Source organism: Desulfocurvus sp. DL1XJH-121 (genome assembly GCF_054819825.1).
In genome coordinates this window covers 113,489-161,516 of the sequence record NZ_JBTVWW010000007.1, presented here as the reverse complement: position 1 = coordinate 161,516, position 48,028 = coordinate 113,489, and the positions used below count along the sequence as shown (strand labels likewise).

General features: G+C 66.5%; 45 protein-coding genes, 1 tRNA gene and 1 pseudogene (1 of these 47 only partly in view). 30 read left to right on the top strand and 17 right to left on the bottom strand.

The annotated features are described in order from the left end of the window. Window positions 1-233: 233 nt before the first annotated feature. Both ACYYG1_RS07175 and ACYYG1_RS07170 read right to left on the bottom strand, forming a co-directional pair. Window positions 234-310: transfer RNA gene (locus ACYYG1_RS07175), tRNA-Met, on the bottom strand. A gap of 89 nt (window positions 311-399) precedes the next feature. Next, complete coding sequence (locus ACYYG1_RS07170) at window positions 400-1,203, bottom strand: undecaprenyl-diphosphate phosphatase (protein ID WP_461209609.1); 804 nt, start codon at window positions 1,201-1,203, stop codon at window positions 400-402. A 175-nt stretch (window positions 1,204-1,378) separates the two neighbouring features. Here ACYYG1_RS07170 and ACYYG1_RS07165 point away from each other — a divergent pair, with 175 nt between their 5' ends. From ACYYG1_RS07165 to ACYYG1_RS07150, 4 genes are all read left to right on the top strand, one after another. Continuing rightward, a complete protein-coding gene (locus ACYYG1_RS07165) occupies window positions 1,379-1,579 on the top strand; it encodes a hypothetical protein (RefSeq protein ID WP_461209608.1) in 201 nt (66 codons plus the stop codon). 153 nt (window positions 1,580-1,732) lie between these two features. Next, window positions 1,733-2,920, top strand: coding sequence for an LPS export ABC transporter permease LptF (lptF, locus tag ACYYG1_RS07160; protein WP_461209607.1), 1,188 nt, complete (start codon window positions 1,733-1,735; stop codon window positions 2,918-2,920). Then, entirely contained in the window at window positions 2,913-4,007 is a 1,095-nt protein-coding gene (locus ACYYG1_RS07155; RefSeq protein ID WP_461209606.1) for an LptF/LptG family permease, read from the top strand. Before lptF ends, ACYYG1_RS07155 begins: the two co-directional genes overlap by 8 nt. 44 nt (window positions 4,008-4,051) lie before the next feature. Next, complete coding sequence (locus ACYYG1_RS07150) at window positions 4,052-5,083, top strand: radical SAM protein (RefSeq protein ID WP_461209605.1); 1,032 nt, start codon at window positions 4,052-4,054, stop codon at window positions 5,081-5,083. A 15-nt stretch (window positions 5,084-5,098) separates the two neighbouring features. Here the strand turns inward: ACYYG1_RS07150 and yihA are convergent, their stop codons facing one another. Further along, window positions 5,099-5,692 (bottom strand): ribosome biogenesis GTP-binding protein YihA/YsxC, encoded by a 594-nt coding sequence (gene yihA, locus ACYYG1_RS07145; RefSeq protein WP_461209604.1) that lies wholly within the window; start codon window positions 5,690-5,692, stop codon window positions 5,099-5,101. 134 nt (window positions 5,693-5,826) lie between these two features. Here yihA and ACYYG1_RS07140 point away from each other — a divergent pair, with 134 nt between their 5' ends. The 4 genes and pseudogenes from ACYYG1_RS07140 (at window position 5,827) to ACYYG1_RS07125 (ending at window position 9,976) form a co-directional block, all read left to right on the top strand. Then, window positions 5,827-6,282 carry a type II 3-dehydroquinate dehydratase gene (locus ACYYG1_RS07140; RefSeq protein ID WP_461209603.1) on the top strand — a complete coding sequence of 152 codons (456 nt, stop codon included), beginning with the start codon at window positions 5,827-5,829 and terminating at the stop codon, window positions 6,280-6,282. A gap of 24 nt (window positions 6,283-6,306) precedes the next feature. Beyond that, on the top strand, window positions 6,307-6,867 hold the full coding sequence (efp, locus tag ACYYG1_RS07135; protein ID WP_461209602.1) for an elongation factor P: 561 nt from the start codon (window positions 6,307-6,309) through the stop codon (window positions 6,865-6,867). Between the two features lie 79 nt (window positions 6,868-6,946). Beyond that, window positions 6,947-9,163, top strand: a pseudogene (locus ACYYG1_RS07130) (DNA translocase FtsK); the annotation flags it as partial. Window positions 9,164-9,382: 219 nt separating this feature from the next. Continuing rightward, window positions 9,383-9,976, top strand: coding sequence for an NAD(P)H-dependent oxidoreductase (locus tag ACYYG1_RS07125; protein WP_461209601.1), 594 nt, complete (start codon window positions 9,383-9,385; stop codon window positions 9,974-9,976). A 157-nt stretch (window positions 9,977-10,133) separates the two neighbouring features. On the opposite strand, the gene ACYYG1_RS07120 is transcribed toward ACYYG1_RS07125, so the two are convergent. Next, window positions 10,134-10,601, bottom strand: coding sequence for an L-2-amino-thiazoline-4-carboxylic acid hydrolase (locus ACYYG1_RS07120; protein ID WP_461209600.1), 468 nt, complete (start codon window positions 10,599-10,601; stop codon window positions 10,134-10,136). A gap of 155 nt (window positions 10,602-10,756) precedes the next feature. Here ACYYG1_RS07120 and lolA point away from each other — a divergent pair, with 155 nt between their 5' ends. Beyond that, window positions 10,757-11,401 carry an outer membrane lipoprotein periplasmic chaperone LolA gene (gene lolA / locus ACYYG1_RS07115; protein WP_461209599.1) on the top strand — a complete coding sequence of 215 codons (645 nt, stop codon included), beginning with the start codon at window positions 10,757-10,759 and terminating at the stop codon, window positions 11,399-11,401. A 44-nt stretch (window positions 11,402-11,445) separates the two neighbouring features. On the opposite strand, the gene ACYYG1_RS07110 is transcribed toward lolA, so the two are convergent. Continuing rightward, window positions 11,446-12,174: a pseudouridine synthase gene (locus ACYYG1_RS07110; RefSeq protein WP_461209598.1), complete on the bottom strand. Its 729-nt coding sequence runs from the start codon at window positions 12,172-12,174 to the stop codon at window positions 11,446-11,448. Window positions 12,175-12,255: 81 nt separating this feature from the next. Beyond that, window positions 12,256-12,864 carry a sulfurtransferase-like selenium metabolism protein YedF gene (gene yedF, locus ACYYG1_RS07105; RefSeq protein ID WP_461209597.1) on the bottom strand — a complete coding sequence of 203 codons (609 nt, stop codon included), beginning with the start codon at window positions 12,862-12,864 and terminating at the stop codon, window positions 12,256-12,258. A 211-nt stretch (window positions 12,865-13,075) separates the two neighbouring features. On the opposite strand from yedF, the gene ACYYG1_RS07100 reads away from it, so the two are divergent. The 5 genes from ACYYG1_RS07100 to ACYYG1_RS07080 all read left to right on the top strand — a co-directional run bounded on the left by ACYYG1_RS07100 (window position 13,076) and on the right by ACYYG1_RS07080 (window position 19,920). After that, the gene (locus ACYYG1_RS07100; protein ID WP_461209596.1) at window positions 13,076-14,863 is read left to right on the top strand and encodes an ABC transporter ATP-binding protein; all 1,788 of its coding nucleotides are present in this window, start codon (window positions 13,076-13,078) and stop codon (window positions 14,861-14,863) included. A 49-nt stretch (window positions 14,864-14,912) separates the two neighbouring features. Further along, the gene (locus tag ACYYG1_RS07095; protein WP_461209595.1) at window positions 14,913-15,554 is read left to right on the top strand and encodes a lysophospholipid acyltransferase family protein; all 642 of its coding nucleotides are present in this window, start codon (window positions 14,913-14,915) and stop codon (window positions 15,552-15,554) included. Next, window positions 15,541-16,479, top strand: coding sequence for a polysaccharide deacetylase family protein (locus ACYYG1_RS07090; RefSeq protein ID WP_461209594.1), 939 nt, complete (start codon window positions 15,541-15,543; stop codon window positions 16,477-16,479). The genes ACYYG1_RS07095 and ACYYG1_RS07090 overlap by 14 nt, the downstream gene beginning before the upstream one ends. Beyond that, window positions 16,476-17,381 (top strand): lysophospholipid acyltransferase family protein, encoded by a 906-nt coding sequence (locus tag ACYYG1_RS07085; RefSeq protein ID WP_461209593.1) that lies wholly within the window; start codon window positions 16,476-16,478, stop codon window positions 17,379-17,381. Before ACYYG1_RS07090 ends, ACYYG1_RS07085 begins: the two co-directional genes overlap by 4 nt. 178 nt (window positions 17,382-17,559) lie before the next feature. Then, entirely contained in the window at window positions 17,560-19,920 is a 2,361-nt protein-coding gene (locus ACYYG1_RS07080) for a CHASE2 domain-containing protein (protein WP_461209592.1), read from the top strand. 849 nt (window positions 19,921-20,769) lie between these two features. On the opposite strand, the gene fsa is transcribed toward ACYYG1_RS07080, so the two are convergent. From fsa to ACYYG1_RS07060, 4 genes are all read right to left on the bottom strand, one after another. After that, window positions 20,770-21,423 (bottom strand): fructose-6-phosphate aldolase, encoded by a 654-nt coding sequence (fsa, locus tag ACYYG1_RS07075; protein WP_461209591.1) that lies wholly within the window; start codon window positions 21,421-21,423, stop codon window positions 20,770-20,772. A gap of 15 nt (window positions 21,424-21,438) precedes the next feature. Further along, on the bottom strand, window positions 21,439-21,708 hold the full coding sequence (locus ACYYG1_RS07070) for a transcriptional regulator (protein WP_461209590.1): 270 nt from the start codon (window positions 21,706-21,708) through the stop codon (window positions 21,439-21,441). A gap of 75 nt (window positions 21,709-21,783) precedes the next feature. Then, window positions 21,784-22,287, bottom strand: a complete 504-nt coding sequence (gene folK / locus ACYYG1_RS07065) for a 2-amino-4-hydroxy-6-hydroxymethyldihydropteridine diphosphokinase (RefSeq protein WP_461209589.1) — start codon at window positions 22,285-22,287, stop codon at window positions 21,784-21,786. A gap of 8 nt (window positions 22,288-22,295) precedes the next feature. Beyond that, on the bottom strand, window positions 22,296-23,465 hold the full coding sequence (locus ACYYG1_RS07060) for an LL-diaminopimelate aminotransferase (RefSeq protein WP_461209588.1): 1,170 nt from the start codon (window positions 23,463-23,465) through the stop codon (window positions 22,296-22,298). A gap of 178 nt (window positions 23,466-23,643) precedes the next feature. On the opposite strand from ACYYG1_RS07060, the gene xerD reads away from it, so the two are divergent. From xerD to lysA, 9 genes are all read left to right on the top strand, one after another. Continuing rightward, the gene (xerD, locus tag ACYYG1_RS07055; RefSeq protein ID WP_461209587.1) at window positions 23,644-24,582 is read left to right on the top strand and encodes a site-specific tyrosine recombinase XerD; all 939 of its coding nucleotides are present in this window, start codon (window positions 23,644-23,646) and stop codon (window positions 24,580-24,582) included. Window positions 24,583-24,633: 51 nt separating this feature from the next. Then, a complete protein-coding gene (locus tag ACYYG1_RS07050) occupies window positions 24,634-27,363 on the top strand; it encodes a CBS domain-containing protein (RefSeq protein ID WP_461209586.1) in 2,730 nt (909 codons plus the stop codon). A gap of 128 nt (window positions 27,364-27,491) precedes the next feature. After that, entirely contained in the window at window positions 27,492-27,980 is a 489-nt protein-coding gene (locus ACYYG1_RS07045) for a TIGR00725 family protein (protein ID WP_461209585.1), read from the top strand. Continuing rightward, a complete protein-coding gene (locus ACYYG1_RS07040; protein ID WP_461209612.1) occupies window positions 27,980-28,468 on the top strand; it encodes an HIT family protein in 489 nt (162 codons plus the stop codon). The genes ACYYG1_RS07045 and ACYYG1_RS07040 overlap by 1 nt, the downstream gene beginning before the upstream one ends. 24 nt (window positions 28,469-28,492) lie before the next feature. Then, window positions 28,493-28,837 carry a lipopolysaccharide assembly protein LapA domain-containing protein gene (locus tag ACYYG1_RS07035; RefSeq protein WP_461209584.1) on the top strand — a complete coding sequence of 115 codons (345 nt, stop codon included), beginning with the start codon at window positions 28,493-28,495 and terminating at the stop codon, window positions 28,835-28,837. Between the two features lie 18 nt (window positions 28,838-28,855). Continuing rightward, window positions 28,856-29,992, top strand: coding sequence for a tetratricopeptide repeat protein (locus ACYYG1_RS07030; protein WP_461209583.1), 1,137 nt, complete (start codon window positions 28,856-28,858; stop codon window positions 29,990-29,992). Window positions 29,993-30,023: 31 nt separating this feature from the next. After that, a complete protein-coding gene (gene mutS / locus ACYYG1_RS07025; protein ID WP_461209611.1) occupies window positions 30,024-32,651 on the top strand; it encodes a DNA mismatch repair protein MutS in 2,628 nt (875 codons plus the stop codon). A 5-nt stretch (window positions 32,652-32,656) separates the two neighbouring features. Further along, complete coding sequence (locus ACYYG1_RS07020; protein WP_461209582.1) at window positions 32,657-33,130, top strand: hypothetical protein; 474 nt, start codon at window positions 32,657-32,659, stop codon at window positions 33,128-33,130. Between the two features lie 131 nt (window positions 33,131-33,261). Beyond that, window positions 33,262-34,500 carry a diaminopimelate decarboxylase gene (gene lysA / locus ACYYG1_RS07015; RefSeq protein WP_461209581.1) on the top strand — a complete coding sequence of 413 codons (1,239 nt, stop codon included), beginning with the start codon at window positions 33,262-33,264 and terminating at the stop codon, window positions 34,498-34,500. Window positions 34,501-34,722: 222 nt separating this feature from the next. Here the strand turns inward: lysA and ACYYG1_RS07010 are convergent, their stop codons facing one another. After that, the gene (locus ACYYG1_RS07010) at window positions 34,723-35,811 is read right to left on the bottom strand and encodes a glycerol dehydrogenase (protein ID WP_461209580.1); all 1,089 of its coding nucleotides are present in this window, start codon (window positions 35,809-35,811) and stop codon (window positions 34,723-34,725) included. Window positions 35,812-36,104: 293 nt separating this feature from the next. Between ACYYG1_RS07010 and ACYYG1_RS07005 the strand changes: the two genes are divergently transcribed. From ACYYG1_RS07005 to ACYYG1_RS06995, 3 genes are all read left to right on the top strand, one after another. After that, on the top strand, window positions 36,105-36,668 hold the full coding sequence (locus tag ACYYG1_RS07005) for a DJ-1/PfpI family protein (protein ID WP_461209579.1): 564 nt from the start codon (window positions 36,105-36,107) through the stop codon (window positions 36,666-36,668). A 35-nt stretch (window positions 36,669-36,703) separates the two neighbouring features. After that, window positions 36,704-36,988 (top strand): ribbon-helix-helix domain-containing protein, encoded by a 285-nt coding sequence (locus ACYYG1_RS07000; protein WP_461209578.1) that lies wholly within the window; start codon window positions 36,704-36,706, stop codon window positions 36,986-36,988. A 254-nt stretch (window positions 36,989-37,242) separates the two neighbouring features. Further along, a complete protein-coding gene (locus ACYYG1_RS06995; protein ID WP_461209577.1) occupies window positions 37,243-37,512 on the top strand; it encodes a hypothetical protein in 270 nt (89 codons plus the stop codon). 14 nt (window positions 37,513-37,526) lie between these two features. Here ACYYG1_RS06995 and ACYYG1_RS06990 read toward each other — a convergent pair whose 3' ends face one another. Continuing rightward, entirely contained in the window at window positions 37,527-38,345 is an 819-nt protein-coding gene (locus ACYYG1_RS06990) for a class I SAM-dependent methyltransferase (protein ID WP_461209576.1), read from the bottom strand. A gap of 84 nt (window positions 38,346-38,429) precedes the next feature. After that, the gene (locus ACYYG1_RS06985; RefSeq protein WP_461209575.1) at window positions 38,430-39,236 is read right to left on the bottom strand and encodes a 4Fe-4S binding protein; all 807 of its coding nucleotides are present in this window, start codon (window positions 39,234-39,236) and stop codon (window positions 38,430-38,432) included. 184 nt (window positions 39,237-39,420) lie between these two features. On the opposite strand from ACYYG1_RS06985, the gene ACYYG1_RS06980 reads away from it, so the two are divergent. Both ACYYG1_RS06980 and ACYYG1_RS06975 read left to right on the top strand, forming a co-directional pair. Continuing rightward, window positions 39,421-40,335, top strand: coding sequence for a DUF1848 domain-containing protein (locus tag ACYYG1_RS06980; RefSeq protein ID WP_461209574.1), 915 nt, complete (start codon window positions 39,421-39,423; stop codon window positions 40,333-40,335). A gap of 225 nt (window positions 40,336-40,560) precedes the next feature. Then, window positions 40,561-40,779, top strand: a complete 219-nt coding sequence (locus ACYYG1_RS06975; RefSeq protein WP_461209573.1) for a hypothetical protein — start codon at window positions 40,561-40,563, stop codon at window positions 40,777-40,779. A gap of 123 nt (window positions 40,780-40,902) precedes the next feature. Here the strand turns inward: ACYYG1_RS06975 and ACYYG1_RS06970 are convergent, their stop codons facing one another. The 4 genes from ACYYG1_RS06970 to ACYYG1_RS06955 all read right to left on the bottom strand — a co-directional run bounded on the left by ACYYG1_RS06970 (window position 40,903) and on the right by ACYYG1_RS06955 (window position 47,204). Further along, window positions 40,903-43,611, bottom strand: coding sequence for a cation-translocating P-type ATPase (locus ACYYG1_RS06970; protein ID WP_461209572.1), 2,709 nt, complete (start codon window positions 43,609-43,611; stop codon window positions 40,903-40,905). A gap of 254 nt (window positions 43,612-43,865) precedes the next feature. Further along, window positions 43,866-45,677 (bottom strand): methyl-accepting chemotaxis protein, encoded by a 1,812-nt coding sequence (locus ACYYG1_RS06965; RefSeq protein ID WP_461209571.1) that lies wholly within the window; start codon window positions 45,675-45,677, stop codon window positions 43,866-43,868. A gap of 340 nt (window positions 45,678-46,017) precedes the next feature. Next, entirely contained in the window at window positions 46,018-46,680 is a 663-nt protein-coding gene (gene trhA, locus ACYYG1_RS06960; RefSeq protein ID WP_461209570.1) for a PAQR family membrane homeostasis protein TrhA, read from the bottom strand. A 41-nt stretch (window positions 46,681-46,721) separates the two neighbouring features. Further along, entirely contained in the window at window positions 46,722-47,204 is a 483-nt protein-coding gene (locus ACYYG1_RS06955; protein ID WP_461209569.1) for an alanyl-tRNA editing protein, read from the bottom strand. 138 nt (window positions 47,205-47,342) lie between these two features. On the opposite strand from ACYYG1_RS06955, the gene ACYYG1_RS06950 reads away from it, so the two are divergent. Both ACYYG1_RS06950 and ACYYG1_RS06945 read left to right on the top strand, forming a co-directional pair. Further along, entirely contained in the window at window positions 47,343-47,567 is a 225-nt protein-coding gene (locus ACYYG1_RS06950; RefSeq protein ID WP_461209568.1) for a rubredoxin, read from the top strand. Window positions 47,568-47,569: 2 nt separating this feature from the next. Beyond that, window positions 47,570-48,028, top strand: partial view of a class I SAM-dependent methyltransferase gene (locus ACYYG1_RS06945; RefSeq protein WP_461209567.1) — the 5' portion only. It continues 174 nt past the right edge of the window; the window shows 459 of its 633 coding nt (coding positions 1-459); the start codon lies at window positions 47,570-47,572; its stop codon lies beyond the right edge, outside the window.

The following is a 48,028-nucleotide window of genomic DNA, read 5'->3' as shown; positions in this document are numbered from 1 at the left end:
AGCCGTACCCCAACCAAGGGCGGCATGACCACGCTCATTTCATGGCCTACTGTCAGGTGATAACCATCTCAGCACACACTAGGCCAATGCTAGGGTGATTAAAGCAGGTTTTTGAAGGCTTGTAGGTTGAATGGTTTGTCGAAAGAATAAATAAGAATATATTGGGGCCAGTTGACGCTACATCTAAAAAAGTAGCCCGCAAAATCCATTCGGATTTTGCGGGCTTCGAAATCTGGTAGCGAGGAGAGGACTTGAACCTCCGACACTGCGGATATGAGCCGCATGCTCTAACCACCTGAGCTACCTCGCCACAGCGGAGAAAGGCTTATAAGGAGTTCGCGGACAAATTGCAAGGGGTAAATTTTGCCTTTTCTGGCTCCGGCGTATGCGGGCCGGGCGCTACAGCGCCAGGAACACCGCCGCCGCCAGGGCCAGGCGGTACCAGGCGAAGGGCCTGAGCGTCAGCGCGCCCAGGAGGGCGATGAAACCGCGCACCGCAACCCAGGCCGCCAGGAAGGAAACCACGAAGCCCACCACCAGGAAAGCCACGTCCCCGAGGTCGAACAGGCCCCAGGTCTTGAGCAGGTCGTAGCCCGTGGCCGCGAACATGATGGGCACGGCGGCCACGAAGGAATACTCCGCCGCGGTCTTGCGCCCCGCGCCCAGGAGCATGCCGCCCATGATGGTGGCCGCGCTGCGCGAGAAACCGGGCCACAGGGCCAGGCATTGGAAGAACCCGATGCCCAGGGCCAGCCCCGGGGTCACGGCGTCCAGGCCCCGGAAGCGCGGGGCGCGGCCGTAGCGGTTCTGCCGGGCCTCCACCGCCAGGATGGCCACCGCGCCCGCGGCCAGGGCCCAGGCCACGGTGTCCGGGCTGAACAGACGCTCCTTGATGAAATCGTGGACCAGGAGCCCCAGCACGCTGGCGGGCAGGGAGGTCAGAAACAGCAGCCACAGCCCGCGCATCCCGGAAAAGGCGCGCTCCGGGTCCTTGCGCAGGAGGCCCGTGAAGCGCGGCCAGTAGAGCGCCACTACGGCCAGGATGGCCCCGAGCTGGATGACCACCTCGAAGGTGGCGGCTTTTTCGCCGGAAAACCCCAGGGCGTGCCCGGCCAGGATCAGATGCCCGGTGGACGAGACCGGCAGGAACTCCGTGAGCCCCTCCACCACGCCCAGGACGGCGGCCGTGAACAGCGAATCCATGATCTTTCCTCCCGAATGTGCCCGGGCGGGGGAGCCGCTCCGGGGCCCGCGCGGGGCCGATCCTGGCCTAGCCGAAGCCCGCGCAAGTTGCAAGCCGGGGGCGCATGGTGTAGATGTCCGTCACATCATCGGCAACGGCGGTATCCCCATCAAATCGCAGCCAAGGAGTTGTCCCATGCCCACGGTCGTGCCCAATGGCGAGCTCTTGCGCCGCGCGGTGAAATGGATTTCCGACCAGCGTTCCTGCGGCCAGGCCAATGTTTCCACCCTGGTGGAGGAGGCCTCGGTGCGCTTCAATCTGAGCCCCCTGGACCAGGACAATCTGCTCCGGCTCCTGAAGGAAGATTGCGGGGACAAGGGAGAAGCGGGCCGTTGAAAAACAGCGATCTGCCGCGTCGCTACGCCGCTTCGCGGCTGGGCTGCCGCGAAAAAATCAAACCCTCGCGTAGCGTAAGCGCGGGAAGTACGCTTCGGTCTTGCCTTTTTCCTGCGCCTTGCATCTCACTATTTTTGAACGGCCTGCGGAATAATGCCTAGACCATTCTCGCTTCTTCAGCGCCAGATATTCAAGGAACTCGTGGCCCTGTTTTCCCTCACGGCCTTGTCCCTGCTGGCGCTGCTGCTCATCGGCCGCCTTCTTCAGCTGCGCGAACTGTTCCTGTCCCAGAGCATGGGGCTCGGCGACGTGGCGGCCCTGTTCACGTACCTGACGCCGTTCTTTTTGCTGCTCATCGTGCCCATCTCGTGCATGTTGGCGGTGTTCTTGACCTTTCTCCGAATGAGCACGGACCTGGAGAGCACGGCCCTGCGCGCCTCGGGGGTCAGCCTGTACCAGATGCTGCCCGCGCCTCTCATCTTCTGCATGCTCTGTGTGGCCGCCAACCTGATGATCAGTTTCTGGGGCGTGTCCTGGGGTATGGAGAATTTCCGCGCCAAGGTCCTGGACATGGCCCGCACCCGCACCCGCCTGGTGCTGCAACCCGGTGTGTTCAACAAGGATTTCCCGGGGCTTACGGTCTACGCCCAGCAGGCCGACCCGGCCGACGGCTCCCTGCGCACGGTCTTCGTGCAGGACGAGACGCGCGGCGACGTCAGCGCCACCATCCTCGCCCCCCGGGGCAACGTGCGCACCGACGCCAAGCAGGGCCAGATAGTGTTTCACCTGGAGGACGGGCGCATCTACCGCCAGGAAAAGGGCGGGGTCAGCGTGGTGGGCTTCGGCGCCTACCAGGTGCGCATGGACCTCTCGCGCCTGCTCTCGGGCTATGACCTGGGCGAGGTCAAGCCCAAGGAAATGAGCTGGGAGCGGCTCAACGAACTCAAGAACGACCCGGCCATCGCGGATGTGGACGGCGGCAACTACGCGCGCAAGGTGCGCGTGGAGGTCCAGAAGCGCCTGGCCCTGCCCCTGGCTTGCCTGGTGCTGGGGCTCTTCGCCCTGCCCATGGCCGCCAGCTTCAGCGGGCTCAGGCGGCAGTGGGGCCTGGTCCTGGCCCCGGGGTTCTTCCTTTTCTACTACACGCTGTTGTCCCTGGGCCTGTCCCTGGGCGAGACGGGCACCGTGCCCCCGATCATCGGGCTCTGGCTGCCCAACTGCCTGTTCCTGGGCGTGGGCGGATGGGGCCTGGTCATGGCCGCGCGCGAGCGCGCCGTGGGCATCGGCTCCTGGCTGGCCAACGTCGCGCTCCTGGTGCGACGCAGGAGGGAACATGCCTAGAATGGGCGTCCTGTCCCGCTATCTCCTGCGGCAGAACCTGTTTTTCCTGCTGACCACCCTGGCAGCCGGCGCGGCCATCTACGTCATGGCCGACCTCTTCGACCGCCTGGACGACTTCCTGGAGGCCGGGCTGGGCCTGCCCACGGTGCTCACGTATTTCGCGGCCAAGCTGCCGCTGATCATCTCCCAGATCCTGCCCGCCGTGTTCCTGGTTTCCGTGGTCATCCAGCTCTGCCTCATGGCCCGCAGCCGGGAGCTGCTGGCGCTGCGCTCCGGGGGCGTGTCCCTGGGCGCGCTCACGCGCTTCATCGCCTGCTACGCCCTGGTCTGGTGCCTGGGGCAGCTCGTGTTCGCGCAGCTGGTGGGCGTGTACGGCGAGCAGATCTCGCGCAGCATCTGGTCCGAGCAGGTGCGCGGCAACATCATGGAAAAGAAGGTCCTCGCCGACGTCTGGTTCACCGAGGGCGACGAGGTGGTGCAGGTGCGCCGCATGTGGCCCGCGCGCGGCGAGGCCGAGGGCGTCTCGGTGTACACCATGAGCGCGGACCGCGAGAAGGTCACGCGCATCGTCACGGCGGACAGCGCCAAGGCCGGGAAAAAGATCTGGACCCTGCACCAGGCGCGCATCATGGACCCCGCCACCTTCAACGTGCGCGCGCAAAGCGAGCTCAACCTGCCCCTGAACCAGGACCCCATGACCTTCCTGCACATCGACCCGGGCGCGGACCCCTCGTCCCTGCCCCTGTGGAAGCTGGTGCGGGTCATCAAGCGCCTGGACGATTCGGGCTCCAACGTGGAGCGCCTGCGCACGTCCCTGCACATGAAGCTGGCCTACGCCTTCTCCATCCTGGCCATGGGGCTGGTGGCCCTGGCCCTGGTCTCGCTGTCCGAGAACGTCTATCTGAACATCGGTCTGGCCCTGGTGGTGACCTTCGTCTACTACGTGATCTACATGATCGGGGCCACCATGGGACAGAAGGGCATGCTCCCGCCCTGGCTCGGGGCCTGGCTGGCCAACATGGTCTTCTGCGGCCTAGCCCTGCTGCGCCTGGCCTGGACCGTGCGCCCGTCCCGGGTGGAGGCCTGAGCAGGGCGAACCCGCGATCCGCAACCCTCCCAGGAGGCCCGCCCATGAAGCCCGCCGCCTTCGCCGACCTCAAGGCCCCCGGCCTGTTCCAGGGCCTGTTCGGCACGCTTCTTCCCCGGGACCTGGAATGCATCCAGGTGGAGATGACCTCGCACTGCGCCGGGCGCTGCACGTACTGCCCGCGCACAGTGCTTTCCGACTCCTGGCGTTCGCGGCACATGGCCGCCGAGACCTTCGCCGCGCTCTGGCCGCTGATGCTCCGGGCGCGGCGCGTGCATCTCCAGGGCTGGGGCGAGCCCTTCCTGCATCCCGAGTTCATGGAATTCGCCAGGCTGGCCCTGTCCGCCGGCTGTCAGGTCTCCACCACGTCCGGCGGCCTGCGCATGGACGAGGGCCTGGCCGAGGACATCGTGGCCAGCGGCATGGACGTGGTGGCCTTTTCCCTCACGGGCACGGACGCGGCCAGCAACGCGGCGCGCGCGGGCGTGCCCTTCGAGCGGGTGGAGCGGGCCGTGCGCATCCTGCAGGGCGTGCGCGAGAAGCGCCAGGGCGTGCACCTGGAGATCCATCTGGCCTACCTGCTCCTGGCCTCGCAGCTGGAGGCCCTGCGCGGGCTGCCCGGGCTCATGGACGAGTGGGGCGTGCACGCCGTGGTGGTCAGCACCCTGGACTGCGTGCCTACGCCGGAGCTGGCCGGGGAGGGCTTCCACCCGGACGAGCGGGACAAGATCGCGGCGGCGGAGCGGGTGCTGGCGGAAGTCGGTGTCGAGGTGCGCGCCTCGGGCCGGGATATCTTCGCGGTGCTGCCCCGGGAGCGCCCCGCGCCCTCGTGCCGCGAGCGGGCTCACAGGACGCTGTATTGCGACGCCGAGGGCGTGCTCGCGCCCTGCGTGCTCCTGAACCTGCCCCTGGACGGCCTTCAGGGCGGCCGCCTGACCTTCGGCTCCATCCGGGACGAGGACGCCGCGAGCATCTGGGACAAGCCGGAATACCAGGCCTTTCGCCGGGCCCTGGAAACGGATTCCCCGGACCCGGCCTGTAAGGACTGCCTCAAGCGCTTTGAATATCTGGATTAAGCAGGCTGAAAGATACTAGGCTGGTTCGTCTGCGGCGCCCACGGCGTTTCGCAAGGTCTGCCACAGGGCGTCCGTACCCGCGCCCGTGGACGAGGACGTGGTCAGCGGCTTCTGGCCGCCCAGCAGCGGGGCCCATTGCTTGCGCACCTGCTCGCGGTCGCGCTGCTTGGTCTTGTCCGCCTTGGTCAGCACCGGGATCACGGTCACCCCGGCCCCGCGCAGATAGGCCACCAGCTCCATGTCCAGCTTCTGGGGCGGCAGGCGCGCGTCCAGCAGCACGGCCACGGCGTGCAGCCAGGAGTTGCCCGTGATGTAGGCCTCGATGAGGGCCGCCCATTTGGCGCGCTCCACCTTGGACGTGCGCGCGTAGCCGTAGCCCGGCAGGTCCACAAGGTAGAAATCCCCGGGGCTGACGCGGTAGAAGTTCAGGCTGCGGGTTTTGCCCGGGGTGGAGCTGATCTTGGCCAGCTTCTTCCTGCCCGCCAGGCGGTTGATGAGGGACGACTTGCCCACGTTGGAGCGGCCCGCCATGGCCACCTGGGGCAGGGGCATCTCCGTGAGCTGGTCCATCAGGTAGATGGTCTTTTCCAAATCGAGCTGTATGTTCATCCGACCTCCATCGGCTGTGCTGGGCGCAGTATGCCCATGAAGGCGGTGTTTGCCAACTTCCGGGGAAATGGATACATAGGGTCAGACTTTGCGGCCGGGGCCTCTCCCGGCGCATATTCCACGGACGGTGCCTGATGCCTAACTACCGGATTTTGATTCTCAACGGTCCCAATCTGGGGCATCTCGGCCAGCGCCAGCCGGAGATATACGGCAACGAGACCCTGGACAGCCTTCCCGGGCGCGTGGACGCGCTCCTGGGGGCCGGGGCCGTGGAGCTGGTCTTCTTTCAGGCCAATGGCGAAGGCCAGCTCATCGACCGCCTGGAGCAGGCCCGGGAAGAGGGCGTGGACGGCGTGGTCTTCAATGCGGGGGCCTACACCCACACCAGCCTGGCCCTGGCCGACTGCCTGGCCTGGATCGGCGTCCCCGTGGTGGAAGTGCACATTTCCAACGTCTGGGCCCGGCCCGAGACCGTGCGTCACCAGAGCTTCATGGCCGCGCAGGCCGTGGGCGTCATCGCCGGGTTCGGCATCGAGTCCTACGCCCTGGGCGTGGCCGCCCTGTACCGGGCGCTTGAATCAAAGAACTAAAAATACACCATTTTTGGAGGATACATGATCGCAACTTCCGATTTCAAGAACGGCCTCAAGATCGAGATGGACGGCACGCCCTACGAGATTCTGGAGCACCAGCATCACAAGCCCGGCAAGGGCGGCGCCGTCATGCGCACCAGGCTGCGCAACCTGCTGAACGGCCGCGTCATCGATCACACCTTCCGCTCCGGCGAAAAGGTGGAGAAGCCCGACCTTGAGACCCGCGTGATGCAGTTTTTGTATCACGAGGGCCAGGATTTCGCGTTCATGGACCTGACCACCTACGAGCAGCTGACCATCACCGCCGATCAGGCGGGCACGGCCGGCGGCTTCCTGGTGGACGGCCAGGAGGTCAAGGTGCTCCTGTACAACGGCAACCCGCTCACCGTGGACATCCCGGCCTCCGTGGTCATGGAAGTGGCCGAGACCGAGCCCGGCATCAAGGGCGACACCGTGTCCGGCGCCACCAAGCCCGCCACCCTCAGCTCCGGCGTGGTGGTGCAGGTGCCCCTGTTCATCAACCCCGGCGAGAAGATCAAGGTCGACACGCGCACGTCCGCCTACATCAGCCGCGAAAAATAGTCCCGCACACAAGAAGGGGGCCCCGCCCGGGGCCCCGCAAACGGAGGATAGGGCCACGAACGGCACCAAGCTTTTCAGGGAAATCGTCGCGCTGGCGCTTTTGTTCAGCGGGCTGGCCCTGGCCGTGGCCCTGGCCAGCTACGATCCGGCGGACCCGAGCTTCAACCACGTGGTGGGCGGCGGCTACGCCGTGCGGAACGCCTTGGGCCTGGTGGGCGCCTACGCCGCGGACCTGCTGGTGGTGCTCATGGGCATCGGCGGCTGGGCCGTGCCCGTGGCCCTGGGGGCCCTGGCCGTGGGCAACTTCATCCCCCGGCTGTTCCCGGCCTGGTGGCGCTGGCTGGGGCTGTTCCTGCTCACGGTCTGCGCCATGCCCCTGGGCGCGTCGCCCTGGGGCCTTGATTTCGCGGCCCTGGGCAAGGTCGGCGGCGGCGGGCTGTTCGGCCAGATCCTCTTCTCCCAGGCGGAATTCTTCCTGCGCACCACGGGCGCGGTGCTGCTCTGGGCCTTCGTGTTCATCGTCTCCATGCAGCTTCTGGCGGGCCTGACCTGGGGCGCGTGCGCCCGGCGCATCCGCAACCAGTTCCTGGGCCTGGGCCTGTCCATGCGCGAGGGCCGGATCAATCGCGAGCGCGCCCGCGAGGCCAAAGCCGAGGCCAAGGCCCTGAAAAAAGCCGAGAAGGAGCGCCGCAAGGAAGCCCGCACCGGGGACGGGGACGACGACGTGCTCACGGGCCTGTCGCGCTTCAAGACGCAGGACGCGCCCGCCAAGAAGAAAGCCAAGTCGCCCAAGGCCGCCCCGGCGGAACCCGCCAAGAGCCCGGCCGCGCGCGCCGCGGAGTCCGGCCCCCCGCCCGTGGATTTCCTCAATCTGCCGTCCAACGGCGGGCCGGCCATCCCCAAGGAGGTCCTGGAGGAACAGGGCCGCCGCCTGGAGGAATGCCTCACGGATTTCGGCGTGCAGGGCGAGGTCCAGGGCGCGGAGCCCGGGCCCGTGGTCACCATGTTCGAATACAAGCCCGCCCCGGGCGTGAAGATCAGCCGCATCGCCAATCTTTCCGACGATCTGGCCCTGGCCCTGCGGGCCGGAGCCGTGCGCATCGAGGCCCCCCTGGCCGGGCGCGACACCGTGGGCGTGGAGATCCCCAACGAGCACAGGCAGACCGTGTACCTGCGCGAGGTCATGGACTCCGAGGCCTTCCGCAAGTCCTCGTCGCTGTTGACCCTGGCCCTGGGCAAGGACATTCACGGCCATCCCCACGTGGCCGACCTGGCCAAGATGCCGCACCTCCTGGTGGCGGGCGCCACGGGCCAGGGCAAGAGCGTGTGCATCAACTCCCTGCTCTTGTCCTTCCTGTACAAGGCCACCCCGGAGCAGGTGAAGCTGCTGCTGGTCGACCCCAAGCGCATCGAGCTGGCCGTGTATTCCAAGCTGCCGCACCTGGTGCACCCGGTGGTCACGGACATGGCCCTGGCCAAGAACGCCCTGGACTGGGCCGTGTACGAGATGGAGCAGCGCTACGACGCCATGGCGCGCCTGGGCGTGCGCAACATCGAGGGCTACAACAGGAAGGTCGCCGGGTTCGGGGCCGAGCCCCCCGAGGAGTTCGCGGACCTGAGGCCCATGCCGTTCCTGGTCATCGTCATCGACGAGCTGGCGGACCTGATGCTCACGGCCAAGAAGGAGGTGGAGACCTCCATCGTGCGCCTGGCGCAGCTGGCGCGGGCTTCGGGCATCCACATGATCCTGGCCACCCAGCGGCCCTCCGTGGACGTGGTCACGGGCCTGATCAAGGCCAACTTCCCCAGCCGCATCGCCTTCACCGTGACCTCGCCCCAGGACTCGCGCACCATCCTGGACACCGTGGGCGCCAACCACCTCCTGGGCAAGGGCGACATGCTCTTCAAGCCCAGTGGCGGCAAGACCCTGCGCCTGCACGGGGCCCTGGTGGACGAGGAGGAGATCGGGCGGGTCATCGAGTTTTGGAAGGCCCGCCAGTCCCAGAGCTTCGACCTGGACTTCGGGGACTGGGCCCGCGAGGGGCAGGGCGCGGGCAATGGCGGCGGCGGGACCCCGGGCGAGGGCGGCGGCGAGGGCATCCCCGACGACCCGGTCTACCCCGAGGCCGTGGCCTTCGTCATGGAGCAGGGCAAGGCCTCCATCTCCCTTATCCAGCGCCGCTTCCGCATCGGCTTCAACCGCGCCGCGCGCTTCGTGGAGCAGATGGAGCAGGACGGCGTGGTGGGCCCGGCCGACGGGTCCAAGCCTCGGCAGGTCATCGCCACAGACCGTTGAAAAACAGCGATTTGCTGCGTCGCTTCACTGCTGTGAAAAATACAAAACCTCGCGTAGCGTAAGCGTTGGAATACGCGTCGGTCTTGCATTTCCCTTGCGCCTTGCATCTCACTATTTTTCAACGGTCTGCGGCAACGGCCTTTAGCTTTTGTCCGCTGAGTTCCTTGGTTTTTTCCTGAAACTTTAAGCTTGGCTTGAGCTTTTTGCGGGAGGGATTCCATGCGCATGCTCGTAATCCTCGGCCATCCCCGGCCCGGCAGCCTGAACCACGCCCTGGCGGGCAGGGGGGTGGAGACGCTGGAGGAATTGGGGCACGAGGTGGTCTTCCACGATCTCTGCGCCGAGGGCTTCGATCCGGCCCTGCCCGGGGACGAGGCCGGGCGCGGGGCCGTGCTGCCACCGGATGTGGCCCGGCATTGCGAGGAGTTGCGCGACGCCGAGGGCGTCGTGGTGGTGCACCCCAACTGGTGGGGCATGCCTCCGGCCGTGCTCAAGGGCTGGATCGACCGCGTGGTGCGCGTGGATGTGGCCTACCGCTTCGTGGGCGAGGACGGCGGGGAGGGCGTGCCCCAGGGCCTGCTCAAGGCCCGGCGGGCCCTGGTCCTGAACACCACCGACACGGACCCCGCGCGGGAGGCCGCCGTGTTCGGCGATCCGCTGGAGCGCATCTGGAAGGATTGCGTATTCGGATTATGCGGCGTCACGGATGTGACCCGGCTGAATTTCGGCACGGTCTGCATTTCCACGCCCGAGCAACGCGCCGCCTGGCTGGACCAGGCCGAGGCCCAGGTGCGCGAACTATTCCCAGCTTAGGGCCTGGTGAAGAGTTGAAACGGCCCTTGCGGCAGGCCGTTCCAAAATAGTGAGATGCAAGGCGCAAGAAAAAAAACAGGACCGACGCGTATCCAAATTCGCGAGGTTCTGTTTTTTTCGCAGCAACGCAGCAGATTGCTGCTTTGGGACGGCCTGCCTAGTCCCAGCGGAAGCGGAAATCACAACAGGAGCCACCGCTGGCGATGGTGCTGGGCCGCTCCAGGGTCAGGCGCGGGGAATAGCCGGCGGCAAAGGCGAAGTCCCGAGAACAGGACAGGGCCGCCGCCAGTTCCGGGGACAGGCCCAATTCCTTGATGTACAACTCCGCGTAGCTGCAGCGCGTCACGCAGGGCCGGAATTCCCGGTCCGTGAGGTCGCCGTCGGTCACGTCCAGGGCGCCGCCCGCGCGCCAGAGATCCACCACCGTGGCGAAATGGATCAGGCTGGGCCCTCCGGGGGCGGTGCGGGCGAAGGCCTGGCCTGCGGAAACGGCGGCGGCGGAAGTCGTTTCGCGGATTATGTCCAGGGCCTCTGGTTCAGGCATGCGCTCACAGAGGATATGGTAGGTCTGGATCAGGAGTTCCGCCTCAATTCGGCGGCGGTCGAGCTGGGTCACCTGGGACACGGGATAGCCTCCTTGGCGCGGTTGCAAATCCGCGCGAAATGAATAACCTTCCCATAGCGCTCCACGCCCCGGTGCGCAACATCCGGAGGACCCCTATGTTCGATAAGGCATATTCAAGATATTCGTTTTCCTGCCTTTCCTTGCCCGCCAGGAGGGTGGCGGCTGCGTGTCTGGCCCTGTGTTTCCTGCTTTCGGCCGGGTTTTCGCACGCCGCGGAAGTGGAGGCCATCGTCTCGGCCATGCAGCAGCGCTACGAGACGCTGAAATCCTTCAGCGCCTCCTTTGAGCAGGAAATGACCAACGCGGCCAGCGGGGAAACGGAAAAACGCGCGGGTGTGATCTCCTTCCGCCATCCCGGGCTGGTGCGCTGGGAGACGAAAAAGCCGGAAAACGAGCTGCTTGTGGTGGGAGAGGCCGAGGTCTGGGATTATTTCCCCGACGAGCAGGCCGCCTACAAGTACACGGTGGACGACGTGCTGACCTCCAAGACCGTGCTGCGCTTCCTCTCGGGCCGGGCGCGCCTGGACCAGGATTTCTGGGTCACGTCCATGGGGCGCGACCAGAGCTGGGAAAAGCTGGAGCTGGTGCCCAAGGAGGCCGAGACCGAGATGGTCCAGGCCTACCTCTGGCTGGACCCGGAGCACGCGCTGCTGCAGAAGGTCCAGGTCATCGACTTTTTCGGCAACGAGAACACCGTGGCCCTGTCCGGCGTGGTGCTCAACCCGGACCTCTCGGATTCCCAGTTCGCCTTCACGCCGCCTCCTGGCGTGGACGTCTTCGACAATAGCTCGAAAAAGTAGCGACTTGTTCGCGGATAGAGAGCGACAGGAAGGTCGTGGGCAGTCTAGGAGAGGCCCACGGCCTTTTTCAATTCCCGCACCTCGTCCGGGGTCAGGGCCCGGGCCTGCCCGGGCTTGAGGCCCGAGAGGGTCAGCGGGCCCTGGGACGTGCGCGCGAGCCTGAGCACCGTGAGCCCCAGGTCGCGGCACATGCGCCGGATCTGGCGGTTGACCCCCTGCACGAGGGTCAGCTCCAGAGTCGCCGTGTCCCCGGCCCGGCGCAGGACCCGCACGTCGACGGGGGCCAGGCGCTCGCCCTCGGCCAGGGTCATGCCCCGGTGCATAGCGTCGAGGGCGTCTTCGGCGACCTCCCCGCGAACGTGCAGGCGGTAGACCTTGGGCAGGTGGTGGCTGGGGTGCATGAGCCGGTTGGCCAGTTCGCCGTCGCTGGTCAGGATGAGCAGGCCCTCGGAAAAGAAATCCAGGCGCCCCACGGGGTAGACGCGCTGCCTCTTGAGCCCGGCGGGCAGGATGTCCAGCACGGTCTTGCGGCCCTGGGGGTCCTTGGCCGTGGTCACCACGCGCACGGGCTTGTTCAGCAGCACGTAGGCGTGTTCCCCGGCCGGCGAGCCCAGGGCCTTGCCCTGGACCTCGATGCGGTCCTTGGCCGGGTCCACGCGGTCCCCGGGCCCGGCCGTCCGGCCGTTGACCGTGACCAGGCCCTTGGCGATGAGTTCGTCGGCCGCGCGGCGGGAACAGTACCCGGCCAGGGCCAGGGCCTTGTTGATGCGCACGGATGCGTCCGCCGCGCTCCCGGAGGCGTCTCCGGATGCGCGGGGCGGTGATTGTCGGGTGGGTTGCGCCATGGCGCGAAACTAGACGCGAATGACCTTGGTGGCAAGCTGCAAGGCGGTGACCACGTCCATCATGTTGGTGGTCTGGCCCAGGCCCTTTTTCTCCAGAAGCCCGAAGAAATCCAGGCAGGTGCCGCAGACCAGGATGGTCACGCCCGCATCCTCCAGGGCCTTGATCTTTTCGAAGCAGGGATGCCCGGGGATGGCCAGGCGCACGCCCGCGTTGACCAGCACCACCCGCCATAGCTCCCGGCCCAGTTCGGGCAGGGTGGCCAGGAAGTTGAGCATCAGTTTGCCGCCCAGTTCGTCGTCGCCCACGCCCATGACGTCCGTGGGGACGAACACCGTGATGGTCTGCTCCTCGGGCGCGGGGCCGGGGGAGGGCAGGGATTCGGCCGCCGAAGCCTCGCCGCTCCTGACCCCGGTGACGCTCCACTGGCCGTCGCCGTTGGCCGAGGAGGACACGGCGTAGCCCTTGGTTTCCATGAACCGGGTCACGTTTTCCCGGGCGGCCTCGTTGTCCACCACCACGGTCAATTGTGAAGGATCGTCATTGTCAATGCACTGCTTGCATTGTAAGACAGGCTGCGGGCAGGGCAGCCCCTTGCAGTCCAGAACGGGCCCTTGCATGCGGATTCTCCTTTGGCTGTGTGGCTTCCAGCCGTCAGAAGACGTTGGAAACGGCCCAGGGTCAAATTGATTGTCTTGATGTTTCAGGTGGCTAACCATAGACGGGGTTTCTGAAACCGGGGCCGCATCCGCGGCCCGGCACGGCGCACCGTCCGGCCGAGGGCCGATGTGCGCCGCGCCAGGGTTTCAGACCATATATCGAGGATACACAGTGGGTTCCAAGAACAAGCTGACCACAGCCAAAAGCCTGCCGCTGCTCAAGCGCTGCCTGGGCTATTTCTCGCCCTACAAGAGCAGCATCTTCCTGGCCCTGGTTTCCATGGGCCTGGTGGCCGGGGCGTCCACCTATTCGGCCTATCTTTCCCAGCCCGCCTGGGACAAGATCTTCGACAGCAAGGACCAGGCCGCCTTGGTGCTGTACCCGGCGCTGTTCGTGGCGACCTTCCTGGTCAAGGGCGTGTTCCGCTACCTGCAGAACTACCTGATGCGCATGTGCGGGCTGAAGGTCCTGGAGCGTCTGCGCAACGAGCTGCACGAGAAGATCATGCGCCTGCCCATGGGCTTTTTCGACGATTCCCAGGTGGGCATGCTGCAATCGCGGATCATCATGGACGTGAACATGATCCGCAACAGCCTGCCCTCGGTGGTCATGCTCCTGCGCACCAGCCTGCAGGTGGTGGGCTACATGGGCGTGGCCTTCTACATGAACCCCAAGCTGGCCTCCATAGCCATCTTCATCTTCCCCCTGGCCGTCTACCCAATCATCTATTTCGGCAAGAAGCTCAGGAAGATAGGGCGCAAGAACCAGAGCAAGATTTCGGATATATCCGTGATCCTCAACGAGGTCTTCTCCGGGGCGCGGGTGGTCAAGGCCTTCGCCAACGAGGCCGGGGAGAACCGTCGCTTCGCCGTGGAGAACGAACGCCTGGTGAAGATCGCGGAAAAGGAGGTCATCTTCTCGGAGCTGTCCTCGCCCATCATGGACTTCATCGGGGCGCTGGGCATCGCCGTGGTCATGTGGTTCTGCGGCGGCCAGGTCATGGCCGGGGACGTCACCCAGGGCCAGTTCATCGCCTTCGTGGTGGCCGCCGGGCTGATCTACACGCCCATCAAGCAGTTCAACAGCAACAACATGGAGATCCAGCGCGCCCTGGCCGGTGCCGAGCGGGTCTTCGAGATTCTCGATTCCCCGGAGATCCAGGTGGAGCGGGGCGGGGACGCGGTGTTCGAGGCCCCGTTCAAGGGGCTGGAGCTGCGCGGCGTGAGCTTCTCCTATCCCGGGGGCGGGCGCGCGGCGCTTGCGGACATCAACCTCACGGTGCGCGCCGGGGAGCGCGTGGCCCTGGTGGGGCCGTCGGGCTCGGGCAAGACCACCCTGGTGAACCTCATCCCGCGCTTCTATTTGCCCCAGGAGGGCTCCATCATTCTCAACGGCCGGCCCGTGGAGGAATACTCCCTGGAAACGCTTAGGCGCGGCATCGGCATCGTGTCCCAGGACGCGTTCCTGTTCGACGACACCGTGAGCCGCAACATCGCCTACGGCCAGGGCGAGCCCGACCAGGAGCAGGTGGAGTCCTGCGCGCGCGCGGCCTACGCCCACGAATTCGTCTCGGCCATGCCCGAGGGCTACGAAACCATGCTCGGCGAGCGGGGCGTGCGCATGTCCGGCGGGCAGAAGCAGCGCCTGACCATCGCCCGGGCCCTGTTCAAGGACCCGCCGCTCTTGATCCTGGACGAGGCCACCAGCGCCCTGGACACGGAGGCCGAACGCAAGGTACAGGCAGCCTTGGAAAATTTGATGCGTAACCGGACCAGCATCGTCATCGCCCACCGCCTGTCCACAGTCATCGGCGCGGACAAGATCGTGGTCATGAGCGCCGGGCGCATCGTGGACACGGGCACCCACGCCCAGCTCCTGGAATCCTGCGAACTCTACCGGCGACTGCACAGCATGCAGTTCCAGGACATCCCGGACGAGGAAGACGGTTCCGCATGCTGACCCCCGCCGCACATTGCGATGCCCGCGCGGCCACGGAGAACCCCGCCTGATGAGGATTCCGTTCCCCTCGTCCCTGGCCTCGGCCTGCCTCACGGCCCTGTACCGGCTTCTGCGCCCGACCCTGCGCATCGAGGTCCGGGGCGAGGACGGCCTGCGTGCGGCGGCGGCGGACGGGGGGCTGGCGGTCCTGGCCTGCTGGCACAACGAGCTGTTCTGCATGCCGTCGCTGCAATGGGTGCTGCCCGGAAGGCGCTGGGTGAGCATCGTCTCGGCCTCGGCGGACGGCGAGGTCCTGGCCGGGGTCCTGAACCGCCTGGACATCGCCACGTCACGCGGCTCCAGCTCGCGCCAGGGCGTGCGCGCGCTCATGGGCGCGGTGCGCATCATGAAGCGGGAAGGGCGGCTGGGCTTCGTCACAGTGGACGGCCCGCGCGGCCCGCGCCATCAGGTCAAGGACGGGGTGCTGTTCCTGGCCGCCAAGGCCGGAGCGCACCTGGTGCCGGTGCGCGTGTCCTGCTCCCGGAAATTCGTGTTCCAGAAGGCCTGGGACAAGTTCGAACTGCCCCTGCCGTTTTCGCGCTGCCGGGTGACCTTTGGCGCGCCCTACGCCCTGGGCCCGGGCAAGCTCACGCACGAGGCCCTGGCCCGGGAACGCGCCATCCTCGAGGAGAAGCTGCATGGGCTGGGCTAGCCTGCTGGGGCGATCCTCGGTGGTGGTGCTCTGCTACCACAACACGGGCGGCAACGGCATGCCCTGGGACAGCTTTGCGGCCCAGATGCGCTGGCTCAAGGACGCGGGGGTGAACACCCTGTCCCAGGCCGGGCTGCGCCGGTTCCTGGCGGGCGAACCCCTGGGCGCGCCCGGCGTGTTCCTGACCTTCGACGACGGGTTCCGGGACCTGTACACGCGGGTAGGGCCGTTTCTGGCGGACCTGGAATTCAACGCCATGGTCTTCGTCATCAACAACCGCGTGCGCCCGGACACCGAACCCGGCACGGGGCTGGACGTCTTCGCCCACCGCGCCCACGAGGCCTTCCTGCTCCGGAAGGACCGCTCGCCCTGGCTTTCCTGGGCCGAGCTGCGGGATCTTTCGGAAAACGGCATCCTGGAGGTGGGGGCCCATTCCCTGACCCACGCCATGGGCCCGGTCACGGCCCCGGAACTGGATGAGTTCCCAAAGCACTGGGCCTACGCCCCCCTGGCGGCCAAAGGCGCCCCCCAGGGGCTCATCCCCCGCCTGGAGCCGGAACTGGCCGGGCCGCTGTGGATTGAGGAAAAGGGCAGGGCCGAGACGGAGCAGGAACTGTATTCGCGGATCTTTTCCAACCTTTCCCAATGCCGTAAGGAACTGGAGTGGCGGCTGCATGTGCGGGTGCGCTCCCTGGCCTGGCCCTGGGGCGAGTTCCACCCCGTGGCCATGCGCGCGGCGCGCGACGCGGGCCTGGACATGCTCTTCACCCTGGAGCGCGGGGCCGTGACCCCGAGTTCGGCCATGGACCGTCTGCCCCGCCTGGAAGTGCGCAAGGGCAAGGATCTTTCCTGGTTCAAGAGCCGCATGGTCCTGTACAGCCATGCGGCCACGGCGCGCCTGTATTCCGCCATGAGGATCGGATGAAGGACATTCTCTATCAAGCCCTGGCCGCCTGGGGCCAGTCGCTGGGCCCCGAGGGCGTGCGGCGCTGGGGCGAGCGCCTGGGGCGGCTCTTGTGGCGCGCGATCCCCTCGCGCCGGGACCTGGCCGCCGAGGCCATGGCCCTGCACCTGGACCTGCCCGCGGACAAGGCCCGGGAGATGGCGGAGCGCAATTTCCTGAACACGGGGCGCTCCTTCCTGGAAATGTTCCTGACCCGGCGCATCGACAGGCGCTTTGTTCGCGAGCATCTGCGCATCGAAAATCCAGAACTGTTCAAGGACTTCAAGGCAATGGCCGGGCAGCGGCCGGTGGTGGTGGCCACGGGCCACCTCGGGGCCTGGGAACTTCTGTCCCCGGTGTCCGAGGTCATGTTTCCGGACTGGAACACGCAGATCGTGGTGCGCAAACCCAAGGACGAGGCCCTGAACAAGGTCATGACCCATTTGCGCGCCCAGCCCTCCGTGCAGGTGGTGGAGCACCGCCAGGCGACACTCAAGGTGTTGCGGCATTTGAAGAAGAACGGGTGCACCGCGTTTCTCGTGGACCACAACTGCAGCACCAGCGAGGCCGTTTTCCTGCCGTTCTTGAAGCGCATCGCCGCCGTGAACATGGGGCCCGCGCTGCTGGCCGTGCGCGCGGGGGCCGTGATCCAGCCCATGGTGCTCATCCGGGAGGGGGAGGGCTATCTGCTGCACCTTGAGTCCGGCCTGGACACCGCGACTTTGCAGGGCCCCAGGGACCAGCGCATCGCCCGGGCCGCCCTGTTCTACACCCAGGTCATGGAGCGGGCCGTGCGGCGCTGGCCCGAGCAGTGGTACTGGATGCACCGCCGCTGGAAGACCCAGCCCCCGGAGGGCTGGGTCTATACTCCGCCAGAAGATTAAAGTATTACTTTAGTGTTTGTATAGTCATTTTATTCCAGCGCATTAGGAATAAAAACAAACAAGGAATCAGAGCCCGGGCAAGCCGGGCGCATTGTTTGCCTTGGGTCCCGAGTCTGCTACCATGGGCCCAGACACGGGCCCGGGCCCGGGAAACACGTATCCGGAGGGGGGCTTGCGGATGCTGCGGAAAATCCAGAGGCTGCTGGCGCGCTACAAGGACAGCTGGGCTTTCATCTTCAGCATGGGCCTGGTCTGCACGGTCTTCGTGGCCTGGCTGTACGTGCTGCACCCGGTGCTCCTTCAGGGCCTGGATCTCAAGCTCTACGACCTGCTTCTCACCCGCACCCATACGACCAAGACCACGGGCGTGCCCGTTGTGGTGGATCTGGACGAGCGCAGCCTGTCCCTGTACGGCCAGTGGCCCTGGCCCCGGTACAGGGTGGCGCTCCTGCTGGCCAAGATCCGCGAGGCCGGAGCCCTGGCCGTGGGCCTGGACATCGTGTTCGCCGAGGACGACCGCACCTCGCCCAAGGTGCTGCAGGAGGTGCTCAAGCGCGACCTCCAGGTGGACATGGGCTTCACGGGCATGCCCGCGGCCCTCATGGACAACGACCAGGTCCTTGCCGGGGTCCTGGGGCAGGGGCCCTTCGTGCTCGGCTACTTCCTGAATTTCAAGGCGGAGCAGGGGGAGGGGCGCAGCTGCGCCCTGCATCCCGTGACCCTGGTGGAAAAGCGCGACAAGGGCGCGCCGGGCAGCGCGGCCTTTCTCCTGGACGCGCCGTCCGTGGTCTGCAACATCCCGGTCCTGGGCCGGGCCGCGCGCATGTCCGGGTTCTTCAACACCAGCCCGGACCTGGACGGCGTGTATCGCAAGACGCCGCTGTTCGCCCGGCACGGCGACAAGTTCTATCCCAGCCTGTCCATGGCCGCCCTGATGACCGCGCTGGGCACCAAGCAGGCCGTGGTCAAGGTCTCCCAAAGCGGTCTGGAGAGCGTGCGCGTGGGGCGCACGGTGATCCCCGTGGACGGGGCCGGTCAGATCTACACCAAATATCGCGGCCCGCGCGAGACCTTCACCTACATCTCGGCCTCCAAGGTCCTGGACGGCAAGCTGCGGCCCGGTGAGCTCAAGGACAAGATCGTGTTCCTGGGCACCTCGGCGGCCGGGCTCAAGGATCTGCGGGCCACGCCCTTCGACCCGGTGCTGCCCGGGGTGGAGGTCCATGCCACGGTGGTGGACAACATCCTGGCCCAGGACTTCATCCAGCGCCCGGCCTGGGCCCCGGGCCTGGAGTTCATGGTGCTCCTGGCCGCGGGCATGCTGGCCACGGCGCTGTTGACCTGGGCCAAGGCGGGGTGGAGCGTCATTCCTCTGGGCGCCTGCGCCTACGGATTCTGGGAGGGGGCCTCCTGGGCCATGGGTTCCAAGGGCTTCTTCGTCTCGCCCCTGTATCCCTTCCTGGGCCTGGGCCTGAACTTCGGCGTGCTCACGCTGCTCAAGTACTGGCGCGAGGAGGGCCACAAGAAGTTCCTGCGCGCCACCTTCGCCAGCTACCTGTCCCCGGAACTCATCGAGGAGATGTTCGAGAACAAGGAGAACCCCGAGCTTGGCGGCGAAGCCCGTGTGATCACGGCGTTTTTCTCCGACGTGCAAAGCTTCTCCACCTTCTCGGAGAAGCTCACGGCCAGCCAGCTGGTGGAGCTCCTCAATGAATACCTCACGGCCATGACCGACATCCTGATCCAGGATCGGGGCACCCTGGACAAATACGAGGGCGACGCCATCGTGGCCTTTGTGGGCGCGCCCATGGACGTGCCGGACCACGCCCTGCGCGCCTGCCGCATGGCCGTGCGCATGCAGGACTCCCTGAAGGGCCTGCGCGCCCAGTGGGCCTCGGAAAAGCAGGGGCCCGACGAGCCCGAGCGCAACGTCAAGGGCTACCCGCCGGACGTCTGGGCCCCCGGGGACAAATGGCCCAAGGTGGTGCACGAGATGCTTGTGCGCATCGGCCTCAACTCCGGCGAGATCGTGGTCGGCAACATGGGCAGCACCATGCGCATGAACTACACCATGATGGGCGACGCCGTGAACCTGGCCGCGCGCCTGGAGTCCGGGGCCAAGCAGTACGGGGTCTACAACCTCGTGAGCGAATACGTGCTCGAACAGCCGGCCTGGGACGAGCAGGGCGCCGAGGTCACGGTGGGGGCCATGGTGGAGGTCCGTTTCATCGACAACATCGCCGTGGTGGGCAAGTCCGAGCCCGTGAAGGTCTACGAGCTGGCGGCCATGAAGGGCGGGCTCACGGACCAGGAACGGGAGCTCTTCGGGCTCTTCGACCGGGGCATGCAGCGCTATCTGGCCATGGAATGGGACGAGGCCATCGAGATATTCAAGCAGGCCGAGGAGATAGAGCGCGTTCCCGAGGGCAAGACCACGCCCTCGCGGGCCTATATCCAACGCTGCTACCAGTTCAAGACCGACCCGCCCGTGGCGCCCGGCAAGGAATGGGACGGGGTCTACCGCATGACCAAAAAATAAGGGCCCATGGGGCCGTATATCGCCGACAGGACCAGGACTATGCGCCTCATCCTGCGCGACCTGCCCCCGGAGGCCCAGCGCAACATCGCCCTGGCGGCTGCTGACCGGTGCTTCCTGGAATAGGGCGTCCACCAGATCCGCAATTCCCGCGCCCACGGACCAGAGACGGTCCGTGGGCGCTTTCGTTTCTCTTGGCCCTCCAGGGCCTCGAAATGCTTGGCCTGACACTTTGCCCCATCCAGCCACGCAAAAGGGCGGCAGAGGCCTTTTGCGGCCGTGACGTCCCGAGGTCCGAATCGGCTGCGGCCCCGGTAAGTGGGGAGACGCGGCGCCGGTCCATCCCGGGGACCGCGACACCCAGACCTTCAAGTTCACGTGACCGCACAAAGGCTTGTTTCACGGCCCGGGCGTCGAGGGAAGAGTGTTGTGATTCAGGGTGGTTATTGCCAATACTCTTATTATTAAAGTTAACATAATTTACATTATGAGACTAGGCCAAGGGCGTCGGGGAAGACGGGCAAGGGACCCGGGGGCCGTTCTTCATGTGCGACTTGAGGGAATCTTGGCCGGGTTCTCAGGGATGGATCAAACGACGGGATCAGGTGGTTCGCTCATGAGTTAGCACAGCTGGCAAGACAGCTCAGACAGCGTCATGTTTCCGGGCTCGCCGCCGAAAATGCGAAGACGCATGGGCGCGCTTTTCCCTTTCATGGCCCGCCATTGTGCCCGTCTGACGGCGGACAGAAGCGATTTCGCAGGCCCCGTCTCGCCCGGCGGCCAAAAAAAAAAGGCCCCTGACGGGGCCTGTGCGATGCGAAAGAAGGATTCGTGGGGCAAGGGCGCGTCGCCCTACTTCGCGGCTCCCTGCGTTTTTTTCCAGTCCGCCAGGAACGCGGCCAGGCCCTTGTCCGTGAGCGGGTGCTGGGCCAGTTTGGCCAGCACCTTGAAGGGAATGGTGGCCACATCCGCGCCCAGCAGCGCGGACTGCACGATGTGCATGGGGTGCCGGATGCTGGCCACCAGCACCTGGGTGTCCAGGTTGTAGTTGTTGAAGATGGTCACGATCTGCTCGATGAGCTCCATGCCGTCCTGGCCGATGTCGTCCAGGCGGCCCACAAAGGGGCTGACGTAGGTGGCGCCGGCCTTGGCGGCCATGAGCGCCTGGAGCGGCGAAAAAACCAGCGTCACGTTGGTGTCGATGCCCATGTCGGAGAGCTGCTGAACGGCCTTCAGCCCTTCCATGAGCATGGGGATCTTGACCACCACGTTGGGGCCGAACTGGACGAGATTGCGGGCTTCCTCCACCATCTCCTCGGCCGTGAGCCCCACCACTTCAAGGCTTACGGGGCCGCCCACTTCCTGGCAGATGGACTTGGCCAGAGTCTTCCAGTCCTCCTGTTCCTTGGCGAACAGCGAAGGGTTGGTGGTCACGCCGTCGATGAGGCCCATGCTGGCGGCCTGCCTGATCTCCTCGAGATTGGCCGTGTCGATGAAAAAGCGCATTGCCCGCCTCCCTGGTCAGTCGTCCTGGCCGGCCTCAAGCTGGTTGAGAAACTTGTCGCGGCATTCATAGCTGCAGAAACAATGGACTTTTTCACCCTCGCGCACTCGGATGGAGGTGTCCTTTTCCACGAAGGTCCCGCATACGGGGTCCTTGACCATCTCGCCGGAAGCGATGAGCTTGTCGCGCTCCTTGGCGCTCTGGGCTTCCTTTTTTCGGGCGTCGCCCTTGAAAAGCTTGACCAGGAAGAAGATGGCCACCGCGGCCAAAAGGAGTTTGAAGAGCATGTCGTCTCCATCTGTGTTCTTAAAGTTGTGCTTTAGCTAATGTCTGTAACAATCTGAGAAATCATTCTATTTTTTTTATTCCTGCCAGATCTTATCACCCTCGCGGCGGTAGCTCAGGCCGTCGAGCAGCCCGGCCGGGGTGCCGCCGCCCGGCAGCGGCAGGTCCGGGGCCAGGTCGGCCAGGGGCAGGAGCACGAAGGCCCTCTCCCTCAGGCGCGGATGCGGCAGCGTCAGGCGCTCCCCGTCCAGGACCTCGTCCCCGTAGAGCAGGAGGTCCAGGTCCATGGCCCGGGGGCCGAACCGTTTGGGCGGCGGGACGCCCCGCCCTCCCCTGTCGCGCCCGAGCTCCAACTCCAGGCGCAGGAGCGCCTCCAGAAGGGCCAGGGGCGGGAGAACGTCAACCGCGCATACCACGCGCGCAACCTGATTGGCAAACCAGGGCTGCTCTCGCACGAGTTGCGGTTCGGTGAGATACACGGGGGAGCCCGTGACGGAAAGGATGCCGGAAATCTCGCCCAGGCGCGTCAGCGCCCGGGCGAGATTGGCTTTGGGATCGCCCAGGTTGGAACCCAGGCCCACGTAGGCGTCTACAGCGCGGCGATGCGTGATACCGCCTCCTCGAGACGGGGCGTGGGCACGGTCAGGGAGATGCGGAAATAGCCCTCTCCGGGCGCGCCGAAGCCGTTGCCCGGGGTCAGGACCACGCCGGTCTCCTGGATGACCTTGGTCACGAAGTCCGAGGAGGTGTAGCCCTCGGGCACCGTGGCCCAGATGTAGAAGGAGGCCTCGGGCAGGGGGCACTTGATCCCGGCCTTTCTGAGGGCCGCCACCACGGCGTCGCGGCGTTCCTTGTAGATGGCGCGCAGCTCGGCGGTGTGGGGATCGCCCTTCTCCAGGGCGGCGATGCCCGCCTCCTGCACGGCCTGGAAGATGCCCGAGTCCACGTTGGTCTTGACCTTGCCCAGGCCCGCCACCAGGGAGGCGTTGCCCACGGCCATGCCGATGCGCCAGCCCGTCATGTTGTAGGTCTTGGACAGGGAGTGGAACTCGATGGCCACGTCCTTGGCCCCCGGAATCTGCAGGATGCTCAGGGGTTTCTTGGCGTCGTCGTAGTAGATTTCCGTGTACGCCGCGTCGTGCACGATGATGGTGTCCGTTTCGCGGCATTTGGCCACCAGGCGCTCGAAGAATTCCAGCGTGGCCACCCCGGCCGTGGGGTTGTTGGGGTAGTTCACGTAGATGGATTTGGCCTTGTCCCAGGTCTCGTCGCTGATGGCGTCCAGGTCGGGCAGGTAGGCGTTGTCCTCGGTGAGCGGCACGAACTCCACCTCGCCGCCGCAGAAGCGCGTGGCGATGGGATACACCGGGTAGTTCGGCGAGCAGACCAGGTTCAGGTCCCCGGGGTTGGTGAAGGCCAGCGGGAAATGCGCGATGCCCTCCTTGGAGCCCAGCAGGCTGACCACTTCGGTCTCGGGGTTCAGATCCGTGACGCCGAAGCGGCGGCCGTACCAGTCGGAAACGGCCTTGCGGAAGCTGGGCAGGCCCTCATAGTCCGGATACCGGTGGTTGGCCGGCTTTTTGGCGGACTGGTACAGGGCCTCGATGATGAAGTCCGGGGTCGGCAGGTCGGGATCGCCGATGCCCAGGCTGATGATGTCCACGCCGCGCGCGGCCACCTCGCGCTTCACGACGTCGATCTGCGCGAAAAGATAGGGGGGCAGTTCCGCTATGCGCTGAGCAAACTTGAAGTCGGCCACTTGCTGCATCTCCTTCTGGCATATGGGGTTCGAAATCTCCGGCGAGAACCGCGCCGGGCCTATTTGCATACGTGCGCCCCGGGCGGCTGTCAATCGCCCGCCCCGGGCTCTTGTGCGCCCGGGCGGGGCCGTGTACCGTGGAAAAGAACCTGAAACCGAGCACCTTGCGAGCGTCGCCATGCCCCACGACAGCGCCCCTTCCTCCGCTTCCCCCGCCCCCCTGCCCCCCCAGGCCGACGCCTGGCTCGAACATCTGCTGGTGGTGCGCGGCCTGTCGGAGAACAGCCTGGCCGCCTACGGCGCGGATCTGCGCGAATTCTGCTCCTTTCTGGCGGAGCGCGGCGCGGAGCTTGCGGACGTCACGCCCCAGACCCTGTCCCTGTACCTTTTTCACCTGCGCGGCAGGGACCTGGCCATGCGCAGCCTCACGCGCCATCTCTCGGCCCTGCGCGGCCTGTTCGCGTATCTGGCCGACGAGGGGGAGATACCGTCCGACCCTGCGGAATTCCTGGAGAACCCCAAGCTCTCCAAGAAGCTGCCCAGCGTTTTGACCATCAAGGAGATGGCCGACGTCCTGGCCCAGCCCGACCTGTCCACGGCTCTGGGCTTCCGCGACCGGACCATGCTGGAGCTGCTCTACGCCGCGGGCCTGCGCGTCTCGGAGCTGGTGGGCATGAAGCCCTTCGACTTCGACCCCCAGGTGGGCGTGCTGCGCGTCTTCGGCAAGGGCTCCAAGGAGCGCCTGGCGCCCCTGCACTACGAGGCCCAGGATTTTCTGCAGAATTATTTGCAAAACTGGCGCGGACGCTTTAAGCCCGTTGAGGATGCCGTGTTCCTGAACCGCTCGGGCAAGGGGCTCTCGCGCCAGGCCGTGTGGAAGGCCGTGAAGCGCTACGCCCTGGCCGCGGGCATCCGGGCCGAGATTTCGCCGCACACCTTCCGCCACTCCTTCGCCACGCATCTGCTGGAAGGCGGCGCGGATCTGCGCACCGTGCAGATGCTCCTGGGCCACGCGGACATCTCGGCCACGGAGATATACACCCACGTGCAGTCCCAGCGGCTGGTGCGCATCCACCGCGAATACCATCCCCGCTCGGGCATGAAGTTGGGGAAATAACTTCAAGCTGTACTTTAATAAACTAACTTGGAACCAGTGCAACGCGCTGATATGAATACAAAAGATATCGTCAAAAAACACGCGCCCGTCATCGTCACCACCCACGCCAATGCGGACTTCGACGCCTTGGCCGCCATGGTCGCGGCCAGCCGCCTGTATCCCGACGCGGTGCTCGTGTTCCCCGGCAGCCAGGAGAAGAACCTGCGCAACTTCTTCATCCAGAGCGCCATGTACATGTTCAACTTCCAGAACGTGCGCGACATCGACCTGGCCTCGGTGCGGACCCTGGTGCTGGTGGACACGCGCCAGCGCCAGCGCATCCCCCACGTGCTGCCCGTCCTGGACAATCCGGGCCTCGTGGTCCACGCCTACGACCACCACCCGGACACCGACGACGACGTGCCCCACAGCGAGGGCTTGGTCAACGACTGGGGCTCCTCCGCCACCATCCTGACCCACCAGATGATGGCCAAGGGCGTCGTCCCCAAACCCGACGAGGCCACCATCATCGGCCTGGGCATCTACGAGGACACGGGTTCCTTCACCTTCAACTCCACGAAAACGCAAGATTTCCACGCCGCCGCCTGGCTGCTGGCCCAGGGCATGGACGTGACCATCATCTCGGACCTCATCACCCGGGAGCTGTCCACGGAGCAGATATCCCTGCTGAACACCCTGCTGGAGTCCGCCAAGACCCACGACATCCGGGGGCTGCCCGTGGTGGTCACGGAGATCAGCACGCCGGATTACGTCAGCGATTTCGCTCTCTTGGTCCACAAGCTCATGGACATGGAGAACATCCGCGTGCTCTTCGCCCTGGGCCGCATGCACGACCGCATCCATCTGGTGGCGCGCTCGCGCAGCCCCGAGGTGGACGTGGGCGTGATCTGCGCCTCCTTCGGCGGCGGCGGTCACGCGGCCGCGGCCTCGGCCAGCATCAAGGACCGCACCCTGTCCCAGGTCAAGGACGAACTCTTCGCCCTGCTCAACTCCCACGTCCGGCCCCAGCACGGGGTGCGCGACCTCATGAGCAGCCCGGCCATCGTCATCGAGCGCGAGATGAGCACGGGCGAGGCCGCCTCCATCATGACCCGCTACGGGCTCAAGGCCGCGCCCGTGGTGGACATGGGGACCGGGGAGTTCCAGGGCATCCTGGAGCACCAGATAGCGGACAAGGCCGTGGGCCACGGCCTGGCCGAAGCCCCGGCCATGGACTACATGCTGCGCAGCCAGTCCGTGGTCTCCCCGGACGCGGACCTCTACGAGGTCATGGAGATCGTCCTGGGCCAGGGCCAGCGCCTGGTGCCCGTGGTGGAGGAAGGCTCCATCCTGGGCGTGGTCACGCGCACGGACCTCATCAACCTGCTGGTGGACGAGCCCGCGCGCATTCCCGAGACGCTCCTGCCCGAGCGCTCGCGCGAGCGCAACATCACCATCATGATGCGCGAGCGCCTGCCCTCGGAGCTGTTCGGCATCCTCAAACGCGCCGGGGAGCTGGCCGACCGGCAGGGCATCCACGTCTACGCGGTGGGCGGATTCGTGCGCGACATCCTCCTGGACTCGCCCAACACGGACCTGGACCTGGTGGTGGAGGGCGACGGCATCGCCTTCGCCCGAGTCCTGGCCGGGGCCATGGACGGCCGTGTGCGCGCGCATCCCAAGTTCCAGACCGCCGTGGTGGTCCTCGCGGACGGCCAGCACATCGACGTGGCCACCGCGCGCCTGGAGTACTACGAATACCCCGCCGCCCTGCCCACGGTGGAGCTGTCGTCCATCAAGATGGACCTCTTCCGCCGCGACTTCACCATCAACGCCCTGGCCGTGCAGCTCAACAAGGGCCAGTTCGGCAGGCTGGTGGACTTTTTCGGGGCCCAGCGGGACATCAAGAACCGCCTCGTGCGCGTGCTGCACTCCCTGTCCTTCGTGGAGGACCCCACGCGCATCCTGCGGGCCATCCGCTTCGCCCAGCGCTATTCCTTCAAGATCGGCGGCCAGACCGAGCGGCTGATCAAGAACGCCCAGGACCTGGGCATGCTGGACAAGCTCTCGGGCAACCGCCTGTTCCACGAGATCTGCCTGATTTTCGAGGAGAAAAGGGCCCTGGACTGCCTGCGCCAGATGCGCGACATGCGGCTCCTCACGGACATCCACCCCCTCCTGACCCTGTCCCCGGCCCAGGAGGAGCTCCTGGAGGAACTGGACAGGGTCCTGGAGTGGCACGGCCTGCTCTTCACCAACGAGGCCCCGGTGCGCTGGCTGCCCTATTTCCTGGCCCTGTGCAACGGCGCCAAGGAGCCCGAGGCCCTGGGCCTCACCGAGCGCTTCAACCTCACCCAGCGCCAGGTGCGCAGCTTCCTGGAGCTTAGGCGCAACCTGAACACCACCATCTACGGCTACAAGATGTGGCGGCACCACAAGGGTCCCATGTCCGAGCTGTGCGTGCTCCTGAGCGCCCTGCCCCTGGAGGGGCTGCTGTTCTTCATGGCCAAGTTCAAGCAGGACGAGACCCGCCGCCACCTCTCCCGCTACCTGACCCAGCTGCGCGGGGCGCGCCTGGAGGTCACGGGCAACGACCTGAAGGCCATGGGCCTGCCGCTGGGCCCGGCCTACGGGACCATCCTCGCGCGCCTGCGCGCGGCCATGATCGACGGCGAGGCCACCTGCCGCGAGGCCCAGCTGGAGATGGCCGAGCGCCTGGTGAACGACCCGCATTTCGCCAACGTGGTAGAGGTCCGCAGACGGCCCACCAGGAAAAAGGGCAAACGCGGTTCAGAAGGCTAAGCGCCCGTCCCGGCGGCCAAAACTCCCTTGCCCTCCGGGCCGTGCGCGTGTAGATTTTTTCCACCGTGCGCAGCGGGCCCCAGGGGCTTTCCGCGCGTTTCGCGGTGTCGGAGGAAGGGGTGACGTCCATGGCGGAAATCCGCATTTCCGTAATAGGTTCAGGCCGTTGCGGCCAGGAAACCCAGGCCCTGGCCAGGGAGTTGGGCGCGGGCATCGCCGCGCGCGGCTGGACCCTGGTCTGTGGCGGCAAGGAAGGTGTGATGCGCGCCGCCGCCCAGGGCGCCGTGGAAAACGGCGGCAAAACCGTGGGCATCCTGCCCGGGCTTGACCCCAGGGACGCCAACCCGTACATCCAGACAGCCGTGGCCACGGGTCTTGGCCAGATGCGCAACATGCTGGTCATCGCCAACGGCGACGTGGCCGTGGCCGTGGAGGGCGGCGCGGGCACCCTTTCGGAGATCGGCCACGCCCTGAAGCACGGGCGCAAGGTCGTGGCCCTGGGCGCGTGGAAGGACCTGCCGGGCGTGATCCCGGCCGACGGCCCCGGCGAGGCCCTGGACCTGGCGGCCCGAATCCTGGCTGAACAGCCCCCCCGGGGCGGACACGAGGAGAGATGATGGAAGTCCTATGGGCACCCTGGCGGCTGGATTACATCCTGGGGCCGAAGCCCGACTCCTGCCCCTTCTGCCTGCCCGGCCGCACAGACGAGGACGAGGCCCGGCGCGTGCTGTACCGGGGCGACAAGGCCTTCGTCATCATGAACATCTTTCCCTATAACAACGGGCACCTCATGGTCTGCCCGTATCGCCACGTCATGAACCTCGTGGACCTCGACACCGCTGAGACCCACGAGATGATGGATCTCATGCAGGCCTGCACGCGCATTCTGCAGAGCCGCTTCAACCCCCAGGGGGTCAACGTGGGCCTGAACATCGGCGAGGCCGCCGGGGCGGGCATCCGCGAGCACCTGCATTTCCACCTGGTGCCCCGCTGGGTGGGGGATTCCTCGTTCATGGCCGTCATGAACGAGACCCGCGTGGTGCCCGAGCACATCGAGTCCACCTACCAGGCCCTGAAACCCTTTTTCGCGAATCTTGGAAAGTAAGCGACCCTTCAAGGAGACGACCGTATGCGTTATGTGAAGATGCTGTTCCTGCTGGCCTTGTTCTTCCTGACCGTCGTCCTGCTGGCCCAGAACATGGAGGCCCTGTCCGCTCCCTTGACCGTTTCCCTGGCCCTGTTCGGGACTCCGGTCTTCGACTTTTCCCAGCCCGTGTATCTCTATCTGCTGACCCTGGCCGTGGCCGGGGCGGCACTGTGCACCCTGTATTTCCTGTGTGAGAAGGTGCGCCTGTCGCGCGAGCTGTCCAAGGCCCGCAAGAAGATCGGCGACCTGGAGCAGGAGGTCAACTCCCTGCGCAACCTGCCCCTGGAGCCCGCTGGATTCGGCGCCGAGGCGCAGGCCGGGGAATAGCCCCCCGCCGGAGGGCGCATGAGCCTGATGAAGACATTGTTTTCCCGGCGGCAGGCCAAGAGCCGGCCCCGGGACCTTGATCCGCGCGAAAGCCTGCCTCCCGTGTCCCAGGACACGCAGGCGGCCATCGCCGAGCTCTCCAAGGTGGTGCGGAACAATCCCGACGCCGTGGAGATTTACCTTGCCCTGGGCAACCTCTACCGCAGCCGGGGCGAGATCGAGCGCGCCGTCCAGATCCGCCAGAACCTCATCGTGCGCCCGGGCCTGAACCCGGACGTTGCCGCGCGCACCTGGTACGAACTGGGCAAGGACTTCAAGCGCGGCGGGTTTCTGGACCGCGCCCTGCACGCCTTCGAGGAATCCCGCAAGCTCGGGGGCGGGACCTCGGGCATCCTGCGCGAGTTGGCCCTGCTCTGGGCCGACAGCGGCGAATGGGAACAGGCCGCCCGGGCCTACGGCCAGTTGGGCAACCGCATCGCCCAGGCGCACTACATGGTGCGCCTGGCCAGGGACCTGGACCAGGGCGACGCCGGCACGGGCTTCAAATGGATCAAGAAGGCCCTCAAGGCCTACCCAGGCGCCCTGGAGGCCTGGCTGGAGCTCATGACCCTGGACATGGCGGCCGACGCCTGGGGCGACCTGGCGCGGCATCTGGGCAAGGCCTTGGACGCCGTGGAGCCGGACCTCAGGTTCGTGCTCCTGGAGGGCCTGCTCGACGCCTGCAAGCGCCGGGACGCGGGCGCCCATTGCGTCCTGACCACGGACAAGCCCTTCCAGGTGCAGCCTCCGCGCGAGCTGTGCGACGCGGTGCTGCCCGTTCTCTCGGACCGCGAGCCCGACCTGCTGCTGCTCTACTACTCCGCCTGGATGCTCTGCTCCCACGACCCCGTGGAGGCCCGCCGCCTGCTGGAAAAGACCCTGGTGCTGCAGCCCGAGTTCTGGCCCGCGCGCCTGGAGCTCCTGGCCCTGGACCGCATCGGCCAGACCCTGACCAAGCCCTTCAACACGCAGCTGGAGTTCTTCGTGCTCCGGGCCCGCGAGGTGAAGCGTTTCGTGTGCCGCCGCTGCGGCATGAAGCGCGAGCAGGTCTTCTTCCAATGCCCCCGCTGCCGCAGCTGGCATTCCATTAAGTATCGAGTCACCTTCAACGAATAGCGATTTCGTGAACACCCAGAAGACCACGCCCATGTTCGAGCAGTACCTCTCCATCAAGGAGGAGTACCCGGATTGCCTGTTGTTCTACCGCATGGGCGATTTCTTCGAGCTGTTCTTCGAGGACGCGGAGGTGGCGGCGCGCGAGCTGTCCATCGCGCTGACCTCGCGCAACAAGCAGTCCGAGAACCCCGTGCCCATGTGCGGGGTGCCCCACCACTCCTACGAGCGCTACGCCGCCACCCTGCTGGACAAGGGCTTCCGCATCGCGGTCTGCGACCAGGTGGAGAACCCCAAGGAGGCCAAGGGCCTAGTCAAGCGCGAGGTCGTGCGCGTGCTCACCCCGGGCACCGTGGTGGAGGACGCCAACCTCGGCTCCTCGGCCAGCAACTACCTGGCCGCGCTGACCTTCGACCACGACAAGGGCGCGGGCGGCCTGGCCTGGGCCGATGTCTCCACGGGCGAATGGTCCGGGCTGTTCAGCCCGCGCGAGGACCAGCTCTGGCAATGGCTGGCCAAGCTCGGGCCGCGCGAGCTGCTCCTGTCCCAGGAATACGAGATTCCCAGGGAATTCGCCTCATTCGAGGCCCTGTCCCACCGCCTGCCCCGGCGTTCGCATTTCGACCTCGCCTCGGCCGAGCGCAACCTGCTGGAGGCCCAGGGCGTGGCCGATCTCGCGGCCCTGGATCTGGACGACAAGCCCCAGCTGGCCCAGGCCTGCGGCGCGGTGCTGGCCTACCTGCGCCAGACCCAGCGCGCCCAGGACGTGCCCCTGGCCCCGTTCCGCCCGGCCAACCTGGCCAAGCGCCTGCTCCTGGACGAGGTCAGCGAGCGCAACCTGGAGATCTTCCGCCGCCTGGACGGCGGACGCGGCCGCGGCACACTCTGGGCGGTCATGGACCGCACCAAGACGCCCATGGGCGCGCGCCTGTTGGCCGAGCGCCTGCGCGCGCCCTTCAAGGACCTGGCGCCCATCGCCAAGACCCTGGACGCCGTGGAGTACTTCTTCGGCCGCGACGACGAGCGCGAGGCCCTGCGCGCGCTCCTGGACCGGGTCTACGACGTGGAGCGGCTGGCCACGCGCATCTTCCTGAACCGCGCCACGCCCAAGGACTTCCTGGCCCTGCGCGAGAGCCTGGCCGCCCTGCCCGACGTGCGCGCCCTGCTGGACGCGGCGGGCGACGCCCTGCCCGAGTCCCCCTTGGAGCTGCTGGCGGGCTGGGACGGGCTCGCGGACTATGCGGACCTGCTCACGCGCGCCCTGGCCGACAGCCCGCCGCCCGTGATCACCGAGGGCGGCCTGTTCCGACGCGGGTTCCACCCGGATCTGGACGAGCTTATGGACCTCACCGAGGACGGCGAGGCGCGGGTGCGCGACCTCATCGACCGCGAGCGCGAGGCCTCGGGCCTGGACAAGCTCAAACTCGGCTACAACAAGGTCTTCGGCTACTATTTCGAGCTGCCCAAGGGCCAGGCCACCAAGGCCCCCTACTACTTCGAGCGCAAGCAGACCCTGGTCAACGCCGAGCGCTACGTGACTCCGGACCTGAAGGCCCTGGAGGACAAGCTCCTCTCGGCGTCTGATAAGCGCAAGGACCTGGAATACAAGCTCTTCGGCGAGCTGCGCGAGAACGTGGCCGCCGCCCGCCACCGCTTCATGGACATGGCCGCGCGCCTGGCCGCCCTGGACTACTGGCAGGGCCTGGCCGAGGCCGCGCGCCAGGGCCGCTGGGTGCGCCCCGAGGTGCACGCCGGGCTGGACATGGAGGTGCGCGCGGGCCGCCATCCCGTGGTGGAGGCCGTGCAGGGCTCGGGCAATTACATCCCCAACGACCTGATCCTCACCGAAGACAAGCGCGTGCAGATCATCACCGGCCCGAACATGGCCGGAAAGTCCACGGTCATCCGCCAGGCCGCCATCCTGGCCATCATGGCCCAGGTGGGCGGGTTCGTGCCCGCGGCCAGCGCGCGCCTGGGGCTGGCGGACCGCATCTTCTCGCGCGTGGGCGCGTCGGACAACCTGGCCCAGGGGCAGTCCACCTTCATGGTGGAGATGATGGAGACCGCGCGCATCCTGCGCCAGGCGGGCAAGCGCAGCCTAGTCATCCTGGACGAGATCGGGCGCGGCACGTCCACCTTCGACGGCCTGGCCCTGGCCTGGGCCGTGGTGGAGGACCTCTCCCGGCGCGGGGACGGCGGCGTGCGCACGCTCTTCGCCACCCACTACCACGAGCTGACCGCCCTGGAGAACGAACTTCCGGGCGTGGCCAACTTCAACATCGCGGTGCGCGAATACAAGGGCGACATCGTCTTCCTGCGGCGCATGGTGCCCGGCCCGTCCGACCGCAGCTACGGCATCGAAGTGGCCAAGCTGGCGGGCGTCCCGCGCCCCGTGGTCACGCGCGCCAAGGAAATTCTCGCGGACCTGGAGCGCCGCGCAGGGGGCACCCGCTCCCTCATGGCCCTGCGCGCCCCGGCTGAGCAGAGCGTGCTCCCGGGCCTGGCCCCGGAGGCCCCCGCGCCCGCGCCTGCCCCGGCGATCCCGCCGGAAGTGCTGGCCTTCATGCACGAGCTTCAGGCCCTGGAGGTTGACCGCCTGACCCCCATTGAGGCATTGAACTTCTTGCACACGTGGAAATCCCTGAACCTCGGAAAGGACTGAAACCCATGACCGGTTCCATTTCTCCGCGTCCGGCCCCGCGCCGCACGCCGCGCTTTGCGCCGCGCAAGATGCTCCTTCTCGCCCTCGCCCTGGCCGTGCTCTGCGCCCTGGCCACGGGCTGCGGCAAGAAGGCCTGGCCCACGCCCGACGACAAGGAGCATTCCTTCGCCTTCACCGACGTGGTGGGGGTGAACAGAAACGGCTGCCTGGTGGTTACGGCCACGGTCTCGGGCGCCTGGGAGGATCTGGACGCCGTGTACCTGGAATACGGGGACAACGACTGCCCCGACTGCCCCTTCGTGCCCCGGGGCAGCGAGGAATTTTCGCGCTCGGACGCGGGCTTCAGCCTGGACCACGGGGCCCTGCGCATCTCGCGCTGCGGCCTGAATCCCGGCGGGGCCTACCGCTTCCGCATCATCGGGTCCAACGTGATGCGCGCCGTGGCCGACGTGGCCTCGCCCGTGACCGCCGCCCGCTGACGCCTCGCCGCGCGCCGCTTTTTTTGTTTGGCTGGCGGGCAGCCCCCGCCGCCCCATGAACGCTTGTCCGGTCCGCCCCCCGCGCCGTGCGCGGCACCAGGCGGCCGGCCTCTCAACGGAGCCGAAGAATCATGCATCATTTCCAGTACAAGGATGGCGTGCTGCACGCCGAGGACGTGAGCGTCGCCGAGCTGGCCGCCACCCACGGCACCCCGCTCTACGTCTACTCCGCCGCCACCCTGCGCCGCCATTTCGAGGCCTTTGACTCGGCCTTCAGCGAGTTGGACCGCCTGACCTGCTTCAGCGTCAAGGCCAACTCCAACCTCTCGGTGCTGCGCCTGTTGGCCGAGATGGGCGCGGGCATGGACATCGTGTCCGGCGGCGAGCTGCACAGGGCGCTCAAGGCGGGCGTCCCCGCCGAGCGCATCGTCTACTCCGGCGTGGGCAAGCGCCGCGAGGAGATCGACTTCGCCCTGGGCGCGGGCATCCTGATGTTCAACGTGGAGAGCCAGGGCGAGCTGGAGCGCATCTCCCGCGCCGCCCAGGCCAAGGGAGTCACCGCGCGCATCAGCCTGCGCATCAACCCCGACGTGGACCCCAAGACGCATCCCTACATCTCCACGGGCATGAAAAAGAACAAGTTCGGCCTGGACATGGACTCGTCCCTGGCCGCGTACAAGAGCGCCCGGGACCTGCCGGGCATCGAGCCCGTGGGCATCGACTGCCACATCGGCTCGCAGCTGACCACCCTGGACCCGTTCCTGGAGGCCCTGGACAAGGTCCTGGCCTTCCGCGAGAAGCTCGGGGAGATCGGCATCGATATCCAGTATCTGGACCTGGGCGGTGGCCTGGGCATCACCTACGACGAGGAGGAGCCGCCCCACCCCGCCGAGTTCGGCGCGGCCCTCACCGAACGCCTGCGCGGCCTGCCCCTGAAGCTCATCCTGGAGCCCGGGCGCGTCATCGCGGGCAACGCGGGCCTGTTGGTGACCGAGGTGGTCTACACCAAGACCACGCCGTCCAAGCATTTCGTCATCGTGGACGCGGCCATGAACGACCTCATCCGCCCGTCCCTGTATGGCTCCTTCCACCGCATCGTTGAGGTCGAGGAATCCGGCCGCCCCGCGCGCGAGACAGATGTTGTCGGCCCCATCTGCGAGTCCGGCGACTTCCTGGCGCGGGACCGCGAACTGCCCGACATGCGGCCCGGCGAATACCTGGGCGTGCTCTCCGCCGGGGCCTACGGCTTCACCATGAGCAGCAACTACAATTCCCGCCCCCGCGCCGCCGAGATCCTGGTGGACGGCGACAAGGCCACCGTGGCCCGCCGCCGCGAGACCTACGAGGACCTGACCGCGCTGGAAAAGTAGGATTCGCCTCCGGGGGCTCAAGGGGCAAAGCCCCTAGCGCTGCTGTCCCCATCCCTAAGGCCGTGTGTTCACTTCGTTCCACACCGCCCAAGGGCTGGAGGCTGAGAATCCCTCTATGGGGGATGTTAGAAACGAACAGCCCCGGCCTGGGTTCAGGCCGGGGCTTCTGATATTCGTTTGGCCGCGTGGCCTGCCACGCGGCCAAACGTTTTTTTGGGGAACCTAGAGGCCCTTTTTGTTGCGGCCTTGAGCGTCCGCAGCCTTGATGGCGGCGAGGACCTGGCCGGGGGTAACGTCGCCCTGAATGTTGTGGATGGTCTCGCCCTCGGCGCAGGCGGCTTCGGCCACGCGCATGAGCTGTTCGTCCGTGGGGTTTTTCAGGCCGATATCCTCCAGGCATACGGGCAGGCCCACCCGCAGGCAGAAATCCAGCGCCTGGTCCATGAGCTCCTGGGGGCGCTTTGTAAGCGCCAGGAGCGACAGGGTGCCGATGGCCACCTTCTCGCCGTGCCAGAACGTGTGCGTCTCGGGCAGGACCGTGAGGCCGTTGTGGATGGCGTGAGCGCCGGACAGGCCGCCGCTCTCGAAGCCCAGGCCCGAGAGGAGCGTATTGGCCTCGATGACCCGCTCCAGGGCCGGGGTGATTTCCTTCCTCTGCATGGCGGCCACGGCCTCGACCCCGTCGTTCATGAGCGTGTCGAAGCACAGCCGCGCAAGGCCCAGAGCGGTCATGCCCCCCGGGCGGCCCGTCATGTTGGCCGCCCCGCTCTCCCGGCAGTCCTCGGCCTCGAACCACGTGGACAGGGCGTCGCCCATGCCGGACACCAGAAACCGCGCCGGAGCGCCCAGGATGATCTCGCTGTCCACCAGCACCACGTCGGGGTTGCGGGGCAGCACCAGATAGCGCTTGAAGGCCCCCTCCCGGGTATAGATCACGGACAGGGCGCTGCACGGCGCGTCCGTGGAGGCCAGGGTGGGCGCGATGAGCACGGGCACGCCCCGCCCATGGGCCACGGCCTTGGCCGTGTCCAGGGCCTTGCCGCCGCCCATGCCGATGACGGCCCCGACGGCTGCGTCTTCCGCGAGCTTCGACAGGCGTCCTATTTCCTCGTCGCTGCATTCGCCCTTGAACTTCTCGGTGACGAAGGCCACCTCCCCGGCCACGGGCAGACGCGCCTCCAGCAGGGAGACGACCGCCGGGTCCTCCACCACCAGGGCCTTGTCCGCCAGGCGTCCGGTCTCCTCGCCAAGCAGGGAAAGGGCCCCTGCGCCCTGCACATAGCGCCCAGGGAAAATCGATGTCGATATCATGCCATACCTCGTTGGTTACAGGTCGTTTATGATCCGTGATAGAGGTTGCCGCCTGGCTACGCAAGGGAAACACCACTTTTCGTTTCAGACCGGCGAGTGGCATGGATTGCGGAAACGGACGCCTTGAAGCTCTCGTGGCCCGTGTCCGCCCTTTCCCGGGAGCGGGCCGTCCTTTCGGGCCAGGCACAGGACGCGGTCCAGTACCGCTTTTTCGCCGAGGCGGGCGAAGTAGTAGGTACATAATACCCTTTCCTCCGTGAAAACGGTATGGGTTGGCAAAAAGGAGTATTGCTATGACCAAGAAGATTCTCATCATCTGCGGCGATTTTGTCGAGGATTACGAGGTGATGGTGCCCTTCCAGGCGCTCCAGGCCATGGGCTTCGCGGTGGACGCCGTGTGCCCCGGCAAGAAGGCCGGCGACGTCGTGGCCACAGCCATCCACGATTTCGAGGGCCATCAGACCTACTCGGAAAAGCCCGGCCACAATTTCGCCCTCACCGCGGCCTTCGACCAGATCAAGCCCGAGGACTACGCCTGCCTGGTCATCCCCGGCGGCCGCGCCCCCGAATACCTGCGCCTGGACGACAAGGTCCTGGCCCTGGTGCGCCATTTCATGGATGCGGGCAAGGTCATCGGCGCCATCTGCCACGGGCCCCAGCTGCTTGCGGCGGCGGGCTGCCTTGACGGTAAGAAGGTCTCGGCCTACCCTGCTTGTGCTCCGGAAGTCGCTCTCGCGGGTGGCGAATACGCCGCCCTGCAGATGGACGAGGCGATTGTGGACGGCAACCTGGTGACCGCCCCGGCCTGGCCCGCCCACCCCGCCTGGATCCGCAAGATCGCGGAACTCCTGGGGTAGCTGTGAACCGCAGGGGCGGCATAGGGGGATGCTCCATGTGCGACATCTATTCGTCCACGCCTCCGGCGCGCTACGAATCCATCACGCGCTCGGTGCGCCTGCACGGCGGAGTGACCAGCGTCCGGCTGGAGCGCGCCTTCTGGATCATCCTCGAAGAAGTCGCGGCCTCCCAGGGGCTGACCCTGCCCAGGTTCCTGGAAAACCTCCACGACGAGGCCCGGGCCCGCCACGGCGAGATCAACAACTTCGCCTCCCTGCTGCGCGTGGTCTGCACCACCTACCTCAGCGACGTCTCGCCGGGGCTGCGGCAAGTCGGTTGAACAAGAAGGCCTCCGGCGGCTCAAGGGGGTAACCCCCTAGCGCTGCTGTCCCCATCCCTAAGGCCGTGTGTTCACTTCGTTCCACACCGCCCAAGGGCTGGAGGCTGGGAATCCCTGTATGGAGTGACAAGAAACAAACAGCTCCGGCCTGGGTTCAGGCCGGAGCTGTTTGGCTTATTGAATCAAACTAAAAATTGGTGCATCTTGTTAGAAACAAAAATATAGCAAATTTTATATAAGCAGGAGGATTAACTATGGATTATGCACAAGAATCAAAAATGATTCTGGAGAGAATCTACGCTGCGGGAAAAGATATAGAGTTGCCCGTTCCGTCGGGAAAAGGTGTTGTTTCAATTACGCTTTATCCAAGCCATGGAAGATACAATTTTGACGGGCTACACTATCCAACTGTTGATGCTCTTTATGATGAACTCGTAGAGTCATATAGGCCTCGTCAAAATGAAAACGGCGTAGAGTATGATTTGTATCTAGACCTACAGCATTTTGATCCAGGAGTATTGTAGGTCTTGAAATACTATTAATTTTTCTCCCCAACAACCAGCAGCCGCGTGCTCACGGCCAGCATTTCCGGGGTTTCGGCGTGGTCGTGGAATAGGGATTGGGCGATGGTGAAGGCTTCGGGGTCCTGGTAGAGGGCCCGGAGTTGGTTCTGGTCCGGGGGGAAGGACAGGAAGGGGCAGGTGGCGGCCAGGGTGGTGACCGTGAGGCCGTTGGATTCGTAGAGGGAGCGGATTTCGTCCGGGGTGAAGGCGCGCAGGGGGAAGCCTGCCTTGAAGCTCGCGCGGCCCGTGTCGGCCATTTCTTTGGAACGGGGCCAGTCGCCCTTTTGGGCCAGGTCCAGGGCGCGGCGGAAGCGGTTGGCCACGTCGCAGGCCACAAAGCCGCCCGGCCTGGTCACGCGGCGCATTTCGTTGAGCGCCCTGCCCGCGTCGCCGCACAGGCCCAAGGGTTCGCCCAGGGCCAGCACCAGATCGAAATGCGCGTCGGGCAGCTCGCCCATGTCGCAGATGTCCATGACCAGGCAGGCGTCCACGCTGTCGGCCACGCCGCGCTCGCGCACCTGTTCCCGGGCCACGCGCACCATCTCGGGCGAGAAATCCGTGAGGGTGGTCCTGTGCCCGGCCTCGGCCAGGCGGAAGACCCAGCGCCCCGTGCCGCACCCCGCCTCCAGGACCCGCGCCCCGCTCGCAGGCAGCAGCGGCTCGATGAACCGCCAGCAGGCCTCCTCGTAGAGGGCGTTCATGGGCGAGAAGCCCTTGCCGCGCATCTGCTCCACGCGGTCCAGGGCCTTGGAATCCCAGAAATTACGCAGCGCGCGCCGCGCTTCGTCGCTCATGATCCGTCCCCCAGGCCTCCAGCCCCCGGGCGGCGTGAAGCGCGTCCAGGGGCCGGGGCGGCGCAGGAGGCGCCGGAGTTTATCCTACAAGAAGGTCTCCGGTTCCCTGCGCTCCGAACAATTGTCGAACAGTTTCTTGTTGATCGCCGCGATGGCGGGCGCGTCCATGACGCGCGCCCCCGTGGGGCAGGCCCGCACGCAGGCCATGCACATGATGCAGGCCGCCGCGTCCGTCTTGGGCTCCTCGTCCACGGTGATGGCCCCGGTGGGACAGACCTCGGCGCAGCCGCCGCACAGCTCGCAGAGCTCCATGTCCACGCTCGGGCAGATGGGCGGATCGAACTGCCCGGTACCCTCGCGATAGGGCTTCTTGCCGGGAACCTTCAATTTCTTGATGGATTTGGCGGAGTGCAGCTCCTCCAGCTTGACCAGGACGTCGCCGCCCAGGCGCATGGCCGCGCCCAGGTCCGGGGAGTCGGGCCGCCCGGCGGCCACGGGCATGGCGTCGCTGCTGAAGGAATGTTCGGCGATGAACGCGCCGGCGGCCACGGGCTTGAACCCGGCCTCCGTGGCCAGCTCCCGGAGCTCCAGAAGCGCGTCGTCGTAGTGGCGGTTGCCGTAGCTCACCACCAGCACCGCCGGAATCCCGCCCCCCTTGATCTTCTGCAGCCGCTCCACGGCCGTGGCGGGCACGCGCCCCGAATACACGGGCACGCCGATGACCACCAGGGTCTCTTCCTGATCGCTGAAGTCCGGCTCCGGCGCGTCAGGGAGAGTCAGGTCCCATTCCTCGGACAGCCCCACGCCAGCCCCCGCGGCCACGGCTGTCACCACGCGGCGGGTGCCGCCGGTGGGAGAAAAGAATACGCCCTGAACTTTGCGTATCTGCATAATATCATAGCTCCTTTTGTTCTTGTCTGGCTCGGTTTCCGAATCCGGCTCAGGCCTGTCGGCGTCTTTGTGTGTCCAATGCCAAAGTTGGCTGCCGCCAACCACTATCCTACCTGGGCATAGCCCTTCCAACCGCAGGGGGTATCTCCTTCCCCTGCGCCGGGTTGTGGGCTATCCCGGGGGAATGATTATTTCCGCCTCCCGGCGAACGGACATCCCCGCCTTCTACGCCCGCTGGTTCATGAACCGGCTGCGCCAGGGCTGGTGCGCGGTGCCCTCGCCCTATGCCCACGCGCGCGTGGCGCGGGTCTCCCTGCGGCCCCAGGACGTGGACGCCCTGGTTTTCTGGACGCGCAACCCGCTGCCCATGCTTCCTTTTCTCGACGAATTGAAGCAGGACTTCAAGTTTTATTTCCAGGTCACGCTCCTGGACGAGCCCCGGGCCCTGGCTCCGCGCTGCCCGGACGCCGCCAGCGGCCTGGAGGCCATCCTGCGCCTGTCCCGGGCCGTGGGGCCCGAGCGCGTGGTCTGGCGCTACGATCCCATCTGCCTGTGCCGGGCCACGGACGCGGCGCATCACCTCGCGGCTTTCGACGGCCTGTCCCGCAGGCTCGCGGGACGCGTGCGTCACTGCGTCATCAGCTTCTTTGCGCCCTACGTCAAGGCCGTTCGTCGCATTGTCGGCCTGGGGGTACCCGAATTGTTGCCGGAACCCTTGCCCTGCGCGGCGATGTCGTCCCTGGCGGGCCGGTTGGCGGAGCTGGCCAGCGCCCGGGGAATGGCCCTCGAATGGTGCTGCCCGCCTCGGGGCGCGGCCCTGCCTCCGGGCGTGTCCCGCGGGGCCTGCATCGATCCGGAAATCCTGGCGGACCTTGGCGCGCCCGCGCCTTCCGGCACGGATCGGGGCCAGCGCCCGGGCTGCGGCTGCGCGCCCTCCCGAGACGTCGGCATGTACGATTCCTGCGTACACGGCTGCGCCTATTGCTACGCCACGTCCTCCCCGGGGCGTGCCAGGGCCAATTTCGCGGCCCACGATCCCCTTTCCCCGTCCCTGGTGGGCCGCCATCTGCCGGACCAGGGCTCCCTCTTCGACCTCTAGCCCCCGGCCCGCTCCTTTCGGAAACGGGGCAAGGGGCGAAAAAACCAGGTAATATGATTTTAGGCCCGTCATTAGCGGCTATTTTCGCGAAACCCCATTGACACGATGATCCCGGGCGCGCATACTGAAGGCAATTTCGTGACCCGGTTTTAGCCATCGGGCCGCCCTTCCCGTCCCGGCACGGGGCGCGGAATCCGGTCCGTAACCGTAACGGGGGATACCCACATGGCCAAGGCGACCGCAACGGGCAGGAAAAGAACAGGAAAGGCAGCAAGGCCCGCGCCCCTTCCCACGTACCTGGGGTTGGTGGAGGAAGTCCGGCAACGCCAGATCATGGAGGGGAACTTCGACTGCTTCGGCAGGGCGCAATCGGGCTTCTGCGACCAGGCGAATTGCTTCTATCGTCAGGAATGCCTGGATATTTCAAAGAAAATGGACGCCTGACGAAAGGTTTCACGCACGCACGGCATCCCGGAAAGCGGCCCCGCCCCCCGCGGGCCGCGAACACGGCGGGCCCGGCTCCCCCTTGCTGAGCCGGGCCCGCTCTTCGTTCCCTCCCGGCGCGGATCAGGCCTTTCCCCGCCCGCGCACCAGCATCTTGACCCCCTCCATGGAAACGAACACCAGGGCCGCGCACGCGGCGATGAACCCCGCGTCCCCGGCCGAGGGCAGGGCCACGCCGAAGGCCCTGCGCACGGGCTCGAAGCAGACCAGCACGCCCAGGAGCGCGGCCTCCCAGACCACAGAGGCCACGAGCCAGAAATGAGGCGGCGCCCGGAATACGCTGTAGCGCATGGAGCGGAAATTCAGGGCGATGACCAGCTCCACCACGAAGAACAGGAAGAACAGCTCGCTACGGGCGTGCTCGATGTCTTTGAAATCGTGGAAGAAGACCCACAGGAACAGGGGGATCTCGATGAGCACGGCCATGAGCGTGAAGGCCTTCACGTCCCAGGTGAACACGCTCTCCCCTGGGGCGCGCGGCGGGCGGCTCATGAGGTCCGGGTCCGGCGGGGCCACGCCCAGGGCCAGGGCGGGCAGCCCGTCCGTGGCCAGGTTGATGTACAGGATGGCCGCGGGCAGCAGCGGCAGGTATTCCGGCCCCATGACCAGCACGGCCCCGCCGATGACGGCCACCTCCGTGATGTTGCAGCGCAGGAGGAACGTAAGGTATTTCTTTATGTTGTCGTATATCCAGCGCCCCAGTTCCACGGCCTGCACGATGGAGGCGAAGTTGTCGTCCGTGAGCACCATGTCCGCAGCCTCGCGCGCCACCTCCGTGCCGGACACGCCCATGGCCACGCCGATGTCCGCGTGCTTCAGGGCCGGGGCGTCGTTGACCCCGTCCCCGGTCATGGCCACCACCTCGCCCCGGGCCTTGAAGGCGCGCACGATCTTGAGCTTGTCCATGGGCGAGACCCGGGCGTACACGCTGATGCGCTCTACCTGTGCCTGGAGCTCCTCATCGGACATCGTGGCCAGTTCCTCACCCGTGACGAGCAGGTCGCCCTCGCGGTAGATGCCGATCTCCCGGGCCACGGCCTGGGCCGTGAGGCGGTGGTCCCCGGTGATCATCACCGGCCGGATGCCCACCTCCCGGCACACGGCCACTGCCCGCACCGCCTCCTCCCGGGGCGGGTCCATCATCCCGGCCAGGCCCAGGAAGACCATCCCTTGCTCCACGGTTTCGCGTTCGGGCACCCCCCCGGCCCCGCAGGGCTTCCAGGCCAGGCCCAGCACGCGGCGGGCGTTGGCCGCCATGGTCCGCCAGGCCTCGCGCACGGCCTCGCGGTCCGCCTCGGTCATGGGCCGCTCGCCCTGCCCCTCGGCCACGCGGTCGCAGCGCTCCAGCACGCGCTCGGGTGCGCCCTTCATGTACGCGTCCAGCGCGCCGGCCGGCCCCTGGCAGACCACGGACATGCGCTTGCGCTCCGAGGAAAAGGGAATTTCCATCACGCGCGGGCGCTCCCGGCGCAGGGCGTCCTTGTCCAGCCCGGCCTTCATGGCCGCCACCAGCAGTGCGCCCTCGGTGGGCCCGCCGGACACGCTCCAGCCCCGCTCGTCCCGGCGCAGGTCCGCGTCGCTGCACAGCACGCAGGCCGTGAGCAGCCTCCTGGCGGCCCGGGGCAGGTCCGCCGGGGCCAGGGGGCCGGAATCGCCCTCCAGGCCGCCCTCGGGCGCGTAACCCCGGCCCGAGAAGCGCACGTGCCCGTCCAGGGTCACCACGCGGCGCACGGTCATCTCCCCGCGCGTCAGGGTGCCTGTCTTGTCCGAGCAGATGACCGTGGTGCAGCCCAGGGTCTCCACGGCGGGCATGCGCCGCACCAGGGCCCCGTGGCGGGCCATGCGGCGCATGCCGATGGCCAGGGCGCCCGTGACGATGGCCGCCAGGGCCTCGGGCACGGCGGCCACGGCCAGGGCCACGGCGAACATGACCACGGTGACCGCGAAGGACAGGTCCAGCTTCCCGGCCAGGGCCTCGCGCCCCATGGACAGCCCGGCCACCAGCACGCAGATGGAAAGCGCGGCCAGGCCCAGCCAGCGCCCGATCTCGGCCGTGCGCCGCTCCAGGGGCGTGGGCTCGCGCTCCACCGAGGCCACCTCCCCGGCGATGCGCCCGAAGGCGGTGCGCATGCCCGTGGCCGTGACCACCCCCCGGCCCCGGCCGTAGGTCACGGTGGCGCCCGTGAAGACCATGTTCACGCGGTCGCCCGTGGGGATGTCGGCGGGCAGCGGGTCCAGGGACTTGCGCACGGGCATGGACTCGCCCGTGAGCGGGGCCTCGTCGCAGGCCAGGGAGTGGCACTCCACCAGCCGGGCGTCCGCCGGCACCCGGTCCCCGGCCTCCAGGAGCAGCACGTCCCCGGGCACCACCTCGCGGGTGGGTATCTCCACGGCCCGGCCGCCGCGAAGGACCCGCACAGAGGGCGAGAGCATGCGCCTGAGCGCCTCCAGGGCGCGTTCGGCCCGGTATTCCTGCGTGAACCCCAGAAGCGCGCAAAAGACCACGATGGCCGCGATGATGGCCGCGTCCACCACCTCGCCCACCAGGGCCGACAGCGCGATGGCCGCCAGCAGGATGATCATCAGCACGTTCTTGAACTGCCCCAGGAACAGGGCCAGGGGCGAGGTGCGCTCCTCGCGGGCCAGCTCGTTGGGCCCGTGCTCGGCCAGGCGCGCTGCGGCGTCCTCGGCGCAGAGGCCCGCAAGAGGGTCCGCGCCCAGGCGCCTTACGGCTTCCGGGACATCCAGGGCATGCCAGGACTCTTCGCTCATGGGACCTCCGCACGGGCCGCAGGGTATTGGTCCATGCTAGTCATGGCACAGCCGGGCGCTCCTGTCAGCAAGGAAACCCGCAGGGACGGGGCGGGCGCAGGCAACCGGAAATTGAAACGGAAACGGTGGCTTATCCGGGAACCGCGCCAGTGGCTCGCCGCGCGGCAATGGGAAAAGCCCCCTCCGGTAGGCACGGAGGGGGCTTCAAGGGGCGGGCCGGGGAACGTCCCCGGCCCCAGGCTTGGTCGGCTTGGTTAGGCGTTCTTGAGTTCCTGGACCAGGTCGTTGAGCTCCATCATCTGGCTGGAGAGCTCGCGCACGGCCTCGGCCGTCTGGGCCACGCCCTGCGACGTCTCCATGGTGATGCGGTTGACCTCGTCTATGGAACGGTTGATCTGTTCGCTGGTGGCGGACTGTTCCTCGGCCGCCGTGGCGATGCCCTGGATCTGGTCGGCGCTGATCTCCACGCCGTTGACGATCTCGCCCAGGACCTTGCCGGACTCGTTGGTCAGCTCCACGACCTTGTCCATGTCCTGCGCGGCCTGATCCACGGATTCGATGTTCTGGCGCGCCCCCTCCTGGATGGCGCGGATGGAGTCGCCCACCTCCTTGGTGGCGCCCATGGTCTTTTCGGCCAGCTTGCGCACCTCGTCGGCCACCACGGCGAAGCCCCGGCCCGCGTCGCCCGCGCGCGCGGCCTCGATGGCCGCGTTGAGCGCCAGGAGGTTGGTCTGGTCGGCGATGTCCTCGATGACGTTCATGATGTTGCCAATGGCCTCGGCCTGCTGGCCCAGGTGGCCCATGTTCTCCTTGAGCTGCAGGGTCTGCGCCTGCGTGACCTTCATGGCCTCGATGGACCGGCGTACGATATCCGCGCCACTTTGGGCCTTGGTCTTGGCCTCCACGCCCACCTCGGCGGCCTCGCCGGAGTTCTTGGCCACCTCAAGCACCGTGGCGTTCATCTCCTCCATGGCCGTGGCCGTCTCGGAGATGCGTTCGCTCTGGATCTCCGCGCCGTGGCGGATCTCGTCGGACTGGGCCGAGATTTCCTCGGAAGCGGCGGCCACACGGGCCACCACGGCCTCCAGGCGCTCGGCGGCCTGGTGCATGCCCTCGCTCTTGGCGCGTTCGGCCTGCTTGCGGGCTTCCTCGGCCTCGGCCGTGGCGATCTCCGCGTCCCGGGCCTTCTGTTCGGCAGCGGCGCTCTTGGCCTCGATCTCCTTGATGTTCTCGGCCAGGGTGGAGATCATCTGGTCCAAGGCGTTCTCCAGGCGGGTGATCTCGTCGCGGCCCACCACCATCACGTGCACGTCCAGGTTGCCCTGGGCCACTTCCTGGGCGTTGGCCGTGGCCAGCTTCAGGGGGCCGAGGATGCTGCGCACGATGAACACGGCCAGGGGCAGGATCAGGAACAGGAAGACCACGCCCACGGAGACGCCCACCGTGGTCAGGGCCGCGGTAAGGATGGCGTTGAGGTCGGTGTCGATGCGGTTACGCTCGGTTTCGATGCTGTCCACGTAGATGCCCGTGGCCAGGGTGTATTCAGAGTCGCCGATGAACAGGGCGTAGGCCATCTTGGGGCTGGATTCCTTTTCACCGGGCTTGGGGAACCAGTAGGTCACGAACCCGCCGCCCTTTTGGGCTTTATCGATCATTTCCCTGGTATAGTAGTTGCCCTTGGTGTCCTGCTGGTTGAGCCCCCCGGTTCCCACCAGGGCCGCGTTCACGCCATGGGCCACGATGAGGCCCTGGGTGTTGTAGATGAAGAAGTAGCCGTCCGTGCCGTAGCGCACGCTTGCGACGACCTCCTGGAACGCTTCCTCAGGGTTTCCGCCCTGCTGCCGGGAAAGGTTGTAGACCCTTTCCAGATCGGTGGCCATGGACTGGCAGGAGAACTGGAGGGTGCGCTCGTATCCCTGGGTCATGACCACCTGGGCCTCGTGCAGGGAGGCGTTCTTCACACTGGTCATATAGAACGAGAAAGCGAGGCAAATTGCCAAGGAAAACAGGATCATGAAAAGAACAAGAAAGATCATTCGCGCGGTGATGGTGAATTTCCTGAGCATCTTTACTCCTCCTGTGAACTATGCAGTACGGTATCAGCCTGATTTTATAATATACATAAAAATTCTAGGGTGACAAGAAAATGTCAGCAAATATTTATCATGGTACGCAGTGTTGCCTTCTGAAAACAGCGTGACATATAAGATATCGCGCATTGTGTATTTATTTTGCGCTTAAATAATGCAATTCATACAACGAATTGAATGAAAAACGCCGTTTGAATCCATATTTTACAACGTGAATGTGCAACAGGGCGCGATGGAAAAACATATTTCCATCGATGGAAGACGCGGCGAATCCCGGACGCGGGAAAACGCGCGGCTCAGAGGAAGAAGGGAGAAATCAGGAGAATTCGGTCACGTAGCGGTACATGACCCAGAAATGCGAGCACGTGCCCAGGAGCACGAAGATGTGGAACAGCTCATGGAAGCCGAACCGGCCCGGCCAGAAGTCCGGGCGCTTGAGGGCGTAGATTACGCCCCCGGCGGTGTAGAACAGTCCCCCGGCCAGAAGCCAGGCCAGGGCGCCGGGCTGCAGGCTCCGGACCAGGGGGTAGACCCCGATGACCACCAGCCAGCCCATGAGCACGTATGTGCCCGTGTACAGGAACCGGGGGGCCTGCATCCAGAACAACTTGAACACCAGCCCGGCCACGGCCAGCCCCCAGACCACCCCGAACAGGCTCCAGCCCCAGGGCCCACGAATGGGGATCAGGCAGATGGGCGTGTACGTCCCCGCGATGAGGAAGAAGATCATGATGTGGTCCAGGGTGCGCAGGCGCGGGGTGCGCTTCTCGCCGTAGGGGATCAGGTGGTAGCAGGAACTGGCCAGGTACAGGCCGATGGCCGTGGCCCCGAACACCGAGAAGCTCACCAGGTGCCAGGGCTTGGCCGGGTCGGAGGCCTTGACCAGGAGCAGCACGAGCCCGGCCACGGCCAGGATCGCCCCGGCCAGGTGCGTGAGCCCGCTCACCGGGTCGCGCAAGGCTTTGAAAAATCGTTTCATGCCGCCTCCCACGTCTTCCAAGGACCACTTTAGCAGGCTTATTACATGTCTCCGGACGCCGCGTCCACCCCTCCGGGGCCTTTTGGAGGCTCGTCGAGCCTGAAGCGGATGCGCAGCATCCCGTCCTCGAAGCTGTGGGAGACCAGCCGGAAGGCGCCCACCTGCGAGGTCCGGGCCACGTGCTCGCCGCTGCACGGGCAGGCGTCGTAGTCCCCCACGCGCACGATGCGCACGCTGTCCACGTCCGGGTCGGGCAGGCGGCCGAGGTCGAATTCCCGCGCGGCCACGTCCCGGGCCACGGCTTCGGCGGACACGGCCATGTCGCGGGCCAGGGCGTCGTTCACGCGCGCCTCCAGCTCCCGGGCCTCCCCGGGGGCCAGGGGCCGCTCGAAGCGATAGTCGCACTTGGACTTCTTGGGATTCACGTGGGCCGAAAAGCAGCGCCCGCATCCGAACATGCGGACCATGGTCTGGTTCAGGACGTGCTCCGCCGTGTGCATGCGCGGGGCCTTCTGGGAACTCATAAAGGACTCCTTGGTGTTGCCCGTTCCCTTCCGGCATAGTCTGCCGCGCCCGGGCCGTAAAGACTTGAATCCTCACTCCCCATGCCGTAGAAATCCTGTGTGCGCCGCTTCATCGGCGCCCACCGAGGACCCACTCCCATGCATGCATCAAACAACGACGCGCATTGCTCCGAACCCCGCCTGGACCGCCGCTTGGACCTCTATTCCTGCCTGCATTGCGGCTGGACCTACCGCCCCTCGCGGGGCTGCCCCGAGGCCGGCCTGGCCCCGGGCGCGGACTTCGCCCAGGTGGACCCCGGGTTCACCTGCCCCAAATGCGGGGCGCCCTTGAAGGATTTCGCCATCCGCGATAGGGACGAATGACCATGGCCGGAAACAAGATCGTGCTGCACATCGGCAGCGGGCTGAACAAGCCCGGGAAGCTGCCCCCCGCGTTTTCCTCCAAGGAATGGAAAGTGTTGAGCCTGGACCCGACGCCCGAATCCCGTCCGGATTTCGTGGCGGACCCCAGGGACATGCGCATCGTGGGGCCGCAGTCCGTGGACGGGGTCTTTTCGGCCCACGAGCTGGTTCGCATGCCGCCCCATCACGTTCCCCGGGCCCTGGCCGAAATCCGGCGCGTGCTGCGCCCCGGCGGCCTGGCCGTGATTTCCGTGCCCGATCTGCAGCAGGCCGCCGCCATGGTGGCCGAGGGCAAGGCCGAGGAGGCGCTCTACTCCACGCCCCTGGGGCCGGTGATGCCCCTGGACATGATCTACGGGCACCGCGCGGCCATGGCCAAGGGCAACCGCTTCCTGGCCCACGGCATCGGATTCACCGCCGAG

Coding starts and splice junctions, on each gene's coding strand:
- ACYYG1_RS07085 (WP_461209593.1), top strand. CDS start 16,476: ATGAAGGACATTCTCTATCAAGCCCTGGCCGCCTGGGGCCAGTCGCTG.
- ACYYG1_RS06955 (WP_461209569.1), bottom strand. CDS start 47,204: ATGAGTTCCCAGAAGGCCCCGCGCATGCACACGGCGGAGCACGTCCTG.
- ACYYG1_RS07070 (WP_461209590.1), bottom strand. CDS start 21,708: ATGCTCTTCAAACTCCTTTTGGCCGCGGTGGCCATCTTCTTCCTGGTC.
- ACYYG1_RS06980 (WP_461209574.1), top strand. CDS start 39,421: ATGATTATTTCCGCCTCCCGGCGAACGGACATCCCCGCCTTCTACGCC.
- ACYYG1_RS07140 (WP_461209603.1), top strand. CDS start 5,827: ATGCCTAACTACCGGATTTTGATTCTCAACGGTCCCAATCTGGGGCAT.
- ACYYG1_RS06985 (WP_461209575.1), bottom strand. CDS start 39,236: ATGCAGATACGCAAAGTTCAGGGCGTATTCTTTTCTCCCACCGGCGGC.
- ACYYG1_RS07045 (WP_461209585.1), top strand. CDS start 27,492: ATGGCGGAAATCCGCATTTCCGTAATAGGTTCAGGCCGTTGCGGCCAG.
- ACYYG1_RS07040 (WP_461209612.1), top strand. CDS start 27,980: ATGGAAGTCCTATGGGCACCCTGGCGGCTGGATTACATCCTGGGGCCG.
- ACYYG1_RS07050 (WP_461209586.1), top strand. CDS start 24,634: ATGAATACAAAAGATATCGTCAAAAAACACGCGCCCGTCATCGTCACC.
- ACYYG1_RS07165 (WP_461209608.1), top strand. CDS start 1,379: ATGCCCACGGTCGTGCCCAATGGCGAGCTCTTGCGCCGCGCGGTGAAA.
- ACYYG1_RS06990 (WP_461209576.1), bottom strand. CDS start 38,345: ATGAGCGACGAAGCGCGGCGCGCGCTGCGTAATTTCTGGGATTCCAAG.
- ACYYG1_RS06975 (WP_461209573.1), top strand. CDS start 40,561: ATGGCCAAGGCGACCGCAACGGGCAGGAAAAGAACAGGAAAGGCAGCA.
- mutS (WP_461209611.1), top strand. CDS start 30,024: ATGTTCGAGCAGTACCTCTCCATCAAGGAGGAGTACCCGGATTGCCTG.
- ACYYG1_RS07155 (WP_461209606.1), top strand. CDS start 2,913: ATGCCTAGAATGGGCGTCCTGTCCCGCTATCTCCTGCGGCAGAACCTG.
- ACYYG1_RS06995 (WP_461209577.1), top strand. CDS start 37,243: ATGGATTATGCACAAGAATCAAAAATGATTCTGGAGAGAATCTACGCT.
- ACYYG1_RS07005 (WP_461209579.1), top strand. CDS start 36,105: ATGACCAAGAAGATTCTCATCATCTGCGGCGATTTTGTCGAGGATTAC.
- efp (WP_461209602.1), top strand. CDS start 6,307: ATGATCGCAACTTCCGATTTCAAGAACGGCCTCAAGATCGAGATGGAC.
- fsa (WP_461209591.1), bottom strand. CDS start 21,423: ATGCGCTTTTTCATCGACACGGCCAATCTCGAGGAGATCAGGCAGGCC.
- lysA (WP_461209581.1), top strand. CDS start 33,262: ATGCATCATTTCCAGTACAAGGATGGCGTGCTGCACGCCGAGGACGTG.
- ACYYG1_RS07095 (WP_461209595.1), top strand. CDS start 14,913: ATGAGGATTCCGTTCCCCTCGTCCCTGGCCTCGGCCTGCCTCACGGCC.
- ACYYG1_RS07090 (WP_461209594.1), top strand. CDS start 15,541: ATGGGCTGGGCTAGCCTGCTGGGGCGATCCTCGGTGGTGGTGCTCTGC.
- lptF (WP_461209607.1), top strand. CDS start 1,733: ATGCCTAGACCATTCTCGCTTCTTCAGCGCCAGATATTCAAGGAACTC.
- ACYYG1_RS07080 (WP_461209592.1), top strand. CDS start 17,560: ATGCTGCGGAAAATCCAGAGGCTGCTGGCGCGCTACAAGGACAGCTGG.
- ACYYG1_RS07150 (WP_461209605.1), top strand. CDS start 4,052: ATGAAGCCCGCCGCCTTCGCCGACCTCAAGGCCCCCGGCCTGTTCCAG.
- ACYYG1_RS07020 (WP_461209582.1), top strand. CDS start 32,657: ATGACCGGTTCCATTTCTCCGCGTCCGGCCCCGCGCCGCACGCCGCGC.
- yedF (WP_461209597.1), bottom strand. CDS start 12,864: ATGCAAGGGCCCGTTCTGGACTGCAAGGGGCTGCCCTGCCCGCAGCCT.
- ACYYG1_RS07125 (WP_461209601.1), top strand. CDS start 9,383: ATGCGCATGCTCGTAATCCTCGGCCATCCCCGGCCCGGCAGCCTGAAC.
- trhA (WP_461209570.1), bottom strand. CDS start 46,680: ATGAAACGATTTTTCAAAGCCTTGCGCGACCCGGTGAGCGGGCTCACG.
- ACYYG1_RS07010 (WP_461209580.1), bottom strand. CDS start 35,811: ATGATATCGACATCGATTTTCCCTGGGCGCTATGTGCAGGGCGCAGGG.
- xerD (WP_461209587.1), top strand. CDS start 23,644: ATGCCCCACGACAGCGCCCCTTCCTCCGCTTCCCCCGCCCCCCTGCCC.
- ACYYG1_RS06970 (WP_461209572.1), bottom strand. CDS start 43,611: ATGAGCGAAGAGTCCTGGCATGCCCTGGATGTCCCGGAAGCCGTAAGG.
- ACYYG1_RS06950 (WP_461209568.1), top strand. CDS start 47,343: ATGCATGCATCAAACAACGACGCGCATTGCTCCGAACCCCGCCTGGAC.
- ACYYG1_RS07030 (WP_461209583.1), top strand. CDS start 28,856: ATGAGCCTGATGAAGACATTGTTTTCCCGGCGGCAGGCCAAGAGCCGG.
- ACYYG1_RS07170 (WP_461209609.1), bottom strand. CDS start 1,203: ATGGATTCGCTGTTCACGGCCGCCGTCCTGGGCGTGGTGGAGGGGCTC.
- ACYYG1_RS07000 (WP_461209578.1), top strand. CDS start 36,704: ATGTGCGACATCTATTCGTCCACGCCTCCGGCGCGCTACGAATCCATC.
- yihA (WP_461209604.1), bottom strand. CDS start 5,692: ATGAACATACAGCTCGATTTGGAAAAGACCATCTACCTGATGGACCAG.
- ACYYG1_RS07035 (WP_461209584.1), top strand. CDS start 28,493: ATGCGTTATGTGAAGATGCTGTTCCTGCTGGCCTTGTTCTTCCTGACC.
- ACYYG1_RS06965 (WP_461209571.1), bottom strand. CDS start 45,677: ATGCTCAGGAAATTCACCATCACCGCGCGAATGATCTTTCTTGTTCTT.